The organism is Kitasatospora sp. NPDC057015 (assembly GCF_042673745.1).
Classification (GTDB): Bacteria; Actinomycetota; Actinomycetes; order Streptomycetales; family Streptomycetaceae; genus Kitasatospora.
On record NZ_JBHUSG010000008.1, the window covers coordinates 1 to 56315 of the forward strand.

The following is a 56315-nucleotide window of genomic DNA, read 5'->3' on the forward strand; positions in this document are numbered from 1 at the left end:
GCCCCCAGCCCCCCCCCCGCGGCCCGCCGCGCCCGTCCGGCGGGGCCGGCGGCGCTCGACCCCGGCCTCTGTGGCGATCAGGTGGGAGAGAAGCGGGAGACGGTCTTCGGGAGGCTACCGGCCACTGCCGGGGCCGGCGGCCTCCCGGACGGCTGACTCCCGGGTCGGCGTGCCCTGACCCGCACCGCGGTCGCTAGGCCTTCGGCTGCTGCTGCGTGATGCAGTGGATGCCGCCCCCGTTGGCGAAGATCTCGCGGGCGTCGACGAGTTCGACGGTGCGGCCGGGGTAGGCCTCGCCGAGGATGTCGGCTGCCGCCTGGTCGCGGGGGTCGCCGAAGGCGCAGAGGATGACGGCGCCGTTGGCGACGTAGTGGTTGATGTAGGAGTAGTCGACCGGCTCGCCGTCCTCGTCCAGCAGGACGGTGGGGGCGGGCAGTTCGATGACCTCCAGCTGGCGGCCGGCGGCGTCGGTGGAGGTGCGCAGGATGGTGACGAGTTCCTTGCAGACCTCGTGGTCCGGGTGCGCCGGGTCGGGCTGCACGTGGGCGACCACGACGCCGGGGCGGACGAAGGAGGCGACGATGTCGATGTGGCCGCGGGTGCCGAACTCGTCGTAGTCGCGGGTGAGTCCGCGCGGGAGCCAGATGGCCTTGGTGGTGCCCAGCTGGGCGTGCAGTTCGGCCTCCACCTCCTCCTTCGTCCAGTCGGAGTTGCGGCCCTCGCCGAGCTGGACGGTCTCGGTGACCAGCACGGTGCCCTCGCCGTCGACGTGGATGCCGCCGCCCTCGTTGATCAGACGGGAGGCGAAGCGCCGCACGCCGGTCAGGCCGGTGATGGCCTCGGCGATGTGCTGGTCCTTCTCCCAGCTGGCCCAGGACTGGGCGCCCCAGCCGTTGAACACCCAGTCGGTGGCGGCGAGTCCGCCCTTGCCGTCGGTGAGGAAGGTGGGGCCGATGTCGCGCATCCAGGCGTCGTCCAGCGGGCGTTCGACGAGTTCGACCTGCTCGGCGACGTACTTCCTGGCGTCCTCGCTCTCACCGGTGTTGACGATCAGCGTCACCGGCTCGTAGCGGACGACGGTGTTGGCGACCTCGGCCCAGGCGAGGCGGGCGGCGTGCAGGTGCTCGGCACTGTCGAAGGTCTGGTTGGCGGTGGGGAAGGCCATCCAGGTGCGGTCGTGCGGGGCCCATTCGGCGGGCATCCGGTAGCCGAGCGAGGCGGGAGCGGTCATGGCAGTCAAGTCCTAAGCGGTGGGGGAGGGTTGTCGGCACTCTCGGGCGGGGCCGAGGTCACCGGGGTGGCTGGTCAGAGGAAGTACAGGCGGCTGAGCGACACGCTGTCGGCGGGCTCGGACCGGATGGGGGAGCCGTCCAGCGAGACCAGGCCGGTCTCGGCGACCTGGACGTCGCCGAGTCGGGCGTTGCGCACCATGTCGCGCGGGCCGATGCCGCGGGTGTTCCGTACGCCGACTCGGCGGCGGCGGGTCGGCAGGCCGTCGGCGGCCCGGTCGAGGTACGCCCCGTCGGCGGCGGCCCGGGCGACGAAGGCGACGGAGATGTCGGCGGCGGTGGCGCCGTGGGCGCCGAACTGGGGCCCGAGGACGAGGGGTTCGCAGCGGTCGGTGGAGGCGTTGGGGTCGCCGGTGACGCCGTAGGCGGGGAAGCCCGCTTTGAGCACCAGCTGCGGTTTGGCGCCGAAGTGGTCGGGGCGCCACAGCACGATGTCGGCGAGTTTGCCGACCTCGATGGAGCCGATCTCGTGGGCCAGGCCGTGGGCGATGGCGGGGTTGATGGTGAGTTTGGCGATGTAGCGCAGGACCCGCTCGTTGTCGTCGCCGCTCTCGGCGGTGCCGTAGGAGCCGGCGCCGTCCAGGGGGCCGAGTTCGGCCTTCATCTTGCCGGCCATGGCGAAGGTGCGGCGCACGGTCTCGCCGGCGCGGCCCATGCCCTGGGCGTCGGAGGAGGTGATGCCGATGACGCCGAGGTCGTGCAGGACGTCCTCGGCGCCCATGGTGCCGGCGCGGATCCGGTCGCGGGCCATCGCGGCGTCGCCGGGCAGGTCGACCTTGAGGTCGTGGGCGGAGACGATCATGCCGAAGTGCTCGCCCAGCGCGTCGCGGCCGAACGGCAGGGTGGGGTTGGTGGAGGAGCCGATGACGTTGGGGACGCCGGCCATCTTCAGCACGTTGGGGACGTGCCCGCCGCCGCAGCCCTCGATGTGGAAGGCGTGGATGGTGCGGCCCTCCAGCACGGCGAGGGTGTCCTCCACCGAGAGGCACTCGTTGAGGCCGTCGGTGTGCAGGGCGACCTGCACGTCGTACTCCTCCGCCACCCGCAGCGCGGTGTCCAGCGCGCGGGTGTGGGCGCCCATGTCCTCGTGGACCTTGAAGCCCGAGGCGCCGCCCTCGGCGAGTGCCTCGACCAGCGGGGCGGGGTCGGAGGAGGAGCCGCGGCCGAGGAAGCCGATGTTGACGGGCCAGGCGTCGAAGGCGTTGAAGGCGTGCCGCAGGGCCCACGGGGAGTTGACCCCGACGCCCCAGACCGGGCCGAACTCCTGGCCGATGATCGTGGTGACGCCGGAGGCGAGCGAGGCCTCCATGATCCGGGGCGACAGCAGGTGGACGTGGGTGTCGACGGCGCCGGCGGTGGCGATCATGCCCTCGCCGGAGACGATCGTGGTGCCGGTGCCGACGACCACGTCGACGCCGTCGAGGGTGTCGGGGTTGCCGGCCCGGCCGATGGAGGCGATCCGGCCGTCGATCAGGCCGATGGACGTCTTGCGGACGCCCTGGACGGCGTCGATCACCAGGACGTTGCTGATCACCACGTCGCAGGTGTCGCGGACCGCGGCGGCCTTGAGGTGCAGCCCGTCACGGGCGGTCTTGCCGAAGCCCGCCAGGAACTCGTCGCCCGGCTCCTGCGAGTCGGACTCCACCCGGACGATCAGACCGGAGTCGCCGAGCCGGATCCGGTCCCCGGCCCGCGGACCGTGCACGGAGATGTAGTCATGAGGGGTGATGGCGGTCACGACTCGACCTCCGTGTCGTCGAAGCTGGTGAGGTATCCGGTGGCGCGGGCCTTGGCCAGCGCGGCCTCCTTGGCGCCGGGCGCGTCCAGCGGCCCGTCGACCAGGCCGGCGAAGCCGATCGCGACCCGAGCACCGCCGATCGGCACCAGTCCGACCTCGACCGTGGCACCCGGGTCGAAGCGCACCGAGGAGCCGGCCGGGACGGCCAGGTGCGTGCCGTACGCGCCCGCGCGGTCGAAGGCCAGGCGCGGGTTGGCCTCGAAGAAGTGGAAGTGCGAGGTGACGCTGATCGGCACCGCGGAGGTGTTGTGGACGGGCAGCACGACCGTCTCCTCCACCGGGTCGTAGCCCTCGCCGGAGCCGATCAGCGCGCGGCCGGGGGCGTCGTCGCCGAGTGAGCCGGCGCCCCTGAAGGGGTCGTTGACCACGGCGAGGCGGGTGCCGTCCTCGAAGACCGCCTCCACCTGGACGACGGTCACCACGTCCGGCACGCCCGGCAGGACGTCGTCCGCGCCGAGCACGCTGCGGCCGGCCTCGATGGCCTCGGCGAGCCGGCGGCCGTCGCGGGCCGCCTCGCAGACGGTGTCCGCGATCAGGGCGTGTGCCTCGGGGACGTTGAGGCGTACGCCCCGGGCTCGGCGGGCGCGGGCCAGTTCGGCTGCCGTGAAGATCAGCAGCCGGTCCCGCTCGGTGGGGGTCAGTCGCACGGTTCCTCGCTCGCGGTTGCCGGAGTGCCGGTGGTGGGTCGGTGGTGGGCCGGTGACGGGGTGACGGGTGTCGGTGGTGGGTCGGTGCGGTGGTCGGCTCTCGGTGAGCGGGGGCCGGACGCGGCCGCCCGGGAAAGTTAGAACGTCGTTCAAACAGCTTCCCGACATTGAACCCGGCCGAGGCCGCCCTGTCCAGCCTCGCCGGGCCCGGGTGCCGACCGTCCCGATCCGTCCCGACCCGGCCCGGCCCGCCCGGAATCGCGCTACCAGCCTTGCCCGCCCGGCCGCCGGGCGCGCGGGCGCCGCGCCGAGGTGGGCCCCGGTCCTCCCGTGACGGGCCGCTCGGGCACTCGTTTGCCGTAGTGGCTCCGCGCCGTGGCGCTGCCCTGCCGCCGTGCCGCGCGGCGGCCGACCGCTCGCCGGGGGCTCGTCCGCGTCGCAAACCTGTCCGAGGTCGATGGTTGGATCACGACAGGGCGTTCGAGCCCCTTTCACCCCAGGTGATCGGACGCACACTGTTGCAAACCGTCCCAGCTGGGCATGAGGATGAGTGTCGATAGGCAGGCGGCCCGACCGGCGGGGGATCCGGTGCGGGCGTCGGAGGAAGGCGGGGGCGTGTGGTGATGGACGGTCAGGCGCGGTTTCCGCGCCAGCGGACGGGTTCGGGTTCGGGTTCGTGGACGGGCTCCGGCGACGCGTTCGGGTACCCGGCCCCGGGCAACGGGCAGGCCGGGCGTGCGCTGTCGGGTCGGACGCCGGAACAGGGGGTGCCCGCGCCGAACTGCGCCCTGCACCGCAGGCTCCACCTGGCCCTGGAGGCCGCCGACCTGCTCGCGGTGGGGGCCGTCCGGCGCCGGCTGCGGGCCGCCCTCGACCACTGGGGGGTGCCCGAGCTCGCCGACACCGCTGAGCTGCTGACGTCCGAGCTGGTCACCAACGCGCTGCTGCACACCGGGCAGGGCGCGGTCTTCGACGCGGTCCTCACCGCCGACCTGCGGTTGCGGATCGAGGTCCAGGACGGCACGGCGCGCCTGCCGCGCCGCCGGGAGCCGGTGGCCGAGTACGCCACCTCGGGCCGGGGTCTGCTGCTGGTCGAGGCGCTCGCCGACGACTGGGGCGTGCAGTTGCGCGGCGACGGCAAGGTCACCTGGTTCGAGTTGGCATATTCCTGAGCCGTTCGGGCGCGCCCCGACGGGCGGGCCGTCGCCGCTGTTCGGGGAGTTCCGGAAGCCCCCGTACTCCCTCGCCCATTCGCTGCCGTTCGCTGTCGAACGAAATATTCCCGGGCCGTCGGCATTGCCGCTCTGCCGAACATTAGACAGGATAGTGGGAACGTGTGCCCGGGAACGGTACCCGGCGGGGAGATCAAGCCTCGACCGACCGCCGTCCGCCCGGGCCACCTCAACGAGGACGACCACCACCACACGGCCATGCGGCCCGTCCGGACGGGACGGCATGGCAGCGGCAGGAGCAGCATGGCCACAGAGCCCGAGCCACAGGGGCCGGGGCTACCGCCCGGTCCGCCCGCGGCCGGGTCCGGTCGCGGACGCCCGCCCGCCCAGGCGGTCCGCAGGCATGCCCTGCGCACCTCGCCCGGCCTGGCGGCCGGCCGCCTCGCGCCGATGGTGTCCGGCGGCCTGCCCACCACCTCCGGGGACTCCACCCCGGACTGGCTGGAACCCGCGATGGCGGCGAACGGCATCGGCTCGTTCGACTGGGACATCCGCCGGGACGTCCTGGAGGGCGACCACCGGGCCTGCGCGATCATCGGCCTGGAGAAGGGCCGCTTCGACAGCTCCTCCGCCTCGTTCCTGAGCCTGCTGCACCCCGAGGACGCCCCGGTGGTGCGCCGCCGGGTCGAGCGGGCCGTCGCCGAGCTCGGCCAGTGCGGCGCCTACTACCGCACCGTCGGCCCCAGCGGCACCATGCGGGCGGTCCGGTTCCGCGGGCGGGTGCTGGCGGACGCCTTCGGCCGGGCCTCGCGGATGGTCGGCTTCGTCTGGGACGCCACGGTCGAACTGCACAAGCGGGACCGCGCCGACCGGATGGCCCTGCTGCGCGAGGAGCGCTCGCGCTTCATCAAGGAGGCCGCCCGGGCGCTCTCCGAGGCCGTCACCGTCAGGGACGTGGCCCGGGTCTTCACCGAGCTCCCGCTGCCAGGCCTTCCGCCGGACGGCCTGGTGCTGGCCGCCCAGGAGGCCGGCCGGGTGCAGATCCTCGGCGCCAGCGGCTACCACCCCGACGAGATGGCCATCTACGACCGCTCGCTGCTGCCCGCCGGACACCCGGCCGCCGAGGCGATCCGGCTGCGCGCGCCGGTGTTCATCGCCAGCCGCGAGGAGTACCGCGAGCGCTACCCCGAGGGCTGGGGACCGGTCAGCGGGACGAGCCGCAGCGCCTGGGCCTTCCTGCCGCTGGTGGCCAGCGGCCGCCCGATCGGCGTCTGCCTGGTCAGTTTCGACGACGACCGCGAGCTGGACGCGGACGAGCGGACGCTGCTCTCCACCCTCGGCGGGCTGGTCGCCCAGTCGCTGGCCAGGGCCCGCCTGCACGACGCGGAGCACGAGCTGGCGGCCGGCCTGCAGCGGGTGATGCTGCCGCGCACCGTCCCGTCGATCCCCGGCGTGTCCACCGCGGTGCGCTACCTGGCGGCGGGCTCCGGTCTGCAGATCGGCGGCGACTGGTACGACGTGGTGCCGCTGCCCGGCGGGCACGTCGGGCTGGTGATCGGCGACGTCCAGGGCCACGACGTGCACGCGGCCGGGATCATGGGCCAGCTGCGGATCGCCCTGCGGGCCTACGCGGCGGAGGGCCACCCGCCGGCCGCCGTGATGGCCAGGGCCTCCCGCTTCCTCGCCGATCTGGACACCGACCACTTCGCCACCTGCACCTACGCCGAGGTGAACGTCGACTACGGCGTGGTCTACGCCGTCCGGGCCGGCCACCTGGACCCGGTGGTCCGGCGGGCCGACGGCTCCACCGCCGTCCAGCCGGTCGCGGGCGGGCTGCCGCTCGGGATCGCGCCGGACGAGGAGTACCGGGTCACCCGGTTCAGCCTGGACCCGGGCGAGACGGTGCTGCTCTGTACCGACGGTCTGGTGGAGTCCCGCACGATGGACCTGGACACCGGCTTCAGCCGGCTCTGCCACGTCCTGTCGGGCGAGCTGCCGGCGCGGGAGGAGTCCGCCCGCGATCCGCTGGAGGACCTCGCGGACCGGGTCGCCTCGCAGTCCGCGGACTCCAGCGAGCGCGAGGACGACATAGCGCTGCTGCTGCTGCGCTGGGACGGCCCGGAGGGCGGCCTCGCCGCCCAGCAGCTGCGCCGCCGGATCGGCCAGGCGGACCTCGCCCGGATCGCCGAGGTGCGGGCCGAGCTGCGCGACGCGCTGCGGCGCTGGGGCGTGGCCGAGTTGGTGGACACCGCCGAGCTGCTCGCCTCCGAGCTGGTCACCAACGCCATCCGGCACACCGACCGGGACGCGATGTTCACCGCGCGGCTCTACCGGGAGCCGGGCGGCGACGGTGGCGGCGCCCGGCTGCGGGTCGAGGTGGAGGACGAGTCGGACCTCTGGCCGACCCGCCGCACCCCGGGCGAGCAGGCCTCCTCCGGGCGCGGGCTGATGCTGGTGGAGGCACTGTCGGACGGTTGGGGCGTGGAGCCCCGCGGGACCGGCAAGCGGATGTGGTTCGAGCTCTGCGCGGCCGGCACCGACGCCGCCTGAGCCACGCCCCGCCCTCGGGCGGTGCGCCGTCACCCCGGCACCGCCCCGGGCCCGTCCGGGTGCCGGGGCGGCCGCCCGGTCGGGACGTCAGCCGAACTGCTGCTCAAGGTCCTTGAGCTTCTGCTCCAGGGACTCCAGACGGGGGAGCGTCACGGTGTCCTCGTCGGCGGTGAGGTCGATGGTCCGCCGACCGGGCCGGACGGGCAGGCCCGGCGGGAGCACGGCGGCGCCCGACGCGGCGGCGGGCCCCTCGGGGCGTGCCCCGGACGGCCCGTCCGGGGCATTCGCCGGGCCGGACGGACCGTCCGGCACCGCTATCGCGGACTCCGATCCGGATCCGGACTCCAGCTGCCGGGCCGCTCCGCGCGGCCGCCAGACACTGTGGGTCCGGTTGATCGCGCGGATCTCGGCGCGCTCGCGCCGACTGGCCAGCCGTTGGCGCTCGCGGTTGGCGCTGGCCTCCCGCTTGTCGTCGCGGACCTCCTCCACCGCCTCGTCCAGGCTGCGGACGCCCTCCAGCAGCATCAGCGACCAGGCCGCGTAGGTCTCCCGCGGCGCCCGCAGCCATCTGACGATCCGGATCTGCGGGAGCGGTCGGGGCACCAGGCCCTGTTCGCGCAGGGCGGCGACCCGGGTCTGCTTCAGGGCCCGGTCGAACAGCACGGCCGCCGAGAGCGACATCCCCGCGAAGAACTGCGGGGCGCCGGCGTGGCCGAAGCCGCGCGGTGCGTGCACCCAGTTGAACCAGGCGGAGGCGCCGGCGAACAGCCAGACCAGCAGTCGCGAGCCGAGCGCGGCGTCGCCGTGGCTGGCCTCGCGCACGGCGAGGACGGAGCAGAACATCGCCGCACCGTCCAGGCCGAACGGGACGAGGTACTCCCAGCCTCCGGAGAGGTTGAGGTTCTGCACCCCGAACCCGACGAGTCCGTGGAAGGAGAGCGCCGCCGCGACGGCCGCGCAGCAGAAGAGCAGCGTGTACGAGGCGGCGCCGTAGAGCGATTCCTTGCGCCGTCGCCGCTCCTCGGAACGCTCCCAGGAATCGGCGCCGACCGCGGCCGCGGATCCCCGGCTGCGAGCGAAGGCCACCAGCACGGCGCTGACCATGAGTGCTGCCACGCCCGTGACGGCCCAGCCCAGTGGTATGTCGGACAGTTTCATTGCCTGAACCAGCCTCGCTTTCCTGCGTAGTGACGGCGGGCACCATCATGGCGGATTGCGGGCTTCCCCAAGGCTGATTTGCTGTCAATGCGCTAGGGAGGGGGATTTCTGACGGATATTAAATCCCATCGTATTACTTATATCCTCGGGTAATTCCCCGGAATTCAGGCCCTCGGCCCCATTCCGGTCGTCAACCTCGCGTGACCCTGGGACAACCCGTGCACGCGTCCTCCGGGCGGACGGTGTACAGCAGGCAGCAACCGGCCCGGGTCCGGGTCCGGACGGGGGGCGCGCCCGCGCGCTCCTCCAGGCGAAAACCCGCCCCGCCGACGAAGGGCGCCGTCCGCGCGCCGGCGTGCCCCGGCAACAACGCGCCGAGTGCGTCGACCGCGCGCTCCTCCTCGCCGAGCAGGGCCGATACCTGCCACAGCCCCTCGACCACCGCGTCCGTCGCGCAGGCCCACAGCGTGCGCGGACCGCGACGCAGCTCCGGGCGGAACACCGCCAGCAGCGGCGTCAGGTGCTCGGCCAGTGCCGCCAGCAACCGCGCGCGCAGCGCCGCCGGATCCGCCACCACCTCGGCGCCGGGCAGGCCGGCCGCCGGATCGTCCGGCAGGCAGGCGAAGGCCCCCAGCTCCACGGTCAGCTCGCCGGTCCGGCGGCGCAGTGACAGCGCCTCCGCCGGCAGCGACGGCACCCGGCGCTCCAGCAGCCAGGGCCAGGTGAAGAGCAGTCCCACCGGCCAGCAGTAGCGGTGCAGGCAGAAACCCGCCGCGACGTCCGGGCGCAGTGCGGCGCCGTAGCGCTCCAGCCCGTCGCGGGCGTCGAACGCGATCAGCTCGCGCAGCGCCGCCGGGTCGCGCAGCAGCTCGGCGCCGCTCACCCAGCCGTCACCGGACCGCGGCGGGCCGTGGTGGACCCGGACCGCGGGGCTCGCCTCGCGCAGCCGGGCGTGGGTGCGGACGCAGGGGGCGTCCCGGGCGGGGCGGAAGGCGGGGGCGGGCCGGACGGTCGGCGGCGGGCACGGCCCGATGCTGCTCGCGGTCATGGTGGCGCCCCATCGGGTCGACCGGAGCTCGGGGGAGCCCGGGAACGGCAAGGCCGACCCGGCCGGGGCACTGCTCTCCCCGGCCAGGTTAGGCTCACCTTAGCCCCTCCGGCCGTTGGGGGCGGCGTCGCGACGCCCGGACTCTCGCCCGGACCGCGTCGTCGTCAGTCGCCGCAGCTCCGCTGCCACTCCTTCCTCCGCCTTGCCGGACTCGGCCCGAACTCCGCTCCTTCGCCCGCCCCCAACGGCCGGAGGGCCTCAGCTGATGGCATCCCCCGCTTCCTGCCCGATGCGGCCGTCCGGGGGAGCGGCCGGCGCGGGCACCGCGCTCAACTGGCGCGCGAGCCACACCGGCACGCCACCGAGCGCCTGGACCAGCCTGGCCGCCTCGGCCCGCAGCCGGACCGCCTCGGCCGGCTCGGAGACCCCGGCGAGCGCCGCCAGGGCCGGTGCCACCCCGACGGTGAAGCCGAGCCGCTCCCGCAGCTCCAACGAGGCGGTGAACCCCTCCCTGGCCCGGGCGGCGTCCCCGCGCGCCAGTGCCAGCGCGGCCAGGTGCCGCCAGGTGTAGGAGCTCAACAGATCGTCGCCGCCCTCCCGCGCGCCGTCGTGCGCCCGCCGGTAGGCGATCCAGGCCGCCGTCGGGTCCCGCAGCAGGTTCTCCGCGACCAGCCCCCGGCGGAAGTCCAGTAAGGGACGCCCGGGGGCGTCCGGCGGCAGCAGCGCGGAGGTCCGGCCGAGCGCGGCCTGCGCCTCGTCCAGCCGGTCGCGCGGGCCGAGCACACTGGCCACGTACGCCAGGAACCCGCGCGCGCAGGAGGCCGCCGCACGCTGCTCCGCGGTGGCCACCACCGCCTCGGCCAGCCGCAGTGCCTGCTCGGCCTGCTGCCAGTGCGCTGCGGTGAACATGCACTGTTCGATGAGGAGTTCGGCTCGTTCGAGAGCCACCGCGGGATCGTGCTCCGAGGCCGGGCGCAACAGCTCCGCGGCCTCCTGCCAACAGGCCCTGGAGCGCAGCCGCCACACGGTGCCCCCCGGCTCCTGCGGAGCCCGTCCCCCTCTGTCCCAGCCCCCCAGGGCCCTTCCGTGCTCCGACAACGCCACCTCCTTGTGTGCGCTATCCAGACAAGCCGGACTGTCAGCAGCCGGGGCTGCTGTGGCCGCAATTCAACACGGGGGTGAGCTTGTGCACCAGATCACGAGCGTCACTGATTTGGAGCAACCGGGCGCCGCCGGGGGCGCACCGGTGTTCGGGACGGGGTGGGCGGGGTACCGGGCGGAGCGGGGATCAGGACGTCCAGCCCGTCTCCATGAGGGATTCCGCCGCGCCGTTCGCGGGCTGCGGGACGCCCGCCGGGTCCAGGCTGAACAGAGCCACCAGCAGCTGCTCGCCGCGGACCGTCGCCTGGTGGGAGTAGCCGGCCATGGTGAACATCGCCGCCGCCATCTCCTCGGCGTGCAGGGTCTGCAGCCAGAGGCACTCGACGGACTTCACGTCGGCGGGCTCCGTCCAGACGTCCACCTGTGCGACCATCCGCCGGCCCAGCAGGGTCACCCCGTCGCGCTCCTGGGCCTCCGTCAGCTCCAGGTCGTCGAAGCCCAGCCACTCCAGGTACCGGGCCGCCGTGAACACCGCGTCCTGGGAGGTGTGCACCGGCTGGGGGTGGAACGGCGCACGGCTCTGCCACTGCCCCTGCGGTGGCACCAGGGGCACCGCGGGCGGGGCCGGCGCCGGTGCGCTGGGCGGGCGGGTGCCCTGCGGCCGGGTGCCCTGCGGTCCGGTGCCGGCGGCGTTGTGCAGCCGGGTCGCCCGGTCGACCGGAAGCCGGACGGTGGCGCCGCAGTTGCAGGTGAACTCGGGCTGCGGCCACTGGTCGGACCGCCCGCAGTGCGGGCAGCGCATGCTCAGCCAGGAGTCCTCCCAGGACCGGAACCGCACCTGGACCGGCACCCCGCCGCGCAGCAGCGGCACCTTCAGCGAGGCGCCGCACGGGCAGGGCAAGGACGGCGGCTCGTACAGGTGCTCGCGCCGGCAGGCCGGACAGCGGATCGCCTGCGCGCCGCCACCGCCGCCGTGGGCGCCGTGCGGCGCCGGGTCGCGGCCGGTGAAGTCGTCGGGCAGTGACAGTCCGGACATCGCGGGCACCGTCCGTTCGGTTCGGCGTGGAAGTCCCCCCGGCCGTGGACCGGGGGAAGGTCGTCTCCCATGCTCCCCGATCCGCACCGGTCGTGGCACGGAATGACGCAATCCTCAGGGAGAGATCAGGGGCACGCGCCCGGTGGCGTACGCGAGGGGGAGGACGCCCCCGCGCGCCCGGCTCCCCCGCCGGGGGGACTCCGTCGGGGACCCCGGCGGCGGGCCGGGTACTCCTGTGCGGTTTCCTGTTATCCCGCCGATCGGCCGGGGTCTCCGAGGGGTGCGGGGGAGTCGGGGTTCGGAGAGCTGAGGACGGTGCGGATGCAGGCGCGGACGGGGACACGGGCGCAGCTGGGCGACGCGGTCGGGACGGCGGTGGTGGTCGCGGCGCAGGCCGGCGACGCAGGCGCCAGGGAGCGGCTGGTGGCGGCCTACCTGCCGCTGGTCTACAACGTGGTGGGCCGGGCCCTGGACGGCCACGCGGACGTGGACGACGTGGTGCAGGAGACCATGGTCCGGGTCATCGGCCGGCTCGACGCGCTGCGTGACCCGGCCGCCTTCCGGTCCTGGCTGGTGGCCGTCGCGATGAACGAGGTCCGCCGGCGCTGGGCGGCCCGTCAGCAGGCCGGACTGACCGGTCTGGACGCCGCCGAGGAGGTGGCAGACCCGGGCGCCGACTTCGTGGACCTCACCATCCTGCGGCTCGGCCTCTCCGGCCAGCGCCGCGAGGTCGCCGAGGCGACCCGCTGGCTGGACGACCGCGACCGCGACCTGCTCGCCCTCTGGTGGCTGGAGACCGCGGGCGAACTCACCCGCGCCGAGCTGGCCGACGCCCTGGAGCTCTCCCCGCAGCACGCCGCCGTCCGGGTCCAGCGGATGCGCGAGCAGCTGGAGGCCGCCCGGGTGGTGGTCCGGGCGCTCGCCGCCGAACCGCGCTGCGCCGAACTCGCCGCGCTCACCGCGGCCTGGGACGGCGGCCCCGCGGCCCTGTGGCGCAAGCGGATCGGCCGGCACGCCCGCGGCTGCGCCGACTGCTCCGGGCACCGGCGCGGCCTGGTGCCGGCCGAGGGCCTGCTCGCCGGCCTCGGCCTGCTGCCGCTGCCGCAGCACCCCGGCGGGTACCTGCCGGCCTCCTGGCCCTCGGACGCGCCGGGCGGTGACGGCGGCGCAGCCCCGGGCGGCCAGGACGGCTCGGCCGGTACCGGAACGGGTGGGCCCCCCGAGGGAGGTCCGGGTGCCCAGGGCGGGCACGGAGGACCGGGTGCCCAGGGCGGCCAGGGAGTTCAGAGCGGGTACGGAGGCCACGGAGGCCACGGCGTCCCGCGCCCCGGCCGGCGGCCCGGTCGTACGGTCGGCGCGGCCGTCGCGGTGCTCGCCCTCGGCGCCGCCGTCCTCGGCGCGCTGCGCGCGACCCCCGAGCCGCCCGCGCCGGCGCCGCCCGCCGCCCCGGCGGCTTCCACCGCGGCTCCCGTCCCGGAGACCGCGACGCCGCAGCCGAGCGAGCCCGCCCCCGTGGTGGCGCCGCCGGCCCCGGCCGCCCCGACCAGTGCGGCGCCCAGTCCGACCCCGAGGAGCGTCGAGCAGCAGGTCGCCGACCGGATCAACGCCACCCGGGCCAAGCGCGGCTGCGCCGCCCTGCGGATCGACCCCAGGCTGCACAGCGCCGCCCAGAAGCACTCCGAGGACATGGCCGCCCGCAACTTCTACGACCACGTCGACCCGGACGGCGGCCGCGCCGACAGCCGGATCACCGCGGCCGGCTACCGCTGGAGCCTGTGGGGCGAGAACATCGACCGGGGCCGCAAGAGCCCGGACGCGGTGGTGGACGACTGGATGGACGGCGCGATCCACCAGGACAACATGCTCGACTGCCGCTACACCGCGATGGGCCTGGGGGCGGCTCCCGGCCCGGCCGGCACGCTGTGGACGCTCGACGTGGGCGCCACCCGCTGAGCCGTCCCGTCCCGGCCCGTCCCGTCCGCTGGGCCGACCCGCCCGGCCCGTCGCCGAGCCGTCCCGTCCGGTCGCCGGTCCGTCCCGGTCCGTCGGAGCCCCGCCGTCCCGCCCGCACCGGGTGGGACGGCGGACGCGCGGTCAGCCGGCGGTGGCGAAGACCTGGGTCCACCAGGGGCCGCCGGAGCCGAGGGTGACCCCGACGCCGATCTCCTTGAAGTCGCAGTTGAGGATGTTCGCCCGGTGGCCGGGGCTGTTCATCCAGGCGTCCATCACGGCGGCGGCGTCCTGCTGGCCCCGGGCGATGTTCTCGCCCCACCGGCTCCAGCGGTAGCCGGTCGCGTTGATCCGGGTGTCCGCGTGGTGGCCCTCCGGGTCGGCGTGGTCGAAGTAGTCGCGGGCGGCCATGTCGTCGGAGTGCACCTGCGCGGCGGACTGCAGCTTCGCGTTGACGGCCACCGGCTGGCAGCCGTGGTTCGCCCGCTCGGTGTTCACCAGCGCGGCGACCTGGTCGATGAACTGCGCGGCCTTGCCCCCGGCCGGCGCGGAGGCGGCGGGGGAGGGCTTGGCGGGGGCCGGCGTCGCCGAGGCGGTGGCGGTCGGCCGGGGGGCCGCGCCGGTCGCCGGCGCCGCCTGCGGGGTCCCGGCCGTGGCGGTGGGTGCGGGTGCGGGCGCGGCGGTGCTCGGTGCGGCGCTGGGTGACGGCGCGGCGGACGGCTGTCCGGCGCTCGCGGACGGTGAGCCGGTCGGAGCGGCGGGCGCCTGCGGTTCGGCGAGCTGGGCGGTCAGCAGCCTGTCGGGGGCGCTGGCGGCGGTCGGCCGGTCGGCCGAGCCGGTCGGCGGGGCGACCGTCGCGTACCAGCTCGCCACTCCGCCCAGGGCCACCGACCCGGCCAGCACCGCGAACATCCTCGGCGCGGCGGAGGGTTTCTTCCGCCGGCCGCGCCGGCGTCCGTGCCGACTGCCGGCGGTCCGCTCCTCGGCCCGGGCGTGACCGGTCACGGGGTGGTCGCTGTTCATTCGGGTCCACGTCCTCTGCCTCAGGTGTTCTTGCGACACCTGGGAGACCCGGGGGAGGCGGCCCGACAACGGAAATCCCGACGGAAGATCCGAAATCCCGGAAGAAGATCCGAACGCGCGCGGCGCGCCCTCGCAGGAGCGGCCCGGCCCGGGCGCCGGCGGACGAGTGGCGCCGGCGGCCGGGTGGCTGCGGGCGGGGTACGGGCGGGGTGCGTGCTAGCCGGCGGAGGTCCAGCGGGCCAGGTCCGCCGGGGTGTCGAGATCGTCGGGGACGGCGACGTCGGCGCACTCCACCAGGGTGATCTCGGCCGCGTGCGCGGCGAGCAGGGCCCGGGCGCCCGCGTCACCGGTGGCGCCGGCGGCGGCCTCGGCGAAGTGCCGGGCGCCGATCAGCACCGGGTGACCGCGCCGCCCGTGGTAGCCGGCGGCCACCAGCTCGGCCCCGGCACGGTGGGCGGTCAGCAGCCTGGCCACGGCGGCGGGGGTGACGCCGGGGGTGTCGACCAGCATCACCAGGACGGCGCGGGTGTCCGGCTCCAGCGCGGCCAGTCCGGCGCGCAGCGAGGACCCCATCCCACCCTCCCAGTCCGCATTGTCGACAAGACGGCAATCCGGCAGCAGTGCCGTGGCCCGGACCTGCTCGCGGGCCGCCCCCAGCACCACGGTCACCGGGCCGCAGCCGCCCGCCCGGACCACGCCGACGGCGTGCTCGACCAGCGGCCGGCCCCGGAAGGGGAGCAGCGCCTTCGGCCGTCCGCCGAGCCTTCGGCCGCCCCCGGCGGCCAGCACCAGGGCGGCGACGGCGGACTGCGGCTGATCTTCCATGCGCCCAGCTTGCCCGGCCGTCCAGGGCTCCGCAGTTGTACGAATGCACAACACGATCCCGCAGGTCGCGACGGTGTGCAGGGTCTTCCGCCGCTGGATCTTCCCGGGAGCTGCGCCTGTACTGGGTCGATGGACACCGCACCTCCCCCGCTGGTCGACCGCTTCGGCCGGGTCCACACCGACCTGCGGGTATCCCTCACCGACCGCTGCAACCTGCGCTGCACGTACTGCATGCCGGCGGAGGGGCTCGACTGGCTTCCGAAGGCCGAGGTGCTCGGCGACGACGAGATCGTCCGGCTGGTGCGGATCGCGGTGCGGCGCCTGGGCATCACCTCCGTCCGGCTCACCGGCGGCGAACCGCTGCTGCGGCGCGGCCTGCCGGACCTGGTGGCCCGGCTGACCGAACTGGGCCCCGAGGTCTCGCTCACCACCAACGGCATCGGCCTGGCCCGGACGGCGGTCGCGCTCAAGCAGGCCGGCCTGCACCGGGTGAACGTCAGCCTCGACACCCTGCGGGCCGACCGCTACGCCGAGATCACCCGCCGGGACCGGATCGCCGACGTGCTGGCCGGTCTCGCCGCCGCGCAGGCCGCCGGGCTGGCGCCGGTCAAGGTGAACGCCGTCCCGGTGCGCGGGGTCAACGACGACGAGATCGTCGAGCTGGTCGAGTTCGCGGCCGCCCACGGCTACCGGATGCGCTTCATCGAGTCGATGCCGCTGGACGCCCAGGGCGCCTGGGACCGGGCCAGGATGGTCACCGCCGACGAGCTGCTGGAGATCCTCGGCGCGCGCTGGGAGCTCGTCCCGGTCGGGCGGCACGGCAACGCGCCGGCCGAGGAGTGGCGGATCGCCGGCACCGACACCGTGGTCGGCGTGATCGCCTCGGTCACCCGGCCGTTCTGCGGCGGCTGCGACCGGGTGCGGCTCACCGCCGACGGCCAGCTGCGCAACTGCCTGTTCGCCACCACCGAGTCCGACCTGCGCGCGCTGCTGCGCGGCGGCGCCGAGGACACCGCGATCGAGGCGGCCTGGCGCCGCACCATCGCCCGCAAGGGGCCCGGGCACGACATCGGCTCCGCCGACTTCGTCCAGCCGGACCGCCCGATGTCCGCCATCGGCGGCTGACCGCCCCACCGTCGCCGGCCGCGCGGCCGGGGCCCGTTCTCCACGGGCCCACCGTCGGGTCACGCCCGCTGCCCGGGGCTGGCCTGCCGTCGGGTCGGGCCCGCCGCCCGGCCCGGGCGAACTTCGCCCGGTAGGTGCGCGGGGTCGGCCCGACCCGCTGCACCAGGTGCCGCCGCAGCGGGCCCGCCCCGCCCGGGCCGCTCCGGTCGGCGACCTGCTGCACCGGCAGGTCCGTCGACTCCGGCGACTGCCCGGCCCGTTCGATCCGCTGGATCAGCAGCCACTGCAGCGGATTGACGCCGGCCTCGGCCGGGAACCGCCGGTGCCTCGGGGAGCCCGCCGCCCTGACCGGGCCGGTCCGACCGGCGGTTCGACGGGGGCGCGCCCGGCGGATGCGGAATGTGAACTTCGACATGCCCGCGGCGTGCCCCGGTCCGAACGCTTGACCGGGTGGGAAGGGGGCTGCTCTGCTGGTGCGCCGTCACCCGCCGACCCGACCCGGGAGTCCACCGTGCCCGCCCGCCGCCGCGCCCTGTCCGCCTCCGCCGTCCTGCTCTGCGCCCTGGTGGCGGCGGGGTGTACCGGCGCTCCGGTGCCCTCCGACGACAGCGTGTCGGCCGGTGGCCTCGGCACCAGCCCGCTGGAGAACCCGGACGGCACCAAGCCCGGTCTGGCGCCGATCAGTTCGGCGGCCGACCTGCGGGCGGCCCGCGACCTGATAGCCAAGGTGCGGACGTCGGCCGCGGGGCCCAAGGACGGCTACGACCGCGAGTTGTTCGGGCCCGCCTGGACGGACAACGTCGACGGTGTGGCCCTCGGGCACAACACCTGCGACACCCGCAACGACCTGCTGGCCAGGGACGGACGGTCGTTGCAGCACAAGGACGGCTCGGCCTGCACGGTGACGGCCATGACCATCCACGACCCCTACACGGGCAAGACCGTCAAGTGGTCCAAGAGCCAGGCGTCGAAGATCCAGATAGACCACGTGATGCCGCTCTCCTACGACTGGCAGATGGGCGCCGCCAAGTGGGACAAGGCCAAGCGGGTCCGGATAGCCAACGACCCGCTGAACCTGATCCCGGCCGACGGGCAGCAGAACGCCTCCAAGGGCGACTCGGGGCCCGCCGCCTGGCTGCCCGCCGACCCGGCGATCCGCTGCTCGTACGTCGTCCGCTTCGCGCAGGTCTCGCTGAAGTACGAACTGCCCGTCACCGAGGCGGACAAGAAGACGATGCTCCAGCAGTGCGGCGGCTGAGAACCGAGAGCCGAGCCCGGAGAGCTGAGAGCCGAGAGCCGAGAGCCGAGAGCCGAGAGCCGAGAGCCGAGAGCCGAGCCCGGAGAGCCGAGAACCGACAGCCGAGGACAGCCCCGGGCCCCCGGGGTGCGACCTGCTGTCAGGACCAGTGCGCGGGGCGGGTGAGGGCCGCGGGCAGCCGGGTCGCGGCGTCGCCCTTGGCGGCGTTCAGCTGGGCCTGGGTCAGGAAGATGCTGCCGGTGAGGTCGGCGCCGGCGATCCCGGCGTCGCGGAAGTCGGCACCGATCAGGTCGGCGCCGCGCAGGTCCGCGCCGGTGAGGTCGGCGGCGATCAGGTAGGCGCCGCGCAGGTTGGCGCCGCGCAGGTCGGCCTTGCGGAGCCGGGCACCGATCAGGTCGGCGCCGCGGTGGTCCCTGGCCCTGCGTCCGGCGGTGGCGCGGTGGAGTTCGCTGGTGCGCAGCAGCAGTTCGTTCACGCGCCCGCGGTGGGCGGCGACGTCCAGCCCGGCGAGGTCGTCGGCGCTCTGCCGGGTGAGCCGCTCGGTGTCGGCGAGCGCCCGGTCGAGGTCGGCGTGCACCGGGCGGGCGGCCGGCAGGGTGAGCGCCTCGGTCAGGTACCAGAGCAGTTCGTGGAGCTGCCGGACGACCGGGAACACCTCGAACATCTGCCGTGACGTCTCCGGGGCCTGCCGCCAGTCGCGCCCGCCGAAGGTCACCTGGGAGACCTGCTGCCCGGCGCCGAAGCAGTCGTACACCGTGCAGCCCTGGAAGCCCTCCTGGCGCAGCCGGGTGTGGATGCCGCAGCGGAAGTCGGTCCGCAGGTTCTTGCAGGGCTTCCCGGCGTCCTTGCCGACGGCGAAGTCCGCCGAGGCGGCGAAGGGCAGCGCCACGCAGCAGAGCCCGAAGCAGTTCGAGCAGTCGGCCCGCAGGTCGGGACGGCTCTCGGCGGGTGGTGCGGCGGTGCGGTCCTCGGACACTGCGTGTGGGTCCCTCGTGCGTGGATCGGTGCTCCTGTCTGGTCCGGATCGTATCGCGCACAGGGGTGGGGCGGACCACTGTCGCGGTCCGCCCCACCCCTGTCCCGTCCGTCCGTTCCCGGTCGGCCGTCCGTCCCGTCGCGCGGGGCCGGTCAGCCGGTGGGGGCCGTCAGGTCGTAGATCGTCGCGCTGCCGACGGTCTTCGCGGTGAAGTGGGACGCCACCCAGGTGGAGATCTCCGAGGACTGCGACGAACCGCCCATGCCGCCGCCGGCCATCCCGCCGCCCGTCCCACCGGGCGCCGCACCGGTCGCACCGGCTGCACCCGCCGTACCGGCTGCACCTGCCGTACCGGTCGTACCGCCGGTCCCGTTCTCGGCGCCGGGAGCGGTGGTCGTGCCGCCGCCGCCCATCCCGCCGCCGATGAAGTAGTGGATCTTCCCCTCGTTCACGTACTGCTGGAAGGCGCTCAGGGTCAGCGAGGGGTCGGTGCCGTTGAAGCCGCCGAGCGCCATCACCGGCTCGCCCGAGGCCAGCTGGTAGCTGGCCTGGTTCTGCGAGCCGACCGCCGCCGCGACCCAGGTGTACTGGTCGGCGTCCTGCTTCAGCAGGGCGGCGAGCTCGCTGTCGACCCGGGCACCGTTGAGCAGGCCGCCCATTCCGCCGCCGCCCGCGCCGCCACCGGTACCGCCCCGGCCGCCGAAGCCGCCCTGCGGCATCCCGGGGAAGCCGTTCTGACCGCCCGGCAGAGCCTGACCGCCCGGCAGTGCCTGGCCGCCCGGCAGTGCCTGACCGCCCGGCAGCGCCTGGCCGTTCTGGCCCGGCACGGTCTGGCCCTGGCCGAGCTGGCCCTGCCGCTGACCCATGCCCGGGAACTCCATCGCGCCGCCGCGGCCACCGAAGCCGCCGCGCCCGCCGCCGGGGCCGAAGCCCCCGCCCTGCACCTGCGGTCCGGCCGTCACGATCGACCCCGAGTGCCCGGTGGACACCGTGTCCACGGCGTACGCCGCCGGGCCGCCCAGCGCCGCGGCCAGGCCGACCAGCCCGGTCACCGCGGCCAGCCGCGCGGTCAGCCGGCCGGCCAGCAGCAGGGCCGCGGCCGAGGCGAGTCCGCCGATCAGCACCGCCCAGCGCAGCCAGGGCAGGAAGTCCGCGCTGCGCCCGAGCAGGACGTACGACCAGACCGCGGTGACGGCGAGGGTCGCGCTCAGCACCGCCGCGTACGGCAGCCGGTGGCGGACCCGCCAGAGGCCGTCCACGCCCATGCCCACCAGCGCGGCGACCGCTGGGACGAGCGCCACCGTGTAGTACTGGTGGAAGATCCCCGACATGAAGCTGAAGGTCAGCGCGGTGCAGAGGAGCCAGCCGCCCCAGACCAGGAACGCCGCCCGGGCGCTGTCCGTCCGCGGGAAGCGGCGGGTCGCCCAGAGGCCGAGGACGAGCAGGATCAGCGCGGCCGGCATCAGCCAGGCGATCTGGCCGCCGATGTCGCCGTCGAAGAGGCGGGTGATGCCGGTGCTGCCCCACATGCCGCCACCGCCGCCCGCACCGCCGCCGCCACCGCCGCCACCGACGCTGCCGGTCTCGTTGCCGGTGATCCGGCCGAAGCCGTTGTAGCCGAAGGTGACCGACAGGAAGCTGTTGTCCTGCGAGCCGCCGATGTACGGCCGGTCGGCCGCCGGGACGAGCTGCACGACCGCCACCCACCAGCCGGCCGAGACGACCATCGCCAGTGCGCCGACGAGCAGTTGGCGCACCCGCCGGCCGAGGCCGGTCGGCGCGACCACCAGGTAGATCAGGGCGAAGGCCGGCAGCACCAGGAAGGCCTGCAGGGTCTTGGTGAGGAAGCCGAAGCCGAACATCACGCCGGTGAGGACCATCCAGCGGGTGCTCGCCGTCTCGGTGGCCCGCAGCACGCCGTACGCGGCGAGGGTGAGCAGCAGCACCAGCAGCGCGTCCGGGTTGTTGAACCGGAACATCAGCGCCGCGACCGGGGTGAGCGCCAGCGCGCCGCCCGCCACCAGACCGCCGAGCGGCGAGAAGCGCCGGCGCACCGCGGCGTACACCGTGCCGACGGTGGCGACCGCCATCAGCACCTGCGGGGCCAGGATCGCCCACGAGCTCAGGCCGAAGATCCGCACCGAGAGGGCCATCGGCCAGAGCGACATCGGCGGTTTGTCGACGGTGATGAAGTTCGCCGCGTCCGAGGAGCCGTAGAAGAAGGCCTTCCAGCTCTGGCTGCCGGCCTGGACGGCGGCGGAGTAGAAGGAGTTCGCCCAGCCGGAGGCGCTCAGGTTCCAGAAGTAGAGGACGGCCGTCGCCGCCAGCAGGCCGAGGAAGGCCGGCCGGGCCCAGCGCGGGTCGTCCTCGCGCCCGCGCCAGGCGCGGGCCGGCAGGGTGCGCAGCCGGTCGGCCCAGCCGGCCGGGCCCTTCGGCGGGACGGGCGGCAGGGCCACGGGCGGGAAGAGGTCGACCGTGGCGCGCGCCGGGGGCTCCGGCGGCGGGTAGTTCGCAGCCTCGGGCCACGGTTCGCTGGTCGGAGGGAAGGAACTGGTCGTGGTCATGGGAGATACGTTGGGCGGGGCGGCTGAGAGCATCATGAGACGTGGCTATGAACGCCCTGTGATCTTGCCGCACGCGCGGTCGCCGGGCTCCGCGGCGGGTCATCGGGCCCCGGCGGCAGAGGGCTCGGGGGCCCCGCCGACCCCGATACCCCGATACCCCGACACTTCGAGCGCCGCGCCGACCCCGACGTCCCGCAGACCCCGAGCGCCCCGCAGACCCCGAACGCCCCGCAGACCGCGCCTCAGACTCCCCGGGGAGCCGTCAGGTGCTTGCCCAGCCAGTCCAGCGCGGGCGGGATCTCCCGGGTCCAGGTGTGGAAGTTGTGGCCGCCGGTGTCCAGGGTGATGGTGGAGAGCGCGGTCGGGGCCTTGAAGGCGCCCACCATCGCCTGCGTCTCCTGGTAGTTGTTCTCGTCGTAGCTGGTGGCCAGCAGCAGGGCGACCGGGACGGCGGGCTTGTTCCGCAGCCGCCAGAGCAGGTCGTTCTCCTGCCGGAGCCGGTCGTCGCCGGCGAACAGGTCGCCGGTGGTCTGGTCGATCGGGGCCGTGTAGTAGCCGGAGAGCGAGATCGCCGAGCGGTACGCCTCGGGCTTGCGCAGGGCGAACTTCAGGGCGCAGTACCCGCCGGTGGAGTTGCCGATCACGGCCCGCGAGCCGGGGTCGTCGGCGAGCCGGTAGGTGGTGGCCAGCGCCTTCGGCAGGTCCGCGGTGAAGAAGGTCTCCACCTGCGGGCCGCCCGGCACGTCCATGCACTCGGTGTCGCGGTTGCTGGCCACGGTCGGGCGCATCAGCACCAGGACGGTCGGCGGGAGCTTGCGCTGTTCGATCGCCTGCAGGGTGGACGCCGGGTACTGCATCAGGCTGATGAGCTTCTCCGCCGAGCCGGGGTAGCCGGCCAGCACCAGTGCCATCGGGAACGCGCGCCCGGTGTACTCGGGCTGGAAGTACTGCGGCGGCAGGTAGACGTACGCCTCGCTGCTCAGGCCGCTGCTGGACCCGTGGACGTCGATCCGCTGGATCAGGCCCGAGCGCTCGCGCACCGATCCCTGGGCGGAGTAGACCTTCTGTTCACCCATCACGGCGACGGCGGCGTTCGGCTGGTGGTCGACGACGGTGCCGGGCTTGCCGTCGGAGCCGAGCAGGTCGCTCCAGGAGCTGTAGAAGCCGAAGTAGCCGTTGGCGATCAGGCCCATCGCGACCAGGACGGCCACCTGGGTCGCCAGGAAGGCGCCGATCCTGCCCAGCCACGCCTTCCAGTTCCGTCCGCCGAATCTCGGCCAGAGCCACATGGTGGCGGCGAAGACGGCGACGGCCACGAGGGCGGCGATGATCTGCAGCGGAAGTCCGGTGAGCCTGAACACCTGCCGATCGTAGTGGACCCGTATGCGCGCCCCTGGCTGCGCCCCTCGCACGCCCCCGGCTGCCCCCACCCGCCCCGCCGACCAGGGTGAATCTTGTTGACCGGCACCCGGGCGCCCGGGACCATTGTCGGGGGGATGTGTACCAACAAGACATCGGGGGGCCTGTCTTGACCGTAGTCCGCGACACCGTGACCGTGAGCACCACACCGAACCTCGCCGCCGGCACCGCCGCCGGCCCGACCCCGGCCGCCGCACCTGCGGCCCGGCGCGCCCTGGGCGCGGCCGCCCTGCTGGCCTGCGCCGCCCTGGTGCTGGCCGGGTGCAGCAGCGGCGACACCCCGAGCACCGGGTCGGGCCCGGGGCGGACGTCCGCCGCACCGCCCCCGTACACGCCGCCCCCGCTGCCGACGCCCACGCCGACCCCGTACGGCCCGGTCCTGACGAAGTGGATCGGACCGCTGAACGTCGCGCTCGCCAAGCTGCCGCAGGCCGGCGACCTGATCGCGCTGGGGGTCGGCCTCAAGGAGGTGAGCGACCAGGCGGTGCTGGCGGGGGCCGGTCTGAAGCTGGCCACCGAGCCGGCGGGGGTCTCGGCCGCGCACCGGCAGCTGCAGGTCGCGCTCGACAGCCTGAGCACCCATGTCGGCAAGGTCCGGGACGAGATCCGCCGGCACGAGCTCTGCGCGACCAGCTCCGCACTGGCCCGCTTCGGCCAGGCCGAGGCGCTGACGACCATTCCGGCCGCGCTGCAGGCGCTGGCCGCGGCCGGCTACCCGGCCACCCTCACGGTGCCGGCGACCGGCCAGCTCCAGGAGCGCGCGCTGGACAACGGCGCCATGGTGCGGGAGGGCAGCCTGGACGGCCGGGGCGAGCTCAGCATCGAGAACGGCGGCAGCGGCGACGCGGTGCTCTCGCTGGCCAGGGACGGCAAGTCGGTCCACTCGGTCTACGTGGGCAAGGGGAAGACCGCCAAGTTCGAGGGCATCGAGGACGGCACCTACGAGGTCTTCTTCGCGGGCGGCACCGACTGGGACTCCGCGACCAAGGCCTTCACCCGGAACTGCGACTTCAGCAAGTTCGACGAGACCATGGAGTTCAAGACCACCCGGACGTCCTCCGAGGTCCGCTGGAGCACCTGGACGCTCAGCCTGCAGGCCGTGGTCGGCGGCAACGCCAAGACCTCCGACGTGCCGGCGGACGCGTACCCGCTGCCCTGACAGCGGGGGCAGGGCCGGACGGATCGCGGGCCCACGCCCGCGGCTCCCGGCCCGTGCTCAGGCGGCCCGCACGCGGGAGGCGGCCCGCGTTCAGGAAGCGGCCCGTGCTCAGGAGGCCCCGCGCGGGATCCGCTCCTCCCAGTCGCGGCTGAACACCACCGAGCCCGCCTCCAGCGCGGTGACGTGGCTGCGGGCGGTGAAGTGGGTGGCGTCGCAGCTGATCTCCGAGCGGGTCCGGACGGTGACGTCCCAGCCGATCTCCGGGCGCTCCAGGCGGACGGTCCGGTCGGAGCGGGTGGTGGCGCTGAGCGGGTCGCCGGAGACGATCCGGTACGCCTCCACGGCCCGCTCGTCGTGGACCAGGCCGTCGGGGTGGATCCGGGCGCCGCCGAGGCCCGGGTCCAGCTCCACCCGCCACTCGCCTGCGGCGACGTCCCGGATCACCAGCCGTCCGGGGCGGCCGGTCAGCGGCTCGGTGTGGCGCACGTCGAGCGGCGCCGCCTGCTCGGGCGCGTCGAAGCCGATCGGTGTCGCGCCGGCGTCGGCGGCGAGGTGGCGCACCGGCAGGCTCAGCGCGCTGCCGGAGGGGTCCAGGTCGAAGCCCTCGTCCTGCGGCTGCGGCCAGACCCAGGGCCAGTAGGCGGAGGAGAGGGCGAGCCGGATGCGGTGGCCGGGCGGGAAGGCGTAGCCGGTGCCGGTCAGGTCGACGGTGACGTCCTCGGTGGCGCCCGGCGTCCACTCGACGGCCCGGTCGCGGCCGTGCCGGGCCGAGAGGCTGAGCACGCCCCGGGAGACCAGGGCGGCGGAGCCGTCGGGGGCCACGTCGCAGATCCTGGCCGCGACCTGCCCCCGGGCCGCGCCGGTCCGCAGCCGCAGCCGCAGGGCGGGCCGGCCCAGGATCTCCACCCGCTCGGGCAGCGGGGCGGAGTCGAAGCAGACCGAGCGGCCGTCCTCCTCGCGCTGGTCCGGTGGCAGGTCGGCGGCCTGGCCGGCCGGCAGCGGGTGCCCCGCGTCCACCCCGGTGTGCTGGGGGGAGCGGACGTGGACGAAGCGGTCGCCGGAGGCGGTGCCCGCGGTGCGCAGCGCCGAGTCCAGGCCGTAGTGGATGTCCCGGACGTCGGGGGAGGGCCAGGCGTCGTCGCCCACCCAGCGCCCGGGCCGGGCCCCGTGCCCGGTGCCGGGCGGTACGGACTCGTCGATCCAGCTGCGCAGCGCCGGCTCCCCGAGCACCCCGGTGTCGGCGCCCCGCAGCCACTGGTCCCACCAGCGCAGGGTCTCCTGGAGGAAGCCGATGGCGGGCCCGGGCGGCAGACCCTGGTCGGGGTACTGCCGGGCCCAGGGGCCGAGCAGGCCGCGGACGGGCGCGCCCAGGAGGTCGACCAGCCGCAGCACGGTGTCGTGGTGCGGGTCGGCCCAGCCGCCGACGGCGAGCACGGCGGCCCGGACCGCGGGGTGGTCCGCGCGCGGCGGGCCGCTGCGCGGGTGGCGGTCGAGGGTCGGGTCGGCGAGCCAGGCGTGGACGGGGGGTTCGAGGGCGGCCAGCCGTTCCAGCCACATGGCGCGCCAGCCGTCGCCGACGTACCGCGGGTCCGGCGGCCGGGCGGCGAGGGCCAGCCGGTCGGCCGACTCGCCGTGGGTGGCGGCGGCGAGCAGCGCGCCGCCCAGGTGGCGGACGTCGTCGTCCTCGGGGTCGTCGCCGGCGCAGACGGTGACGACCGCCTTGAGCGCGGGCGGAGCCAGCGCGGCGATCCGCAGGGCGGCGGAGCCGCCGCGGGCGAGTCCGAACATCCCGACGCCGCCGTCGCACCAGGGCCGCGCGGCGAGCCACTCGATCACGGCCACGCCGTCGGCGAGCTGCTGTTCCGTCGGCTCGGCGCCGGGCAGCCCGCCCGAGTTGCCGTGGCCGCGGGCGTCGACCCGGACGGAGGCGTAGCCGTGGCCGGCGTACCAGGGGTGGCGCTGCGCGTCGCGCTCGGCCGTTCCGTCGGCGAGTCGGTCCGGCAGGTACTCCAGCAGGGCGGGGACGGCCTCCTCGGTCACCGGGCGCCAGATCCGGGCGTGCAGCTGGACCCCGTCCGCGAGCGGGACGCGGACGTCCTCCCGGACGGTCCGGTACGGGTACGACGCCGGGTGCTGCGCGGTCTGCGGCATGGCCCCTCCTCGGTGTCACGGCCGTGGTCACCGTGCGGGCGGGGCGGCTCGGAGGCCGTCCCGCCCACCGGGTGGCCAACCAGGAACCGAGAATAGTGGACGGTATGTCCGATTTCCTGATGGCTTGTGACGCGCGTGGGTCGGCGGCCGTCCGCGGGGTGGCCGCCGGCCGGGCGACGCCGCCGGGCCCGACCGCGGCCGGCTCGCGTCGCCCCGCCCGGCTCAGCTCGCCTTGCTCAGCCAGGCGGTCGCGTTGAGGGCCAGGGCGGCGTTGGTGCCGGCCGGGTCGTTCCAGCCGTCGTAGAGGGTGTTCCCGGACTGTCCGGTGCCGTCGTCGGCGGGCGAGCTGTCGCCCCAGATCGCCACCCGGCCGCTGCCGAAGGTGCTGGTGACGAAGAAGGCGCCGGTGTTGCCGCTGTACCCGGTGCGGTAGAGCAGGCCCTTGACCGAGGGGTTGTCGGCGGGCTTGAGGGTGAAGGTGGTGCCGGAGCGCAGGATCGAGCCGGTGACGGTGCCGAAACCGCCGTGCAGGACGGGGTCGGCGGCGTCGGTGACGGCGCGCGGGTTGTCGGTGGAGATGTTCAGCACGTCGACGGAGAAGCCGAAGGGGTCGGTGGGGTCGACGCTGTTGGTGGTCAGCAGGTCGTTGATGATCCTGGGGGAGTCCCAGCCGTCGTTGTTGCGGTCGCTGGCGTTGTGGTCCGAGATCAGGAACAGGCCGCCGCCGTTCTGGACGAAGGTCATGATCGCGGTCTTCTCGGCCGTGCTGAACTTCGTGTTGGGCTCGTCGATCACGAAGGTGTCGAAGTTCGCGAGGTCGAGCGCGGCCCCGGTGCCGTAGCCGATGGTGCTGCCGGCGGGCAGGGTCTTGAGGCTGTAGGCGCCGGTCCGCTGCAGGGCCACGCCCCAGGCGGAGAGGGCGCCCGTCCAGCTCTTCTCGGTGGTGGGGTTGGCGTTCTGGACGAGCGGGTCGGGGATCGCGCTGCTGATGATCCAGTCGGCGTTGCCGGCCGTCTCCGCCTTGCTGTTGTCGAAGAGCACCCGGTGCGGGGTGGCGGCGACGGCGCCGGTGGCGGCCGGAGCCTTGGTGGCGGCCGTGGAGCTGGGGGCGGTCAGGCCGGTGAGGGTGGCGGCGAGCAGGGCTGCGGCGGCCAGGGCCACCTTCGATCGGGTGCGGTGACGGGAAGTCATCTGCCGTGCCTCCGTGGGGAGTCGAGGATTCGGCGCCAGGGGTGTCCGCGCGTAGAACCCGAGTATCCGCGCGTAGAAGCGGCCCCGAAAGCCTCCGGAGGTGAAGGGTGCTTGTACGGTGCATGACGAACTTCGGGTGAACTCGGGCTGTCCGCCCGGGCCTATTAATTGCATATGACTTGCAAGTACTTACCCGGAGGGGGAAAACTGGTCCGGTTCCGCCGTCGATCCGCACCGCTCCGAGAGGACGCCCCATGACCAGCGCGCCCGCCATCGCCCCCGCGATCAGATGGCGTGACCGGCTCACCCGGGACGAGTGGATACGCCTGGCGGGCATGGGCGGTTTCGTCCTCGCCCTGCACGTGATCGGCTGGGTCACCCTGATCGCGGTCATCGCGCCCAAGCACTACGACGTCGGCGGCCAGGTCTTCGGCGTCGGCATGGGCCTGACCGCCTACACCCTCGGCATGCGGCACGCCTTCGACGCCGACCACATCGCCGCCATCGACAACACCACCCGCAAGTTGATGGGGCAGGGCAAGCGGCCGCTCTCGGTCGGCTTCTGGTTCTCGCTCGGGCACTCGTCGATCGTCTTCGGCCTCTGCGCGCTGCTCGCCTTCGGCATCCAGTCCCTCGCCGGGCAGGTGGAGTCGGACGACTCCGCGCTGCACACCGCCACCGGGCTGATCGGCGTCACCGTCTCCGGCGTCTTCCTGGTCCTCATCGGCCTGATCAACCTGGGCGCCTTCAACGGCATCCTCAAGGTCTTCCGCAAGATGCGCCAGGGCGAGTTCGACGAGGAGGAGCTGGAGCGTCAGCTTGACAAGCGGGGCTTCATGAACCGCATCCTCGGCCGGGTCACCCGGGCCGTCACCAAGCCCTGGCACATGTACCCGGTCGGCCTGCTGTTCGGCCTCGGCTTCGACACCGCCACCGAGGTCTCGCTGCTGGTGCTGGCCGGCGGCGCCGCGGCCTTCTCGCTCCCCTGGTACGCCCTGCTGGTGCTGCCGGTGCTGTTCGCGGCGGGCATGAGCCTGCTGGACACCATCGACGGCTCGTTCATGAACTTCGCGTACGAGTGGGCGTTCTCCAAGCCCGTCCGCAAGATCTACTACAACCTCACCGTCACCGGCCTGTCCGTGATCGTCGCCCTGGTCATCGGCGTGATCGAGCTGGTCGGCCTGCTCGGCGAGAAGCTCGACATCACCAGCGGCCCGGTGGCCTGGATCGGCGAGCTGGACCTCAACCTGGTCGGCTACGCGATCGTCGGCCTGTTCGTCCTCACCTGGGCCGGGGCGCTGGCGTTCTGGAAGTTCGGCAAGGTCGAGGAGAAGTGGTCGGCCGGCCTGAACCAGGCGACCGCGGCCCCCGTCGCGGACTGACACCCGCACCCGCCGCACCGGCCCGGCCCCCTTCCACCCCCTCGGGGTGGCGGGGGCCGGGCCGTTTGGCATGCTGGCGCGATGCCCCAGGACGCACCCGCTGCCGCCCTCGACCGGATCTGCGCGTCGATCCGGCTCCGCCAGGACCCGGCGGCCGTCGCCCGGCTGATCCGGGAACTCCTGCCGGCACCGTCACCGGACGAGGCGGACCGGTTGGAGGGGGCCTACCGGCGGGCATGGGCCGTCGCCCCGGCACCGGCCGCGCCGGCGGGCGCCGGCCGGCAGCTCGCGGTGGCGGGCGCGCTCTTCGGCACCGTCGGGGGGACGGCCGCTGCCGGCGGGTCGGAGCAGGTCGCGCGGGCCGTCCGGCTCGGTGGGCGGGAGATCGGGCGCGAGCCCGGCACGGCGGACTTCCGCGACGGGCGGCTGAACCGGGAGGGCCGGGCGGCGGCGGGCCTCGGGGACCTCTCCAAGCGGCAGTACAACAAGCGGTTCCGGCTCCTCCGGCGACTGGAGGCCAAGCAGGAGGTGCTGGAGCTCGCGGCACGCGAACGCCGGGCGGCCACCCTCGCCGAGACCGGGCTGCTCTCCCTGCTGGACGCCGCCCGGCCCACCGAGGACCTTGGCACGGCCTGCCTGATCGCCTTCCAGGCCGCCCGCCGGCGCTGCGACCCCGCGCTGACCGGATGGCTGAGCCGGCGGGCCGGACGTCGGGTCACCGAGCTGCTCCTCGCCCGCCTGGCGGCCTCGCCCACCACCGACTGGTGGGCCCTCGCGCACGCGCACCCCGTCCGGGAGGTGGTGGCCCGCCTGACGGAGCAGCAGCAGGGGCTGCTGGTCGGCCGCTGGTCGGCCGGCCTCCGGGAGACCGCCGCGCTGCTGGAGCGCGCGCACGGGCGCTGCTCGATCGAGCCGACCGCCATGTTCGCGCGCCCGGGTGACGACGCGTACGCGTGGAACCTGGCGGCGAGGGCCTGGAACGCGGCCCGGGTGCAGTACCTGGAGGTGCTGGAGGCCCTGGGTGCGCAGGAGGTCCTCGGCCGGGTCTGCCCCGGGCAGGTGGCCTGGCTGGACGTGATCGAGCCGGAGTCCTGGCGGAGCTGGGTGGGCGACCGGAGGTTCCGTGAGATCGAGGTGTGGGCCGGGCTGCCGCTGCCCTGGCGGGTGCTGGCCGGGGCGGAGGACTGCCCGGCGGAGCTGGTGGAGCGGGTGTGCCGGCGGCACGGGGTGGACCCGGTGAAGACCGGCTGGACGACGGGTCGGGCGCGGTGGGACGCCCCCGCCGGCCGGCTGACGGCCGGGTTCGTGGACGCGGTGGCCGAGGCGGATCCGGTGCTGGCACGCGTCCTGCGCGGGCGGGCTTGACCGGCGCCACCGTCGGGCGGCAGGCTGCCCGGCAGTCCCCGGGTGTAGCTCAGCGGTGGAGCGCCTGTCAGCAAAGCGGGTGGCCGCAGGTTCGAGCCCTGCCTCCCGGGGAGCGAGGGCCCGCCGGTCCGGATCCGTCCGGGCGGCGGGCCCCTCGGCAGGTCGGTCCGGCCCGGTGCGGGTGGACCGGGTGCCTCGGCGGACCGGTACCAAGAGTTAACCGCAGAGGGCTTGTCGCGTCATTTTCTACGCGCGTATCTTGAGCGCTGCGACGTCGCTTCCTGACGTTGCGTCTACGCGGGTAGTGCGCCGAGCGCACCACCTGAACCACCCTCACGTCCCGGCGCCCCCACGGCAGCCGGGGCATCGTGCTGCACCCGGACGCCGCGTCATGGCAATGACCCGGCAGCTTAAGGAGTCCTGCCCAGGTGACCACGCCCACCGCTCCCCGCCCCCGCTCCCGCCGGGCGCTGCTGCGCGCGACCCTCCTCCCGGCCGGCCTGGCCGCCTCGCTCGTGCTCGTCCCGCTGCCCTCCGCCTTCGCCGCGCCGTCCGCCGACGTGGTGATCGCCGAGGTCTACGGCGGCGGCGGCAACTCCGGCGCCACGCTGAAGAACGACTTCATCGAGCTGGCCAACAAGGGCGGCGCGGCCTTCGGCCTCACCGGCTGGAGCGTCCAGTACATCTCGGCCTCGCCGGGTGCGAACTCGCAGTGGTCCGTGACCCCGCTGACCGGCTCGATAGCCGCCGGCCAGCGCTACCTGGTCGCCGAGGCGGCCGGCGCGGGCGGCACCGTCGCCCTGCCGACCCCGGACGCCACCGGCAGCCTGACGCTCTCCGGCACCGCCGGTACCGTCGCCCTCGTCCAGGGCACCGACCCGCTGACCTGCAAGACCGCCGCCGACTGCGCCGCCGACGCGCGGGTGCGCGACCTGGTCGGCTTCGGCACCGCCGTCGTCCGCGAGGGCGCCCCGGTCACCGGCGCGAGCAACACGGCCTCGGTCGCCCGCCGCGCGAACCTCGCCGACACCGACGACAACTCCGCCGACCTGGTGGCCGGCGACCCGACCCCGGTCAACAGCTACGGCGAGTCCGCCGAGGGCACCACGCCGGGCGGGCCGACCGGCCCGACCGAGCCCGGCCCGCTGCGCATCCACGACATCCAGGGCACCACCCGGATCTCGCCGCAGCTCGGCAACACCGTCCCCGGCGTGCCCGGCATCGTCACCGGTGTGCGCGGCTACGGCTCCAAGGGCTTCTGGATCCAGGACCCGAACGCGGACGCCGACCCGGCGACCAGCGAGGGCCTGTTCGTCTACACCGGCAGCAAGGTCCCGACCGTGAAGGTCGGCGACTCGGTGCTGGTGACCGGCAAGGTCGCCGAGTACTACCCCAACTTCGCCGGCGGCTCGCAGTCGCTGACCCAGCTGACCGCCCCGCTGATCACGGTGCTCTCCTCCGACAACGCCGTCCCGGCGCCGGTCGTGGTGAGCACCCGCAACATCCCCGGCACGTACACCCAGGACGCGGCCGGCGGCTCCATCGAGGGCCTGCCGCTGCTGCCGGAGAAGTACACCCTGGACTTCTACGAGTCCCTGGAGGGCATGAACGTCCAGGTCTCGGACACCCGGGTGATCCAGGCGACCGACAAGTACAACGAGCTCTGGGTCGCCGCCGACGCGCAGGACCAGAAGAGCAAGCGCGGCGGCGTGCTCTACGAGTCCTACCGGGAGCCGAACGTCGGCCGCCTGATGATCCAGCAGCTGGCCCCGGTCGCCCAGCAGCCGTTCCCGGTCGCCAACGTGGGCGACGTGCTCACCGGCGCCACCACCGGCCCGCTGGACTACAACTCCTTCGGCGGCTACACGCTGGCCGCCACCTCGATCGGCGCCGTCCAGGACAACCACCTGGAGCGCGAGGTGACCGCCCCGGCGGCCGACCGCGAGGCGACCATCGCCACGTACAACGTGGAGAACCTGGCCCCCGGCAACCCGGACGCCAAGTTCGCCCAGCTGGCCCAGGCGGTCGTCACCAACCTGCGCTCGCCCGACGTCATCGCCCTGGAGGAGATCCAGGACAACAACGGCGCCACCAGCAACGGCACGGTCGACGCGAGCGTGACCGTCGCCAAGTTCATCGACGCCATCAAGGCGGCCGGCGGCCCGGCGTACGACTGGCGCTCCGTCAACCCGGTGGACGGCAAGGACGGCGGCGAGCCCGGCGGCAACATCCGTCAGGTGTTCCTCTTCAACCCGCTGCGGATCTCGTTCACCGACGTCCCGACCGCCGACGCCACCAACACCCCGGTGGACGTGGCGGGCACCGGCGCCGCCGCCTCGCTGACCGCCTCGCCCGGCCGGATCGACCCGGCGAACGAGGCCTGGGCCAACAGCCGCAAGCCGCTGATCGGCCAGTTCAGCTTCCGCGGCAAGAAGCTCTTCGTGATCGCCAACCACTTCAACAGCAAGGGCGGTGACCTGGGCATCGACAGCCGGTTCCAGGCCCCGGCCCGCAGCTCCGAGGTGCAGCGCGGCAAGCAGGCCGTCGTCGAGCAGGCCTTCGTGGCCAAGCTGCTGGCCGCCGACCCCACCGCGAAGATCGTCTCGGTCGGCGACTTCAACGACTACCAGTTCTCCCCGGCGCTGGCCGCGCTCACCAAGGACGGCGTGCTGCGCGACCTGGTGAACGAGCTGCCCGAGAAGGAGCAGTACTCGTACGTCTACCAGGGCAACTCGCAGGTGCTGGACCACATCCTGGTGAGCCCCGAGGTGGGCTACGCCAAGTACGACGTGGTGCACATCAACAGCGAGTTCGCCCAGCAGGCGAGCGACCACGACCCGCAGATCGTGCGCGTCAAGCCCTGACCCGGGCACGGCGGCGGGGCGTGACCGGGAGCTCCCGGTCACGCCCCGCCGGCGTTTCCCGCCGTCCTCCGACGGCCGGCGGGTCCTACTTCAGCGCGGCCAGCACGGCCTGCGCCATCACCTGCTCGCCCTTGGCGTTGGGGTGGAAGGGGACGGCGGGTGAGCCGGGCAGGGCGCCCTCGATCCAGGGCGCGGCCGAGCAGGCGTCGTGGCCGCGGGTCGGGCCGGCGGTGTCCACGTAGCCGGCTCCGTTCGCGGCGGCCGTCGCGGCGAGCATCGAGTTCAGCTTGCCGAGGACGCCGCGCAGGTAGCTGACGTCGCCGGTGGTGACGGGCTGGCGGCCCAGGCAGTCGGAGGAGTCCTCCGGCAGCACCGACGGGTAGCCGACCACCAGCACCTTGGCGCCGGGGGACTTGGCGTGGATCCGCGCCAGCACGTCGGCGAGCTGCGGGGCGGCGCCGGCGATCCGGTCGGCCAGGTCGTCGTTGCCGTACTCCCAGGACCAGCTGCCCCAGCTCCAGTGGCCGTGGTTGTAGACGTCCCGGCAGGGGGTGCCGAAGGGGTTGACCACGGCGCCCGCGATGCAGGTGGCGATGATCTCGCCGACGCCGAGGTCGCCGACGCCCAGGTCGTTGCCGCCGATGCCGATGGTCACCAGGTCGGTGTCGGCGCGCAGCGCGTTCAGCTGCGGGTCGTTGACCCGGATGAAGGCGTCGTACTGGGCCGAGGTCATGGCCTTCACCTTGGCGGCGGCACAGGTGACGTCGGTGTACGAGGTGGAATGCAGGGCGGCCGAGACCAGGTGGCCGTAATTGCGGTCGGAGCGCAGGCACAGGCCCGCGGACTGGCCGGGCACGCCGGCGCCGGCGGCGTAGGAGTCGCCGAGTGCCACGTACCGCGAGCCGGTCGCGGCGTTCGCGTCCGCGGTGGTGAGGGCGACGGTGATCACCAGGGTGAGGCTGGTGACCAGCAGGGACACGAGTTTCCGGGCAGGGCTGAGCACGGTTCCTCCTGGGGGAGAGAAACGAGGGTGGGTGGGGGTGCGCGGAGGTGGGCCGCGGCTGTCGCCGCCACCGCTACTCCTCGGTAAGTTACTGCCAGGTTTCGTACCCGTCCACAGTATGGGCAGGAATTGCTGAAAAAGAGTCAGATGGAATTCCCGGAATTACGCTCCATGGCGTAGCGCTTTTCCTTCGCGCGGGCCGGCGCCGGGAATTCTGCTCCACCGTGGAGCGAAATTCCCACCGGGTTGTTACCCGCCGGTTGACTGGATGATCGACAGGCCGCAGTATCGGAGCCACCCGCCGCCCGCCCGGCCCCGCCGGGGCACCTGCCGGCGGCACCCGGAGCACGGACGGACGGCGTCCGGGCACCGCCAGGCCCAGCCGCTCACGGAGGACCCCGCATGGCATTCGACGCCGACGTCATCGTCATCGGAGCCGGCCTGGCCGGCCTGGTCGCCACCGCGGAGCTCGCGGGCGCCGGGCGCCGGGTCATCCTGCTCGACCAGGAGCCCGCCGCCTCCCTCGGCGGCCAGGCGCACTGGTCCTTCGGCGGCCTGTTCCTGGTGAACTCGCCCGAGCAGCGCCGGCTGCGCATCCGCGACTCGCACGAGCTCGCCTGGCAGGACTGGCAGGGCACCGCCGGCTTCGACCGCGCCGAGGACCACTGGCCCCGGCAGTGGGCCGAGGCGTACGTCGACTTCGCGGCCGGCGAGAAGCGCTCCTGGCTGCACGCCCAGGGCGTCCGCTTCTTCCCCGTCGTCGGCTGGGCCGAGCGCGGCGGACTGCTCGCCACCGGCCCCGGCAACTCCGTCCCGCGGTTCCACATCACCTGGGGCACCGGCCCCGGCATCGTCGAGCCGTTCGCCCGCCGGGTCCGGGCCGCCGCCGCCCGCGGCCTGGTCGACCTGCGCTTCCGCCACCGGGTCACCGGCCTGGCCGCCACCGGCGGCGTCACCGACACCGTGACCGGCGAGATCCTCGTGCCCAGCGACGTCGAGCGGGGCGTCGCCAGCTCCCGCGAGAGCGCCGGCGCCTTCGAACTGCGGGCCCAGGCCGTGATCGTCACCTCCGGCGGCATCGGCGGCAACCACGAGCTCGTCCGCAAGGCCTGGCCCGCTCGGCTCGGCACCCCGCCGGCCCGGATGCTCTCCGGCGTGCCCGCCCACGTCGACGGGCTGATGCTCGGCATCGCGGAGCAGGCCGGCGGCAACCTGATCAACGGCGACCGGATGTGGCACTACACCGAGGGCATCGAGAACTGGGACCCGATCTGGGCCCGGCACGGCATCCGGATCCTGCCCGGCCCGTCCTCGCTCTGGCTGGACGCGCTCGGCAACCGGCTGCCGGTGCCGCTCTTCCCCGGCTTCGACACCCTCGGCACCCTCGAACACATCATGACCACCGGCCACGACCACACCTGGTTCGTCCTCACCCAGAAGATCATCGAGAAGGAGTTCGCGCTCTCCGGCTCCGAGCAGAACCCGGACCTGACCGGCCGCAGCATCCGCGAGGTCCTCGGCCGCGCCCTGCCCGGCGCCACCGCACCCGTCGAGGCCTTCAAGCGGCACGGCGCCGACTTCGTGGTGGCCGGCAACCTCCCCGACCTGGTCCGGGGCATGAACGCCAAGACGCCGCAGGCCCTGATCGACGGCGCCGCGCTGCGCCGTGAGATCGAGGCCCGGGACCGCGAGCTGGCCAACCCGTTCAGCAAGGACCTCCAGGTCACCGCCATCCACGGGGCCCGCCGCTACCTCGGCGACAAGCTGATCCGCACCGCCACGCCGCACCGGATCCTCGACCCCAAGGCCGCCCCGCTGATCGCGGTCAAGCTCAACATCCTCACCCGCAAGTCGCTCGGCGGCCTGCAGACCGACCTCTCCTCCCGGGTGCTCCGGGCCGACGGCAGCGTCCTGGACGGCCTGTACGCGGCGGGCGAGGCGGCCGGGTTCGGCGGCGGCGGCGTGCACGGCTACCGCTCGCTGGAGGGCACCTTCCTCGGCGGCTGCATCTTCTCCGGCCGGGCCGCGGGCCGCGCCGCGGCGGCGGCCACGGCCTGAGGTCCGGCCGGCACCCGGGGGCCGGCCGAGGCGTGCGGGGTGTGCGGAGCGTGCGGGGCGGGCTGGCGGACGGGATTCGATCTTCGCCGGAACCCCGGAACCCGCGACGGCGTCCCACACCGTGGGACGACCGTCCCGCACATGGGGGTATGACAGTGAGCGGATACATCTCGGAGCCCGAACGGTTCCCGGTGGCTGCCAACACGCTGGACGGGGGCGCGGGCAAACTCGCCCGCGCCGACGGCGGGTTCGGCGAGTCGGACGCGGCCGCCCGGCGGCACGGATCCTGGGCGGTCGGCACGCCGCTCGGATCCTGCGCGAGCCGCTGGGAGGGCGAGACCAGGCGGACCATCGACGCGATGCGGCAGCTCGCGGAGGGCCTGCGCGCCACGGCGGCCAACTACGGCCGCCAGGAGGACACGGTGGCCGAGCAACTGCGCCGCGCCGCCACGCTGCTGGAGGGGAACGGCTGATGCCCGCGGACAACGGACCCGACCCCGACGGCCGGTTCCGGCCGAACACCGAGGACCACGAGCGGCGCTTCGACGCGCCCGTGACGGTGCGCCAGCTGCGCGAGGCCGACCCGGCGGGCCTGCGCCGGGCCGCCGAGGAGTGGGCGAAGCTCTCCACGGCCGCCGCCGAGGCGCGCTTCGACGCCACCGACGTGCTCTCCACCCTCCAGGAGGGCTGGAGCGGCGAGGCCGCGGAGCTGGGCCGCCGCGCAATGGCCGACCTGATCGACGAACTGTCCATCGCGGAACAGGAGACGGAGGCCGCGAAGCTCACGCTCGACAGCGCCGCCGACGGCCTGACGCTGGCCCGGCGCTGGATGGCCGAGGCGGACGACCTGGCGAAGGCCGACGGCCTCGCCGTCCAGGACGACGGCGACGTCCGGTTCCCGCCCGTGCCCGGGCAGCACAACGACCCGGACGCGCAGGCCGAGTCGCGCCGGCTGGCGGGCATCGCGGGCGACGTCCGCAACCTGGTGACGGCCGCGCTCACGTACGCCGCCGACGTCAGCGACACCGCCGGCCACGAACTCGACCGGATCACCGCGTCCGTCGGCTACGACCGGCTCGACGCCTGGACGAAGCGGGTGGTCGGCGAGGACCTCTCCGGCGCCCGCGACCTGGGCAAGGTCTTCGGCGGCTCGGGCGGTGTGCTGCTGCCCCCGGACCCCTTCGACCGCGGCGCCGGCGTGTTCGACTCGGAGGAGCCGAACGACCGCGACCGCAAGCTCGCCAACACCCTGGGCGCCGGCACCGTCGGCATGCCGTTCAAGGCCGGCGACGTCAACGCCAGCGCCAACATGGCGCACTTCCTCTCCGGCAGCGGGAAGCCGCTCGACCTCGACGTCGAGGACATGCTGAAGGACATCCCCGACTTCCAGCAGGGCGTCGACACGACCCTGGACGGCAACCTGCCGGGCTGGCAGGCCCAGGCCCTGGCCGAGTACCACCGGACCGGCAAGCCGGTGGCCCTCGTCAAGGACACCGGCTGGCAGCCGATGTCCGCCACCGACGAGAGCAGCTCGGACTGGTACTACGCGGTGGGCTCGTTCCACTACAACACCCAGGCGAAGATCGAGGTCAGGCCCGCCGGGCCGGGGGCGCCGCCGGAGGTCACGGTCACCTACCAGACCCACGTCCGGGACCGGTACAACTGGGACCACGGCAAGCAGACCTACGTGCCCGGGATGGGCATGGTGACCGACCAGGACATCCAGCGCCTGCACCGGACGGGGCTGGCCCAGGAGTTCGACATGGGCGGCAACAGCGACATGCGGACGAGGAAGGTCTGACGCCGTGACACCCCCCGTGACGGGCCGGAGCACCCCGGGCAGCAGCACCCCGGGCGGGGGGAGGGCCGGCTCCGGCGGCGCGCTCGCCGACGCCCGGCCCCCGCTGCGCGGGCGGCCTGCGCTGCGGCGCTCGGTCGGGGCCGTGCTGGCGCTCTGCGCGGTGTTCACCCTGGCGGTGGCCGGCTGGGGCGTGTTCGCGCTGATGCGGGACCACACCCCGCCCGAGACCGACCTGAGCCGCGCCGAGCGGCTGGCCGGCCTGCACCCCTCCCAGCACCCGGGCAAGGGCCGCTACTACGTCCCGGACGAGGCGGTGCTCACCCTGGCCGCGGACGGTACGCCGACCGGCTACCTGCACTACCGGCTGGACGGCGGCCAGGACGTCAACCTCGACGACTTCCTGCGCACCTACGGCCTGCCCGCCCCGGGCGCCCCGGCCGCGCTGCCGCCCGACCTGGTGGCGGCGCTGCCGGGGGAGCAGCCGGCCGCGGCGCCCGCGCTGCCGGCCACGGCGGGCGGTGACGGCCGCCGGCAGGTCTACGCGGCCCCCGCGGACGGCGGCCCGGCCGGTGCGGCGGACGTCTACGTACGGGCCACCGGCTGACCCGGGCGCCGATCCGGGCGCCGGTCCGGCCCCGGCGGCCCGGGCAGTCCGCATCGGGCCGTCCGGGCCGCCGGGGCCGGGGCGCTCAGGCCAGCCGCAGGTCGACGTAGGGCACGGTGTCGCCCGGCAGCAGGTAGGTCTCCACCTCGACGAAGCCGTGGGCCAGCGCGAACCGCAGCCCGTCCCGGTTGGAGGCCAGTACGACCGTCTCGATCACCTCGGCGCCGAGCCCGCGCGCGGTCGCCAGTCCGTGCGCGTAGAGGGCGCCGCCGATCCCCCGCCGGCGGTGGGCGGCCAGCACGCGGGCGATGACGGTCGCCGCCGCCCTCTCGCCTTCGGGCAGCGGCACCGCGGGCGGGCGCACCGTGGAGCAGCCGACCAGGACGTCGCCCAGGTACGCCACCTCCAGGCGGTTGCGCCCGGCGCGCTCGCGGACCTCGTCGAGCGAGAGCGGGTCGGTCGGGATGATCACGTTGTGGACGTGCCGCCAGTCCCGGAGCAGGGCCTCGCCGCTCACCGGCTCGAACCGCAGGCCGGGCGGGGCGTCGGCCCGGCGCCCGGCGCGCGGATCGGTCTCCGGTGCGGCCGTCGGCCGGTGGTGGGGGTCGGTCAGGGGATCGGTCACCCGTGCAGGAAACCGTCCGGGTCGCGGAGCGTCAACCGGGTTTGCGCGCGCCCGCCGCCGCGGCCCGCCCGCCGTCCGAAGGGCGCCGGCCGCGCGCCGCCGGGTGGAATCCGCGGCGCGGCGGCAGGCTTGGACCGGACGGCACACTCGGGAAGGCAGACCCATGACCAAGCTGCACGACATCCTGGCGAGGTACGTCGGCGCCGGAGCGCTCCCGGGGGCGGTGGGCCTGGTGGCCGACGGCGGGCGGATCGAGGTGGCGGCGGTGGGGTCCGCCGAGGTCGACGGCAGCACCGCGATGGCCAGGGACTCGATCTTCCGCGTGGCCTCCCTCACCAAGCCGGTCACCGCGGCGGCCGTGATGATGCTGGTCGACGACGGCCTGATCGCCCTGGACGACCCGGTCGGGCGTTGGCTGCCGGAGCTGGCCTCGCCCTCCGTCGTCCGCTCCCCGTCCGCACCGGTGGACGACGTGGTGCCGGCCGCCCGCCCGATCACCGTGTTCGACCTGCTCACCTCGCTCGCCGGGTACGGGTTCCCGGCCGACTTCTCGCTGCCCGCGGTCGGACTGCTGTTCAGCGAGCTGAAGCAGGGCCCGCCGCTGCCGCAGCAGGTGGCACCGCCCGACGCCTGGATGTCGGCGCTGTCGCGGATCCCGCTGCTGCACCAGCCGGGCGAGACCTGGCTGTACAACACCTGCTCCGACATCCAGGGCGTGCTGATCGCCCGGGTGTCGGGTCGTCCGCTGCCGGAGTTCCTGGCGGAGCGGGTGTTCGGGCCGCTCGGCATGGTCGACACCGGGTTCGAGGTGCCGGGCGGGGAGCTCGGCCGGTTCACCGGGTACTACCGGACGGCGGCGGACGGCGGCCTGGAGCAGGTCGACGCCCCCGACGGGCAGTGGAGCAGCGCGCCGCCCTTCCCGTCCGGCGCCGGCGGACTGGTCTCCACCGCCGACGACTGGCTGGCCTTCGCCCGGATGCTGCTCGCCGGGGGCATGGCCGAGGGCCGCCGGCTGCTGTCCTCCGACTCGGTGACGCAGCTGACCACCAACCACCTGACGCCGGTCCAGCGGTACGGCGGGGAGCTGTTCCTGGAGGGTCAGGGCTGGGGGTTCGGCGGTTCGGTCGACGTCGAGGCCATCGACCCGTGGAACCTGCCGGGGCGCTACGGCTGGATCGGCGGTACCGGTACGGCGGCGCACCTGATCCCGTCCACGGGTGCGGTCACCGTCCTGCTCACCCAGTTGGAGCTGGCCGGGCCGACCCCGCCCTCCCTGATGCGGGACTTCTGGCGGTACGCGGCCGGCGCCTGAGCCGGGTGGCGATGTCCCTCCCCGGTGCCTCGGCCGGGGGCGGACGGATTCCCTCCGCGGCGCCGGGCGCCGCGGCCCGGCGTCCACGTCCCAACCGGCCGGGAACCCGGGCGCGTTGAACACAGCGGAGGGGCCGCCGACGCGCGCCCCGGGCGCGCGCCCGTACGAGGTGAAGGAGACCGCCATGGGGGACCGGTTGGACCGGGCGAGGGGCGTCGGGTGGGCCCGGTGGGCCCGGCGTCCGGCCGGGGCGGAGCGGGGCCGGCGGGCCCGCCGGCCGCTCTGGCAGGAGATCCCCCTGCTGGTGGCCATCGCGCTGGCGCTCGCCTTCGGCGTCAAGACCTTCGGGGTGCAGGCCTTCTCGATCCCGTCCGGCTCGATGCAGAACACCCTGCAGAAGGGTGACCGGGTCCTGGTCGACAAGCTGACGCCCTGGTTCGGCGCGAAGCCCGCGCGCGGCGACGTGGTGGTCTTCCACGACCCCGGCGACTGGCTGCGGGGTGCTCCCGCGGAGCGCGGCGGCCCGTTGGTGAGGGCGCTGAGCCTGGTCGGGCTGATGCCCTCGGCGGACGAGAAGGACCTGATCAAGCGGGTCATCGCGGTCGGCGGGGACACCGTCACCTGCACCCCGGGCGCGCCCGTCCGGGTCAACGGCGTGGCGCTCGACGAGCCGTACATCTACCCCGGGGCCACGCCCTGCGACGACTACCCGGTCGGGACGGTCACCGTGCCCGCGGACCGGATCTGGGTGATGGGCGACCACCGCAACGGCTCCGAGGACTCCCGCGCCCACGAGCTGCAGCACCCGGGTGACGGCTTCGTGCCGGTGAGCGGGGTGATCGGGCGGGCGATCGTGGTCGCCTGGCCGCTCGGTCGCTGGGCCATCCTGCCGGAGCCGGCCACCTTCGGGCAGCCGGGGCTGGCCGCCGGGCGGGCGTCGGGCCCGGGTGCCGGGCCGGGGCCCGGGTACGAGCCGGTGCAGGAGCCCGCGCCGGTGGCCGCGGGACTGCTGGGCCTGGCGGGCGCGCTGCCGCTGCTGATCGTCCGGCGCCGCCGGCGCAGGGCGGCCGCGGGGCTCGGCGGCTGACGGTCAGTCGGGTGGCGGGCCGGGTGTGGGGGTCGGGTTCCGGCCGAATCCGGAGGTTCGGCGGGGCCGGTCGCCGCCGGGTCAGCTCCGGGTGGGCCCGGCCGGCCCGGTCGGCTGCGGCGGGTCGTCGGTGAGACCCAGGCGGAGGTGGTCCACGTGGTAGACGGCGTGGTCGAGCAGGGCCGCGACGTGCGCGTCGTACAGGGAGTAGACCACCGAGCGGCCGCGGCGTTCGCCCACCACCAGACCGAGGTTGCGCAGCAGCCGTAGCTGGTGCGAGCAGGCGGACTGTTCCATCCCGACGGCGTCGGCCAGTTCGGTGGCGGCCCGCGGGCCCTCGCGGAGCTGGGCGAGTATCAGCAGGCGGGAGGGGGTGGCGAGGGCCTGCAGCGTGGTCGCCACCTTGGCCGCGTTGGATGCGTCCAGTCGCATCTGCGGCACCGGACTCTCGGTGGCTGCGTGTCCCATGGGGGCATCCTAAGACCGACCGGCGGACGGTGGGCGGCGTCGTGCCGGGCGGTCCGAGTCCGTGGCTATAAATGAATACCTCTTCATGTGTTCCTGTATGGTGGGCCCGCCCGACTCCGCCCGGCTCCGCCGTGCCCGAAGGAATCCCGTGATGCCCGAAGCCCCGCTCGTACGGAACGACCCGGATCAGGCCGCGGATCGCGGCCGAGCACCCGACGCCGCCCCGCCGCCCCGGGCCGCGCCCCGGCCCCACCGTCGGGCCGAGGGCCCGCCCCGGCGTCGGACCGCGGCCCTCTCCCTGCCCGAGACCCGATGGGCGGCCGTCTCCGCCGCGGCCTTCCTGGCCGCCCTCGCCGTCCAACTGGGGGGCGGCCCGGCCTGGCTGCAGGGCCCCCTGTACGCCCTCGCCTACCTGAGCGGCGGCTGGGAGCCCGCCTGGGACGCGCTGCGCCTGCTGCGCGAGCGCACCCTCGACGTCGACCTGCTGATGGTGGTCGCCGCCCTCGCCGCCGCGGCGATCGGCCAGGTCGCGGACGGCGCACTGCTGATCGTGATCTTCGCGACCTCGGGGGCCCTGGAGGCCCTCGCCACCGCGCGCACCGCCGACTCCGTCCGCGGCCTGCTCGACCTGGCGCCCGCCACCGCCTGCCGGCTGGCCCCCGACGGCCGGGAGGAGCGGGTCCCGACCGCCGCGCTCGCGGTCGGCGACACCGTGCTGGTCCGGCCGGGCGAGCGGATCGGCGCGGACGGCCGGGTGCTGGACGGCCTGAGCGAGGCCGACCAGTCCTCCGTCACCGGCGAGCCGCTGCCCGCCCCGAAGCGCCCCGGCGACGAGGTCTTCGCCGGCACGCTCAACGGCGCCGGCGCCCTGCGGGTCCGGGTGGAGCGGGACGCCGCGGACAGCGTGATCGCCCGGATCGTGGCGATGGTCGAGGAGGCCGCCGGCACCAAGGCGCCCACCCAGCTCTTCATCGAGAAGGTCGAACAGCGCTACGCCGCCGGGCTGATGGTCGCGACCCTGGCGCTGCTCGCCGTCCCGCTCGCCCTCGGCGCCGACTTCACCCCGACCCTGCTGCGGGCCATGACCTTCATGATCGTCGCCTCGCCGTGCGCCGTGGTGCTGGCCACCATGCCCCCGCTGCTCTCCGCCATCGCCAACGCCGGACGGCACGGCGTGCTGGTCAAGTCGGCGATCGTGATGGAACGCCTCGGCCGGGTGGACGCCGTCGTCCTCGACAAGACCGGCACCCTCACCGAGGGCACGCCGCGCCTCACCGACATCCGCCCGCTCGGCCCGACCGGTCCGGCCGGCCCGGCCACGCCCCTCACCGCGGACGGACCGCTCTCCCCGGACCGCCTGCTCGCCCTCGCCGCCGCCGCCGAGCACCCCAGCGAACACCCGCTGGCCCGCGCGCTGGTCGGTGCGGCCCGCGCCCGGGGCCTGGTCCTCGCGGAGGCGAGCGGGTTCGTCTCCACCCCGGGGGTCGGCGTCCGGGCGGTGGTCGACGGCGCGCTGGTCGAGGTCTGCGCACCGCCGGCCGCGGCCGGCGTTCCGGCCACCGGCGACGCCCCGGTGGCCGGGGTCGACGCGGGGACCGGGGCCGGTGAGCTGGTCGCCGAGCTGGAGGCGGCCGGCCGCACCGTCGTCCTGGTCCGGCGCAACGGCGCCCTGGTCGGCCTGCTCGGCCTCGCCGACCGGCCGCGGGAGCAGGCCGCCGCCGCGGTGGCCGCCCTCGGCACGCTCACCGCCCGCCCGCCGCTGCTGCTCAGCGGCGACAACCCGCGGGCGACCGCCCGGCTGGCCGCCGAGGTGGGGGTCACCGAAGCCCGGGGCGGCCTGCTGCCGCAGGAGAAGGCCGCCGCCGTCCGCGAGCTGGCCGCGGCCGGGCACCGGGTGCTGGTGGTGGGGGACGGCGTCAACGACGCGCCCGCGCTGGCCGCCGCCCACGCCGGCGTCGCGATGGGCCGGGCCGGATCCGACCTCGCGTTGGAGACCGCCGACGCGGTGATCGTCCGGGACGAACTGGCGGCGGTACCGGCCGTGGTGGCCCTCTCGCGGCGGGCCCGGCGACTGGTGGTGCAGAATCTTGTGATCGCGGGGGTGTTCGTCACCGTGCTGGTGACCTGGGATCTGATCGGCAGTCTGCCGCTGCCGCTCGGGGTCGCCGGACACGAGGGCTCCACCGTGATCGTCGGTCTCAACGGACTGCGGCTGCTGCGCGAGGGTGCGTGGCGGCGGGCCGCCCGCGGCGGTCGCAGCCTCCCGGCCGGCACCCCTTCGGGGTTCGTCCGCCCGGGGAGCGGCAGCGCGGACGACCGGCGGCCGGCGGCCGTCCGGGCGGTGACCGACCGCCCGGGGGAAGGCCGCCCGGTGACCGACCGTGCGGCGGCAGACCGCTCGGAGACCGACCGTTCGGAGACCGACCGGACCACAGCGAGCCAGGGAGCCACATGAGTCGTCGAAACCGCGCGGAGAAGGCGGCGCCGCCGTCCCCGGTGACCGTCACCGTCTGCCGGGGCTGCTGCTGCGGCACCGAGACCAAGCACCCGGGCGTCGACCACGGCGCCCAGCTGGAGCGGCTGCGCGCCGGCGTCGGCGACGGCGGGCAGGTCCGGGCGGTGAAGTGCCTGGACGCCTGCGCGCACTCCAACGTGGTGGTGGTCAGCCCGTCCGCCGAGGGCCGGCGGGCGGGCGGGCGCCCGGTGTGGCTGGGCTGGGTGCTGGCGGACGACATGCTGGACGAGATAACCGACTGGGTACGGGCCGGTGGCCCCGGCCTCGCCGACCCGCCGGGGACGCTCGACCTCCAGGAGTTCGCCGTCTCGCGCCGGCTCCGCGAGGGCCTGCCCGGCTGACCGGGCGCGGCCCGCGTCCGATGCGCTGACCAGCCCGGTCCGTCGACTTCGGTGCGGGCCCGGCCGTCGCGGGTCTACGCTGGCCGGTGGTGCCGACGACGGAGGGATCACCATGGCCACGATCACGCGGGACGCCGCCCGCCCCGCCACGGCGGCGCGGTGACCACGGTCTGCCGGATCTGCGCCGGCACCGGACGGACCGCCGGCCTGAGCTGCCGCACCTGCCAGGGCACCGGCACCACCGAGGTCGGCGGCGGGGGCGGCAACTGCTTCCTCTGCGACGGGACGGGCATCTACGTCCGCTACCGCGTCGACGCGAGCGGCGCCAAGCACGCCTACCGCGAGGAGGTCTGCCGGACCTGCGACGGCACCGGCAACCGCGCGCCCACCACCTGGGACGAGACCATCGCCACCTAGGCCGTGTCTGACGATTCCCGCCGGGCGCGCGACGCCGGGCATCCCATCTGAACGCACGCCCGAATCGCCCGAGTACGGCCCAGTACGAGGACGATCCGGGCGCACGCCCGGCCGGGCGCCCAACGCCGCGCGCTGATCCGACGCGAATTGTCAGACACGGCCCAGGGCTCCCCGGGGTGCGCCCCCGGGAGCTCCGGCCCGGTCGGACTCCCGGCGCGGGGCGGCTGGCCTTCGGGCCGGCCCTGTTGTTGGCTGGTGGGCATGAAGCCCAAGCTCCAGCTGACCGTCGACTGCGCCGAGCCCGACCGGCTCGCCGCCTTCTGGGCCGCCGCCCTCGGCTACCGGATCGAGCCGGCGCCCGCGCCCTTCCCGACCTGGCGGGCCTACTGGCTCGACCAGGGCATCCCCGAGGAGGAGCTCGGCACCGGGGACTGCAGCGACTCGATCGTCGACCCCGACGGCACCGGTCCGCGGATCTGGTTCCAACAGGTCCCCGAGGGCAAGGCGGTGAAGAACCGCCTGCACCCGGACCTCGGCGTCAGCGGCGGGCGCGGCGTGCCGTTCGAGGTCCGGAGCGAGCGGATCCGGACCGAGGCCGCCCGCCTGCAGGGCCTCGGCGCCTCCCGGCTGCGCAGCGAGGACTCACCCGAGTCGGGATCCTGCTACGTCGTGATGCAGGACCCGGAGGGCAACGAGTTCTGCGTGCACTGAGCCCCTGCTGACCCGGCGTGGGATCCGGCCGCCCGTCCGGCGGTCCACGGCGTCCGGACCGGCGGTTCACCGCGTCCGGACCGGCAGCGGACGCCGAGCGGCGGGATTTTGCCCGGTCATGGTCGAACATTGGAGTTCGAATGGGGGGCACGCCGGTGGGCGTTCACCGGATGTCCGTGTCCGGGCAATCAGGCGCTGCGAAAGTCCGGCCATGGATATCCCACGCATGGGCGTGCCCGAGAAGCTCGCCGACCGCATGAGCATGGCGGAGCAGCACGAGTACCTCCGCAGCCGCTTCTCCCGTCGCCGGATGCTGCGCACCGGTGCCATCGCCGTCGGCGCGCTCGCGGTCGGCGGCACGCTCGGTACCGGCAGTGCCTCCGCCGCCCCGCAGCTGCTGCAGGCCTCCGCCACGGACGGCATCGACGGTTCGCTGGTCGCCCCGATCGGCCGTCACCTCTCCTTCGGGCCCGAGCCGGACACCCAGTTCCGGATCTCCTGGCAGGTCCCGGCGCCGGTGAAGAAGCCGTTCGTGCGCTTCGGCAAGCACCCGTGGGACCTCAGCCACAAGGTCGCCGCCGAGGTGCGCGCGCTGCACACGCCGGCGCTCGTGCAGACCGGCGCGCCGGTCGACCAGTACTACCTGCACGTCGCGCTGGAGGACCTGCAGCCCGACACCACGTACTACTACGGCGTCGGCCACCAGGGCTTCGACCCCGCCTCCCAGCAGGCCGTCTCCACCCTGAGCACCTTCCGCACCGCGCCCGCGCGCGAGCACATGTGGGGCAAGGTCTACGAGCCGTTCACCTTCACCGCCTTCGGCGACCAGGGTGTCAGCGCGCACGCCGCGGGCAACGACCACATCATCCTGGCCCAGAACCCGGCCTTCCACCTGCACGCCGGCGACATCTGCTACGCCGACGCGGCCGGCTCGGGCCAGGACTCGGACAAGGCCGCGTTCAACGCCGCCACCTGGGACGCCTTCCTCGCGCAGACCGAGACGGTCGCCTCGAAGGTCCCGTGGATGGTCTCGTACGGCAACCACGACATGGAGGCCTGGTACTCGGCCAACGGCTACGGCGGCGAGAACCACCGCTTCTTCCTGCCCGACAACGGGCCGGACCCGCGCAGCGTCCCCGGCGTCTACACCTTCCGCTACAAGAACGTCGGCGTCATCTCGCTGGACGCCAACGACGTCTCGTACGAGATCCCGGCCAACCTCGGCGTCTCCGCGGGCAAGCAGGCCAAGTGGCTGGAGCGTCAGCTCAAGGACCTGCGCAACGACGAGACCGTCGACTTCGTCGTCGTCTTCTTCCACCACTGCGCCTTCTCCACCACCCACCAGCACGCCTCCGAGGGCGGGGTCCGCGAGGCCTGGGTGCCGCTGTTCGAGAAGTACCGGGTGGACCTGGTGATCAACGGGCACAACCACGTCTACGAGCGCACCGACGCGATCCTCGGGAACAAGGTCTCCAAGGCGGTGCCCAGCGGCGCCACCGTCGAGCCCGCCAAGGACGGCGTCGTCTACGTCACGGCGGGTGCGGCCGGCCGCAGCCTGTACAGCTTCGACGCCCCGGACACCTACGAGGGCCACGAGAACCACCAGGACTCGGTGAACACCTACCACTTCGCCCAGGGCGGCGTGAAGGTGCCCGAGACGGTCGAGTGGTCCCGGGTCCGCTACACCGGCTACTCCTTCATCAGGGTCGACGTCACGCCGGCCCACCTGGGCCGGAAGTCCGAGATGAAGGTCACCGCGCTGGCCGAGAACGGCACCCAGGTCGACCACTACACCATCCTGCGCGAGGTCGGCGTGGGCTGGGACGGCAAGGGCGACGACGACGGCCAGGGCGGCGGCTGGGGCTGGTAGCCCCGCACCGCCGAGCCGGTCGAGCGGCGGCGGGGGCCGGGGGGGGGGGGGGGCCCCCCGGCCCGGCCCGCCGGCCGGGGGGGGGGGGCCGCGCGGGGGGGGGGGGCGGGGGGGACCCCCGCGGGCGCGCCGCGGGCCGGGGGGGGGGGGGGGGGTGGTCCCCCCGCCCCGCCGCGCGGGCCGCGCGGCGCCGGGCCCGGGGGGAGTTCGCCCGCCCCGGGGCCCGGCGCCGTGACGGGGGCGGCCGGCCGCCGGGTCGAGGGCGGCGGGGGAGCACGCCGTGGGCTCAGGTCGCGGCGGCCCGGCGGCGGACGGCCTCGCGGCGCCTGAGGGCTCGGCGCTCCGGTTCGCTCAGGCCGCCCCAGACGCCGAGTTCCTGGTTGTTGTCCAGGGCCCAGCGCAGGCACTGCTCGGTGACCGGGCAGCGGCGGCAGACGGCCTTCGCCTCCTCGGCCTGCCGCAGGGCGGGGGCGGTGTTCCCGACGGGGAAGAAGAGCTCCGGGTCCTGGTCGTGGCAGATCGCCTGCTGACGCCAGTTCATGGCCGGGTCCTTTCTACGTGGGTGGTGGGGCGGGAGCGCCGCAGCCGGTGTGCCATGGTGTCCCGGCATCCCGGTGCGGCGTCCCTGCTGTGCGCCTTGCCGCCCCGGCCGGAGTCATGCGTGCCGGCGGCCACGGATTTCACGGCGATCGTCCGGCCGCGCGCCCGGCGAGGGCCGAACCGGCCTCCGGCCCCGGCCCCGGACCCGCCGCTCTCAGCCCTGCAGCGCCGCCAACTGCGCCGCGAGGGTGTCGCTGTGCTGGAAGGTCAGGCCGGCCAGGGCCACGTGCTTCCAGCGGACGGTGCCGTCGCCGTCCAGGATGAAGACCGAGCGGCGCAGGCCGAGGCCCGGGACGGCGATGCCGTAGGCGCGGGCGATGGCGCGGTCGGTGTCGGCGAGCAGGGGGAAGGCCAGGCGGTGCTTGCGGGCGAAGCGCTCGTGGCTGTCGAGGTCCTGCGGGCTGATGCCCCAGACGGTGGCGCCGAGGTCCTTGAAGCGGTCCAGGTCCGAGGTGTACGAGCAGAGCTGCTTCGTGCAGACGCTGGTGTCGTCGCCGGGGTAGAAGACCAGCACGAGCGGGTTGCCCTTGGCCTCGGTGAGGCGGTAGTCGCGGCGCTCGGCGATGTCCTCGTCCAGCAGGACGCCGGGCAGGGTGAACTCGGGGGCGGAGCTGCCGGGCTCGGGGGGCTTGGGCATGAGGGGGCCCTTCCGGGGAGTGGGGTGGGTACGGAGCGGTGGGGCGGCGCGGCCGGCGGCATTGCCGGGCACCCTCTCGCACCCTACGCCGCGGGCGTGTCGCGGTCCGTACCCGATCGGGTGCCGGCGGCCGCCCCGGGCCGGTGGCTCGTACGCGGGCGGGCCCGTGCTCCTCGCCGCCGCGGGCCCGGATGCCCTGGGGCGACCGGGCCGCCACGGTGGGCCGGCGCCCGCAGGAAGGTCGGCCCGGCGGCCGGCACCGGGGAACGCACGCGACGCGGCCGGTCGCCCGGCCGGGTGACCGGCCCGGCCGCGCGGGGGCCGGGCCGTCCGCCGGTGCGGGGCGGGCGGTGTCATAGGGTCGGGGGATGACCGTGCTGCGCTCCGCCCTGCTGTTCGTCCTCGCCGCCGTGCTGGAGATCGGCGGTGCCTGGCTGGTGTGGCAGGGCGTGCGGGAGCACCGGGGGTGGGCCTGGGTCGGTGCGGGCGTGGTGGCGCTCGGGGCGTACGGCTTCGTCGCCACCCTCCAGCAGGACGCGGACTTCGGCCGGATCCTCGCGGCGTACGGCGGGGTGTTCGTGGCCGGTTCGCTGGCCTGGGGGATGGCGCTGGACGGCTACCGGCCCGACCGGTACGACGTGGTGGGCGCCCTGATCTGCCTGGCCGGCGTGGTGGTGATCATGTACGCCCCGCGCGGCCACTGAGGCCGGCGGCGCCACCGAGTCGCCGGCCCGCCCTCAGCACCGCCGGTGGCCCGTCACTGCCGGTAGGTCGTCAGGAACCGGCCGATCCGGCTGATGGCCGTCTCCAGGTCGTCGGCGCGCGGGAGCGTGACGAAGCGGAAGTGGTCGGGCCGGGGCCAGTTGAAGCCGGTGCCCTGGACGATGTGGATCTTCTCGCGGAGCAGCAGGTCCAGGACGAACCGCTCGTCGTCGACGATCTTGTGGACCGCCGGGTCGAGCTTGGCGAAGGCGTACAGCGCGCCCTTGGGCTTGACGCAGCTGACGCCCGGGATGTCGTTGAGGGCCCGCCAGGCGACGTCCCGCTGCTCGGCGAGCCGGCCGGTGGGGAGCACCAGGTCGTTGATGGACTGGTGGCCGCCGAGCGCCGCCTGCACGGCGTACTGGGCCGGGACGTTGGGGCACAGGCGCATGCCGGCGAGCATGGTCAGGCCCTCCAGGTAGTCCTTCGCCCGGGCCTTGGGGCCGGAGACGACCACCCAGCCGCTGCGGAAGCCCGCCACCCGGTAGGACTTGGAGAGGCCGTTGAAGGTGAGGGTGACCACGTCGTCGGCGAGGGCGGCGAGGCAGTGGTGCTCGACGCCGTCGTAGAGGATCTTGTCGTAGATCTCGTCGGCGAGGACCATCAGGTTGTGCCGCCGGGCCAGGTCGAGGATGCCCTCCAGCAGCTCCTTCGGGTAGACGGCGCCCGTCGGGTTGTTGGGGTTGATGACGACGATGGCCTTGGTGCGGTGGGAGATCTTCGACGCGATGTCGTCCAGGTCGGGGTACCAGTCGGCCTCCTCGTCGCAGAGGTAGTGCACGGCCTTGCCGCCGGCGAGGCGCACCACGGCCGTCCAGAGCGGGAAGTCGGGGGCGGGTACGAGGACTTCGTCGCCGTCGTCGACCAGGGCCTGGACGGACATCTGGATCAGCTCGGAGGCGCCGTTGCCGAGGTAGACGTCGTCGACCGTGACGCCGGCGACGCCGCGCTGCTGGTAGTACTGCACCACGGCGCGACGGGCCGGCAGGATGCCGCGCGAGTCGCTGTAGCCGTGCGCGTTCGGCAGGTTGCGGACGATGTCCTGGATGATCTCCTCGGGCGCCTCGAAGCCGAAGGTCGCCGGGTTGCCGGTGTTCAGCCGCAGGACGCTGTGTCCGGCCTCCTCCAGGGCGTTCGCCTGGTCGACCACCGGCCCGCGGATCTCGTAGCAGACATCCTTGAGCTTGCTGGACTGGCGGAACTCCATCAGCGGCCTCCCGACCCTCACCCTCACCAACCTGGCCGCTTTGTTCTACCAAGTAACCACTTGGAAAGTCCAACCTTTTGGCTATGCTGATCCCCATGTCACGCCGAAGCTACGACCAGTACTGCGCCGTCGCCCGCGCCCTGGACGCGGTGGGGGAGCGCTGGAGCCTTCTGATCGTCCGTGAACTCCTCGGCGGCCCGCGCCGCTACACCGATCTGCACGCCGACCTGCCGGGCGTCTCCACCGACATCCTCGCCGCCCGCCTCAAGCAGCTGGAGGCCGAGGGCCTCGTGCTGCGCCGCAAGCTGGAGCGGCCCGCCAACGCCGTGGTGTACGAACTGACCGGGCGCGGTACGGCGCTGCGTCAGGTCGTCCTCGCACTGGCCGCCTGGGGCGGTGACCTGCTCGGCGAGCAGCGCCCGACCGACGCCGTCCGGGAGCACTGGTTCGGCTCGCCGCCGGCGCTGCCGGGCGCGGGGTCGGGCAGCGGGTCGGGCACCGGGTCGGACGCGCTGCCGGATGCGGTGCCCGCCGAGCTCACGGGCGCGCTGCCGGGGCCGGGCGGCCCGACGGTCGACTGAGTCGGGGCGGGTCGGCCGGGCTGACTGCGGGCCCGCCGGGCGACCGCTGCGCCGGTGCCGGTGCCGGCCGGCTCAGGCCTCCCGTACCTGCGCGAAGAGCGCGCCGGCCAGCCAGGCGTGGGCCGCGCCCATGTCCGGCTCGCCGTCCGCCCTCAACTCGGCCGCCAGTGACCAGTACCGCTCCATCCGGGCGTCACCGCGGCCCGCCGTCCGCCGGGCCAGGGTCCGGCGGTAGTCGGTACTGTCGACGGCCCGCTCCGCCGCCGCGTGGGCCTGGACGAAGCAGTCCAGCGCGTCGCCTGTCGCGGGGTGGTGCCCGGCCCGCAGTTCGGCCGCGGCCAGCCCGTACGCCTCGCGCATGCCCTCGTACAGCTTGACGGCGTCACAGTAGGGGCCCGGCCCGGTGGTCTCCCGGATGCCCACCGCCACGGCGCGGTCCGAGGCGAGCGCGTGCAGCCGGGCGTACGCCAGGGCCTGGTGGGCGGTCGGGTCGCTCGGCAGCTCGGGGACCGCCGCCTCGATGATCGCCGAGGTCAGCCGCGCGGGCAGCCGGACCGGCAGGACCCGGCGCCAGAACGCGTGCAGCACGTCCGGGCCGGGCGGGCTGTCCAGGGCCTCGCCGAGCAGCTCCAGGCCCTCCGGCCCGGCGAGTTCGAAGGCCGCCAGCGCGGCCTCCCGCCACCGCAGCTCGACCATCTGGCGGCGCGTCTCCCGGCGCTGCCCGGCCAGCGCCTCGGCCAACTCGGTGTCCCCCCGCAGGATCTCGGCCACCGCCGGCAGTGCCAGACCGAGTGCGCGCAGCCGCCGGACCGTCCGCAGCCGGTCCAGTGCCTCGGCGCCGTAGCGGCGGTGGCCGCCGGGGCTGCGTCCGGCCTCGGGGAGGAGGCCGGAGTCGGAGTAGAACCGGACCGTCTTGACGCTCACGCCGGCCGTCTCGGCGAGCTCGCCGATGCTGAGGCCGGCCGGCGGGTGGGGGGAGGCTCCCGGCGACTCCGGGCCCGGGCGGCCCGCGGCCGGCGGATCGGCGGACGGCGGTGGTTCCGCCGGCCACGACGGCGCGTTCATCCGGACCTCCCCTGTGCGGAGCTTCCAGCATGCCGCAGGTCCGGTGCCCCGGGTCAAGCGGGTTGGGCCGGCGGGGCGCCCGGGTGGGGGCGGAGCCGGCCGCGCCCGGTCAGCGGGCCCACGGCGGGTTGATCACCGAGCCGTCCGGGAGGGTGGCCGTCAGCCCGACGCTGGTGGTCACCCAGGCCCGGGCGGGCTGCCGGCCGGGGTTGTCCACCCGCAGGGTGCCGCCGGCCGGGGCTATCGCGGTGTCGCCGGGCAGCAGGGTGCGCTCCTCGCCGTCCAGGGCGATCAGCAGCGAGCCGTCGAGGAGCAGCAGGATCTCCTCCCGGTCGACGGTGTGGGCCACGCCCTCGCTGCCGGCGGGCACCTCCAGCCGCCAGGCGCACAGTTCGGTGCTGCCGGAGGCGGTGGAGGCGTAGGAGGTGAAGCGGGCGCCGTGGATCTCGTGGACGGTGGCGGCTGCGGCGGGGACGAACGGCATGGCGGATTCCTTCGCTGGGTGGTCGAGGGGAATGTAGTCAAGTTACTTGACTACATGGTCAAGCCACTTGACTACTATGTCAAGCGCTCTGGCAGACTCCTTCGCATGACCGAGAACGCCGACAGCTCCCTCGTCCCGCTGATCCTCGGCCTGGCCACGGACCTCGTGCACGCCGTGGACGAGGGCGTCCGCCGCCGCGGCTTCGACGACATCCGCCCCGCGCACGGCTTCGCCTTCGTCCGGCTCGCCCCGAGCGGCGCGGGCGTCGGCGAGCTCGCCGCGCACCTGGGCGTGACCAAGCAGGCGGCGAGCCAGCTGGTCGACGAACTCGTCCGCAAGGGGTACGTCGAGCGCCGTCCGCACCCCACCGACGCGCGGGCCCGGCTCGTCGTCCTCACCGAACGCGGCTGGGCCTGCACCCGCGCCGCCGACGAGGCCGCCGCCGACGCCGTACGGCCCTGGGCCGAGCTGCTCGGCGAGCGCCGGATCCGGGAACTGCGGGAGGACCTGGCCCGGCTCTGCCCGTCCGGGCGGATCCGGCCCGTCTGGTGACCTCTCCCGGCTCCGCCCGCCCCGGCGCCGGCAGGGCGCGGCGCGGCTCCCGCCAACGGCCCGCCCCCGCACGGGTTACGGACGGGTAGGGGCAGTCGCCGCCGCCCGCACCGGTGCGCGTACGATCGTCGCGCCATGGAGAACTCAGTCACGTCCAGCGCGTCCCGCGGTCCCGCCCGCCCCGACCGCCACGCCAGCCACACCAGCTACACCAGCTACGTCGCCGTCGGGGACTCGTTCACCGAGGGCATGTGCGACGACCTGCTCCCGAACGGCCGGTACCGCGGCTGGGCCGACCGGGTCGCCGCCCGACTGGCCGCCGAGCAGCCCGCGGGCGCCGCGATCCGGTACGCCAACCTCGCCGTCCGGGGCAAGCTCATCGGCCAGATCCACGACGAGCAGATCGGCGAGGCCGCCGCACTCCGCGGCGACCTCGTCACCCTGGCCGGCGGCCTGAACGACGTGCTGCGCCCCGGCTGCGACGTCGACCGGGTGGAGGAGCTGCTCGGCAGGTCCGCCACCGCGCTGCTCGACTCCGGGGCCACCGTCGTCCTGTTCACCAGCACCGACCCCACCCGCCGGCTGGCCGGCAGCGCCCGGCTGCTCCCCGCCATCATGCGGATGAAGGCCTTCGTCGAGGGCGTCGCCGCCCACCCCCGGGTGGCGGTGGTCGACCTGTTCTCCGCTCCCTGCTTCGACGACCGCCGGCTCTGGGCCGAGGACCGCCTCCACCTCTCGCCCGAGGGGCACCGCCGGGTCGCCGAAGCCGTCCTGGAGGCGCTCGGCCGCCCCGCCGCCTTCGACTGGCGCGCCCCGCTGCCGGCCGCCGCGCCGCGCGGCCGCGTCGAGAAGCTCCGCTCCGACGTCCGCTGGCTCGGCGCCCACCTCGGCCCGTGGATCGGCCGCCGCCTCACCGGCCGCTCCTCCGGTGACGGGCGGACGGGCGCGCACTACGACGCCGCACTCGGCCGGATCGTCCCCACGACGATCACCTGGCTGGGGATGCCCGCGCCGGCCGAGGCGCCGTGGCCGCAGGAGCCCCCGCACGGCGCCGCCGCGCCCGTCGACGGCCGGTAGACCCGCGCGGACCGGCCGGTAGACCCGCGCGGACCGGCCGGTAGACCCCGCGCGGACCGGCCGGGGCCGGCGGCTGCGCGGGGGTGGTCGGGGCGCGGACGGCGGCGGTCGGGGTGCTGAGGGCGGCGGTCCGCCGGCGGAGGCCGTTCGGGCACCGGTGAACCTGTAGAGTCGCTCGGCATCGGACACCGCACACCCTGGGGGGACAGTGCCGGACGGCCTGCTCGTGCACCTCGTGGACCAGTTCGTCACCCGCCGGGAACAGGTGGCGACCTGGGGGCTGTACTACCTCGCACGGGAGTACGCGCCGGTGCGGCAGGTGCTCGGCGCGCTGTCGGCGGTCGACCCGGCCGACCGCGACCGGCTGCAGTACCGGCCCGAGGCCGCCGGCCCGGACACCCGGGGGCGGCCCGACCTCGTCGGGGAGCGCGGCGGGCAGCGCTGGGTGGTGGTCGAGGGGAAGTTCTGGGCCAAGCTCACCCCCGCGCAGCCGTGCGACTACCTGCGCGACGTCGTCGAGGGCGGAGTGGTGCTGTTCCTCTGCCCGAGCTCCCGGATCGAGCGGCTCTGCGAGGAGCTGGCCGCCCGGGTGCGCCAGGAGGGCCTGGGCTACGACGAGTTCACGGCGGACGGCACCGGGCTGCGGGTGATGACCACCAGCGGCAGACGGCACCTCGTGGTGACCTCCTGGCCGGTCCTGCTGCGCCGGATCCGGCTGGCGGCGGTCGGCGACTACGGCCAACTGGATTTCGAGGTGGAGCAGTTGGAAGGCCTGGTCGGACGCCTGGAGCGGGAACTCGTGGAGTGGTCACGCGCCGAACTGGAACAGGGCGTCACCCGCGACACCTTCCGCAAGGCCGTCACCACGGCCGAGCTGCTCTTCGACGGCCTGAAGCGGGACGCCAGGGCGGCCCAGGCGGGAAACCCCACGTGGGTGGACCGCAACGGCGTCTACTACCGCGCCCGGTACACGGTGGGGCCGCTGCGCTTCTACGCCGGGTACGAGCCCGAGCAGTGGTGCCCGGACTCCCCGACCCCGCTGACCTTCGGCATCTGGAGCCCGGACGTCCCGGAGGGACTGAAGCAGCCGCTGCACCGCGCCTACCGGGACTTCGCCGCCCGCATCTGGTCGGGATCGGAGTTCCCGCAACTGGAGTTCACGCCGGCCCCGGAGGGCGCCAAGTGGTGGGGCGGCCCCATACCGATCGCCCCCGACCGCTCGGCCGACGAGACCAGATCCCGCCTCACCGGCGCGGTGGCGGGCCTGCTGGACACCCTGGCGGCCTTCGGCTGACGGCTGACAGATATCAGATTCTCGCCGACCGTTGACCATCCGCCGTCGACCGGACCGGTTCGACTCGGACCGGCGCGCCCCCGGTGCCCCTATCGGGCGTCCTCGCCCGTCCCCTCCGCCTCGCTCCTCCAGCGCGCGAGGTCGCGGCGGGCCTGGAGGGTGCCGGGGTGGTCGGGTCCCCTCAGCCTCAGCA

48 protein-coding genes, 1 tRNA gene and 1 pseudogene (1 of these 50 running past the window's edge) are annotated in these 56315 nt (G+C 74.7%); 26 read left to right on the top strand and 24 right to left on the bottom strand.

Going from position 1 to position 56315, the window contains the following annotated elements:
• Nucleotides 1-193: 193 nt before the first annotated feature.
• The 3 genes from ACFTWP_RS10155 to ureA form a co-directional block, all read right to left on the bottom strand.
• Nucleotides 194-1231 carry an agmatine/peptidylarginine deiminase gene (locus ACFTWP_RS10155; RefSeq protein ID WP_380263902.1) on the bottom strand — a complete coding sequence of 346 codons (1038 nt, stop codon included), beginning with the start codon at nt 1229-1231 and terminating at the stop codon, nt 194-196.
• Between the two features lie 74 nt (nt 1232-1305).
• On the bottom strand, nt 1306-3027 hold the full coding sequence (locus ACFTWP_RS10160; protein WP_380263904.1) for an urease subunit alpha: 1722 nt from the start codon (nt 3025-3027) through the stop codon (nt 1306-1308).
• Nucleotides 3024-3734: an urease subunit gamma gene (ureA, locus tag ACFTWP_RS10165; protein WP_380263905.1), complete on the bottom strand. Its 711-nt coding sequence runs from the start codon at nt 3732-3734 to the stop codon at nt 3024-3026. The genes ACFTWP_RS10160 and ureA overlap by 4 nt, the downstream gene beginning before the upstream one ends.
• 767 nt (nt 3735-4501) lie before the next feature.
• Here ureA and ACFTWP_RS10170 point away from each other — a divergent pair.
• Both ACFTWP_RS10170 and ACFTWP_RS10175 read left to right on the top strand, forming a co-directional pair.
• A complete protein-coding gene (locus ACFTWP_RS10170) occupies nt 4502-4906 on the top strand; it encodes an ATP-binding protein (protein ID WP_380263906.1) in 405 nt (134 codons plus the stop codon).
• A gap of 303 nt (nt 4907-5209) precedes the next feature.
• Entirely contained in the window at nt 5210-7456 is a 2247-nt protein-coding gene (locus ACFTWP_RS10175) for a SpoIIE family protein phosphatase (protein ID WP_380263907.1), read from the top strand.
• Between the two features lie 87 nt (nt 7457-7543).
• On the opposite strand, the gene ACFTWP_RS10180 is transcribed toward ACFTWP_RS10175, so the two are convergent.
• The 4 genes from ACFTWP_RS10180 to ACFTWP_RS10195 all read right to left on the bottom strand — a co-directional run bounded on the left by ACFTWP_RS10180 (nt 7544) and on the right by ACFTWP_RS10195 (nt 11799).
• Nucleotides 7544-8614, bottom strand: coding sequence for a DUF2637 domain-containing protein (locus ACFTWP_RS10180; protein ID WP_380263908.1), 1071 nt, complete (start codon nt 8612-8614; stop codon nt 7544-7546).
• 190 nt (nt 8615-8804) lie between these two features.
• On the bottom strand, nt 8805-9662 hold the full coding sequence (locus ACFTWP_RS10185) for a (2Fe-2S)-binding protein (RefSeq protein WP_380263910.1): 858 nt from the start codon (nt 9660-9662) through the stop codon (nt 8805-8807).
• 258 nt (nt 9663-9920) lie between these two features.
• Entirely contained in the window at nt 9921-10739 is an 819-nt protein-coding gene (locus ACFTWP_RS10190; protein WP_380264207.1) for a hypothetical protein, read from the bottom strand.
• Nucleotides 10740-10950: 211 nt separating this feature from the next.
• On the bottom strand, nt 10951-11799 hold the full coding sequence (locus tag ACFTWP_RS10195; RefSeq protein WP_380263911.1) for a hypothetical protein: 849 nt from the start codon (nt 11797-11799) through the stop codon (nt 10951-10953).
• A gap of 321 nt (nt 11800-12120) precedes the next feature.
• Here ACFTWP_RS10195 and ACFTWP_RS10200 point away from each other — a divergent pair, with 321 nt between their 5' ends.
• A complete protein-coding gene (locus tag ACFTWP_RS10200) occupies nt 12121-13752 on the top strand; it encodes a sigma-70 family RNA polymerase sigma factor (RefSeq protein ID WP_380263912.1) in 1632 nt (543 codons plus the stop codon).
• Nucleotides 13753-13893: 141 nt separating this feature from the next.
• On the opposite strand, the gene ACFTWP_RS10205 is transcribed toward ACFTWP_RS10200, so the two are convergent.
• Together ACFTWP_RS10205 and ACFTWP_RS10210 are read right to left on the bottom strand one after the other, a co-directional pair.
• Nucleotides 13894-14772, bottom strand: coding sequence for a CAP domain-containing protein (locus ACFTWP_RS10205; RefSeq protein WP_380263913.1), 879 nt, complete (start codon nt 14770-14772; stop codon nt 13894-13896).
• Between the two features lie 216 nt (nt 14773-14988).
• Nucleotides 14989-15597 (bottom strand): NTP transferase domain-containing protein, encoded by a 609-nt coding sequence (locus ACFTWP_RS10210; protein ID WP_380263914.1) that lies wholly within the window; start codon nt 15595-15597, stop codon nt 14989-14991.
• A 129-nt stretch (nt 15598-15726) separates the two neighbouring features.
• Here ACFTWP_RS10210 and moaA point away from each other — a divergent pair, with 129 nt between their 5' ends.
• Entirely contained in the window at nt 15727-16722 is a 996-nt protein-coding gene (gene moaA / locus ACFTWP_RS10215) for a GTP 3',8-cyclase MoaA (protein ID WP_380263916.1), read from the top strand.
• A 136-nt stretch (nt 16723-16858) separates the two neighbouring features.
• Here moaA and ACFTWP_RS10220 read toward each other — a convergent pair.
• Nucleotides 16859-17137 (bottom strand): annotated as a pseudogene (locus ACFTWP_RS10220) (hypothetical protein); the annotation flags it as partial.
• Between the two features lie 96 nt (nt 17138-17233).
• Between ACFTWP_RS10220 and ACFTWP_RS10225 the strand changes: the two are divergent.
• Nucleotides 17234-17980 (top strand): HNH endonuclease family protein, encoded by a 747-nt coding sequence (locus tag ACFTWP_RS10225; RefSeq protein WP_380263917.1) that lies wholly within the window; start codon nt 17234-17236, stop codon nt 17978-17980.
• A 139-nt stretch (nt 17981-18119) separates the two neighbouring features.
• Here the strand turns inward: ACFTWP_RS10225 and ACFTWP_RS10230 are convergent, their stop codons facing one another.
• From ACFTWP_RS10230 to ACFTWP_RS10240, 3 genes are all read right to left on the bottom strand, one after another.
• Entirely contained in the window at nt 18120-18956 is an 837-nt protein-coding gene (locus ACFTWP_RS10230) for a pentapeptide repeat-containing protein (RefSeq protein ID WP_380263919.1), read from the bottom strand.
• A 152-nt stretch (nt 18957-19108) separates the two neighbouring features.
• Complete coding sequence (locus ACFTWP_RS10235) at nt 19109-21520, bottom strand: ArnT family glycosyltransferase (RefSeq protein WP_380263920.1); 2412 nt, start codon at nt 21518-21520, stop codon at nt 19109-19111.
• Between the two features lie 242 nt (nt 21521-21762).
• A complete protein-coding gene (locus ACFTWP_RS10240; RefSeq protein ID WP_380263922.1) occupies nt 21763-22881 on the bottom strand; it encodes an alpha/beta hydrolase in 1119 nt (372 codons plus the stop codon).
• Nucleotides 22882-23075: 194 nt separating this feature from the next.
• Here ACFTWP_RS10240 and ACFTWP_RS10245 point away from each other — a divergent pair, with 194 nt between their 5' ends.
• Complete coding sequence (locus tag ACFTWP_RS10245) at nt 23076-24098, top strand: hypothetical protein (RefSeq protein WP_380263923.1); 1023 nt, start codon at nt 23076-23078, stop codon at nt 24096-24098.
• 108 nt (nt 24099-24206) lie between these two features.
• Here the strand turns inward: ACFTWP_RS10245 and ACFTWP_RS10250 are convergent, their stop codons facing one another.
• Nucleotides 24207-26249: a CocE/NonD family hydrolase gene (locus ACFTWP_RS10250; RefSeq protein WP_380263924.1), complete on the bottom strand. Its 2043-nt coding sequence runs from the start codon at nt 26247-26249 to the stop codon at nt 24207-24209.
• 222 nt (nt 26250-26471) lie between these two features.
• Nucleotides 26472-27440, bottom strand: a complete 969-nt coding sequence (locus ACFTWP_RS10255) for a hydrolase (RefSeq protein ID WP_380263925.1) — start codon at nt 27438-27440, stop codon at nt 26472-26474.
• A gap of 254 nt (nt 27441-27694) precedes the next feature.
• Between ACFTWP_RS10255 and ACFTWP_RS10260 the strand changes: the two genes are divergently transcribed.
• The 4 genes from ACFTWP_RS10260 to ACFTWP_RS10275 all read left to right on the top strand — a co-directional run bounded on the left by ACFTWP_RS10260 (nt 27695) and on the right by ACFTWP_RS10275 (nt 33051).
• Nucleotides 27695-28822, top strand: coding sequence for a HoxN/HupN/NixA family nickel/cobalt transporter (locus ACFTWP_RS10260; protein ID WP_380263927.1), 1128 nt, complete (start codon nt 27695-27697; stop codon nt 28820-28822).
• Nucleotides 28823-28903: 81 nt separating this feature from the next.
• Nucleotides 28904-30187, top strand: coding sequence for a hypothetical protein (locus tag ACFTWP_RS10265; protein ID WP_380263928.1), 1284 nt, complete (start codon nt 28904-28906; stop codon nt 30185-30187).
• Nucleotides 30188-30225: 38 nt separating this feature from the next.
• Nucleotides 30226-30297: transfer RNA gene (locus ACFTWP_RS10270), tRNA-Cys, on the top strand.
• Nucleotides 30298-30615: 318 nt separating this feature from the next.
• Nucleotides 30616-33051 carry a lamin tail domain-containing protein gene (locus ACFTWP_RS10275; protein WP_380263929.1) on the top strand — a complete coding sequence of 812 codons (2436 nt, stop codon included), beginning with the start codon at nt 30616-30618 and terminating at the stop codon, nt 33049-33051.
• Nucleotides 33052-33136: 85 nt separating this feature from the next.
• Here ACFTWP_RS10275 and ACFTWP_RS10280 read toward each other — a convergent pair whose 3' ends face one another.
• Nucleotides 33137-34054 (bottom strand): SGNH/GDSL hydrolase family protein, encoded by a 918-nt coding sequence (locus ACFTWP_RS10280; protein ID WP_380263930.1) that lies wholly within the window; start codon nt 34052-34054, stop codon nt 33137-33139.
• A gap of 402 nt (nt 34055-34456) precedes the next feature.
• Between ACFTWP_RS10280 and ACFTWP_RS10285 the strand changes: the two genes are divergently transcribed.
• The 4 genes from ACFTWP_RS10285 to ACFTWP_RS10300 all read left to right on the top strand — a co-directional run bounded on the left by ACFTWP_RS10285 (nt 34457) and on the right by ACFTWP_RS10300 (nt 38517).
• Nucleotides 34457-36112: an FAD-binding dehydrogenase gene (locus ACFTWP_RS10285; protein ID WP_380263931.1), complete on the top strand. Its 1656-nt coding sequence runs from the start codon at nt 34457-34459 to the stop codon at nt 36110-36112.
• 149 nt (nt 36113-36261) lie between these two features.
• The gene (locus tag ACFTWP_RS10290; protein ID WP_380263932.1) at nt 36262-36585 is read left to right on the top strand and encodes a hypothetical protein; all 324 of its coding nucleotides are present in this window, start codon (nt 36262-36264) and stop codon (nt 36583-36585) included.
• Nucleotides 36585-37913 (top strand): hypothetical protein, encoded by a 1329-nt coding sequence (locus ACFTWP_RS10295; RefSeq protein ID WP_380263933.1) that lies wholly within the window; start codon nt 36585-36587, stop codon nt 37911-37913. Before ACFTWP_RS10290 ends, ACFTWP_RS10295 begins: the two co-directional genes overlap by 1 nt.
• Nucleotides 37914-37917: 4 nt before the next feature.
• Nucleotides 37918-38517, top strand: coding sequence for a hypothetical protein (locus ACFTWP_RS10300; protein WP_380263934.1), 600 nt, complete (start codon nt 37918-37920; stop codon nt 38515-38517).
• A gap of 85 nt (nt 38518-38602) precedes the next feature.
• Here ACFTWP_RS10300 and ACFTWP_RS10305 read toward each other — a convergent pair whose 3' ends face one another.
• Nucleotides 38603-39034: a GNAT family N-acetyltransferase gene (locus ACFTWP_RS10305; protein ID WP_380264208.1), complete on the bottom strand. Its 432-nt coding sequence runs from the start codon at nt 39032-39034 to the stop codon at nt 38603-38605.
• 271 nt (nt 39035-39305) lie between these two features.
• Here ACFTWP_RS10305 and ACFTWP_RS10310 point away from each other — a divergent pair, with 271 nt between their 5' ends.
• Both ACFTWP_RS10310 and lepB read left to right on the top strand, forming a co-directional pair.
• Nucleotides 39306-40454 (top strand): serine hydrolase domain-containing protein, encoded by a 1149-nt coding sequence (locus ACFTWP_RS10310; RefSeq protein WP_380263936.1) that lies wholly within the window; start codon nt 39306-39308, stop codon nt 40452-40454.
• A gap of 184 nt (nt 40455-40638) precedes the next feature.
• A complete protein-coding gene (gene lepB / locus ACFTWP_RS10315; RefSeq protein WP_380263937.1) occupies nt 40639-41541 on the top strand; it encodes a signal peptidase I in 903 nt (300 codons plus the stop codon).
• Nucleotides 41542-41622: 81 nt separating this feature from the next.
• On the opposite strand, the gene ACFTWP_RS10320 is transcribed toward lepB, so the two are convergent.
• Nucleotides 41623-42009: an ArsR/SmtB family transcription factor gene (locus ACFTWP_RS10320; RefSeq protein WP_380263938.1), complete on the bottom strand. Its 387-nt coding sequence runs from the start codon at nt 42007-42009 to the stop codon at nt 41623-41625.
• A gap of 151 nt (nt 42010-42160) precedes the next feature.
• On the opposite strand from ACFTWP_RS10320, the gene ACFTWP_RS10325 reads away from it, so the two are divergent.
• The 5 genes from ACFTWP_RS10325 (at nt 42161) to ACFTWP_RS10345 (ending at nt 47863) form a co-directional block, all read left to right on the top strand.
• Nucleotides 42161-44464, top strand: a complete 2304-nt coding sequence (locus ACFTWP_RS10325; protein WP_380263939.1) for a heavy metal translocating P-type ATPase — start codon at nt 42161-42163, stop codon at nt 44462-44464.
• Entirely contained in the window at nt 44461-44865 is a 405-nt protein-coding gene (locus ACFTWP_RS10330; protein ID WP_380263941.1) for a (2Fe-2S) ferredoxin domain-containing protein, read from the top strand. Before ACFTWP_RS10325 ends, ACFTWP_RS10330 begins: the two co-directional genes overlap by 4 nt.
• Nucleotides 44866-45024: 159 nt before the next feature.
• Nucleotides 45025-45282, top strand: a complete 258-nt coding sequence (locus tag ACFTWP_RS10335) for a hypothetical protein (protein WP_380263942.1) — start codon at nt 45025-45027, stop codon at nt 45280-45282.
• Nucleotides 45283-45543: 261 nt separating this feature from the next.
• Nucleotides 45544-45993 carry a VOC family protein gene (locus ACFTWP_RS10340; RefSeq protein ID WP_380263944.1) on the top strand — a complete coding sequence of 150 codons (450 nt, stop codon included), beginning with the start codon at nt 45544-45546 and terminating at the stop codon, nt 45991-45993.
• 211 nt (nt 45994-46204) lie between these two features.
• The gene (locus tag ACFTWP_RS10345) at nt 46205-47863 is read left to right on the top strand and encodes a fibronectin type III domain-containing protein (protein ID WP_380263946.1); all 1659 of its coding nucleotides are present in this window, start codon (nt 46205-46207) and stop codon (nt 47861-47863) included.
• A gap of 286 nt (nt 47864-48149) precedes the next feature.
• Here ACFTWP_RS10345 and ACFTWP_RS10350 read toward each other — a convergent pair whose 3' ends face one another.
• Nucleotides 48150-48404 carry a WhiB family transcriptional regulator gene (locus tag ACFTWP_RS10350; RefSeq protein WP_380263948.1) on the bottom strand — a complete coding sequence of 85 codons (255 nt, stop codon included), beginning with the start codon at nt 48402-48404 and terminating at the stop codon, nt 48150-48152.
• A 213-nt stretch (nt 48405-48617) separates the two neighbouring features.
• The gene (locus ACFTWP_RS10355) at nt 48618-49100 is read right to left on the bottom strand and encodes a peroxiredoxin (protein ID WP_380263950.1); all 483 of its coding nucleotides are present in this window, start codon (nt 49098-49100) and stop codon (nt 48618-48620) included.
• Between the two features lie 368 nt (nt 49101-49468).
• Here ACFTWP_RS10355 and ACFTWP_RS10360 point away from each other — a divergent pair, with 368 nt between their 5' ends.
• A complete protein-coding gene (locus tag ACFTWP_RS10360; protein ID WP_380263952.1) occupies nt 49469-49804 on the top strand; it encodes a YnfA family protein in 336 nt (111 codons plus the stop codon).
• A 53-nt stretch (nt 49805-49857) separates the two neighbouring features.
• On the opposite strand, the gene ACFTWP_RS10365 is transcribed toward ACFTWP_RS10360, so the two are convergent.
• Nucleotides 49858-51069, bottom strand: a complete 1212-nt coding sequence (locus tag ACFTWP_RS10365) for a pyridoxal phosphate-dependent aminotransferase (RefSeq protein WP_380263954.1) — start codon at nt 51067-51069, stop codon at nt 49858-49860.
• Nucleotides 51070-51164: 95 nt separating this feature from the next.
• On the opposite strand from ACFTWP_RS10365, the gene ACFTWP_RS10370 reads away from it, so the two are divergent.
• Entirely contained in the window at nt 51165-51650 is a 486-nt protein-coding gene (locus ACFTWP_RS10370) for a winged helix-turn-helix transcriptional regulator (RefSeq protein ID WP_380263956.1), read from the top strand.
• Nucleotides 51651-51722: 72 nt separating this feature from the next.
• On the opposite strand, the gene ACFTWP_RS10375 is transcribed toward ACFTWP_RS10370, so the two are convergent.
• Nucleotides 51723-52715: a MerR family transcriptional regulator gene (locus ACFTWP_RS10375; RefSeq protein WP_380263957.1), complete on the bottom strand. Its 993-nt coding sequence runs from the start codon at nt 52713-52715 to the stop codon at nt 51723-51725.
• Between the two features lie 109 nt (nt 52716-52824).
• On the bottom strand, nt 52825-53199 hold the full coding sequence (locus tag ACFTWP_RS10380) for a cupin domain-containing protein (RefSeq protein WP_380263959.1): 375 nt from the start codon (nt 53197-53199) through the stop codon (nt 52825-52827).
• A 105-nt stretch (nt 53200-53304) separates the two neighbouring features.
• Between ACFTWP_RS10380 and ACFTWP_RS10385 the strand changes: the two genes are divergently transcribed.
• From ACFTWP_RS10385 to ACFTWP_RS10395, 3 genes are all read left to right on the top strand, one after another.
• On the top strand, nt 53305-53751 hold the full coding sequence (locus ACFTWP_RS10385) for a MarR family winged helix-turn-helix transcriptional regulator (RefSeq protein ID WP_380263961.1): 447 nt from the start codon (nt 53305-53307) through the stop codon (nt 53749-53751).
• A gap of 135 nt (nt 53752-53886) precedes the next feature.
• Nucleotides 53887-54828 carry an SGNH/GDSL hydrolase family protein gene (locus ACFTWP_RS10390; protein WP_380263962.1) on the top strand — a complete coding sequence of 314 codons (942 nt, stop codon included), beginning with the start codon at nt 53887-53889 and terminating at the stop codon, nt 54826-54828.
• Between the two features lie 226 nt (nt 54829-55054).
• A complete protein-coding gene (locus tag ACFTWP_RS10395; protein ID WP_380263964.1) occupies nt 55055-56122 on the top strand; it encodes a hypothetical protein in 1068 nt (355 codons plus the stop codon).
• 89 nt (nt 56123-56211) lie between these two features.
• Here the strand turns inward: ACFTWP_RS10395 and ACFTWP_RS10400 are convergent, their stop codons facing one another.
• Nucleotides 56212-56315, bottom strand: the 3' portion of a protein-coding gene (locus tag ACFTWP_RS10400; RefSeq protein ID WP_380263965.1) for a tetratricopeptide repeat protein. 3901 nt of this gene lie beyond the right edge of the window; 104 of the gene's 4005 nt are visible here — the last part of the coding sequence; the start codon falls outside the window, past its right edge; its stop codon occupies nt 56212-56214.

Bases quoted from the DNA above. Each gene is read 5' to 3' on its own strand.
- ACFTWP_RS10235 (WP_380263920.1), bottom strand. From the start codon at position 21,520: ATGACCACGACCAGTTCCTTCCCTCCGACCAGCGAACCGTGGCCCGAG.
- ACFTWP_RS10365 (WP_380263954.1), bottom strand. From the start codon at position 51,069: ATGGAGTTCCGCCAGTCCAGCAAGCTCAAGGATGTCTGCTACGAGATC.
- ACFTWP_RS10380 (WP_380263959.1), bottom strand. From the start codon at position 53,199: ATGCCGTTCGTCCCCGCCGCAGCCGCCACCGTCCACGAGATCCACGGC.
- ACFTWP_RS10290 (WP_380263932.1), top strand. From the start codon at position 36,262: ATGACAGTGAGCGGATACATCTCGGAGCCCGAACGGTTCCCGGTGGCT.
- ACFTWP_RS10375 (WP_380263957.1), bottom strand. From the start codon at position 52,715: ATGAACGCGCCGTCGTGGCCGGCGGAACCACCGCCGTCCGCCGATCCG.
- ACFTWP_RS10390 (WP_380263962.1), top strand. From the start codon at position 53,887: ATGGAGAACTCAGTCACGTCCAGCGCGTCCCGCGGTCCCGCCCGCCCC.
- ACFTWP_RS10285 (WP_380263931.1), top strand. From the start codon at position 34,457: ATGGCATTCGACGCCGACGTCATCGTCATCGGAGCCGGCCTGGCCGGC.
- ACFTWP_RS10200 (WP_380263912.1), top strand. From the start codon at position 12,121: ATGCAGGCGCGGACGGGGACACGGGCGCAGCTGGGCGACGCGGTCGGG.
- ACFTWP_RS10250 (WP_380263924.1), bottom strand. From the start codon at position 26,249: ATGCCGCAGACCGCGCAGCACCCGGCGTCGTACCCGTACCGGACCGTC.
- ACFTWP_RS10325 (WP_380263939.1), top strand. From the start codon at position 42,161: ATGCCCGAAGCCCCGCTCGTACGGAACGACCCGGATCAGGCCGCGGAT.
- ACFTWP_RS10310 (WP_380263936.1), top strand. From the start codon at position 39,306: ATGACCAAGCTGCACGACATCCTGGCGAGGTACGTCGGCGCCGGAGCG.
- ACFTWP_RS10385 (WP_380263961.1), top strand. From the start codon at position 53,305: ATGACCGAGAACGCCGACAGCTCCCTCGTCCCGCTGATCCTCGGCCTG.
- ACFTWP_RS10320 (WP_380263938.1), bottom strand. From the start codon at position 42,009: ATGGGACACGCAGCCACCGAGAGTCCGGTGCCGCAGATGCGACTGGAC.
- ACFTWP_RS10195 (WP_380263911.1), bottom strand. From the start codon at position 11,799: ATGTCCGGACTGTCACTGCCCGACGACTTCACCGGCCGCGACCCGGCG.
- ACFTWP_RS10295 (WP_380263933.1), top strand. From the start codon at position 36,585: ATGCCCGCGGACAACGGACCCGACCCCGACGGCCGGTTCCGGCCGAAC.
- lepB (WP_380263937.1), top strand. From the start codon at position 40,639: ATGGGGGACCGGTTGGACCGGGCGAGGGGCGTCGGGTGGGCCCGGTGG.
- ACFTWP_RS10180 (WP_380263908.1), bottom strand. From the start codon at position 8,614: ATGAAACTGTCCGACATACCACTGGGCTGGGCCGTCACGGGCGTGGCA.
- ACFTWP_RS10355 (WP_380263950.1), bottom strand. From the start codon at position 49,100: ATGCCCAAGCCCCCCGAGCCCGGCAGCTCCGCCCCCGAGTTCACCCTG.
- ACFTWP_RS10350 (WP_380263948.1), bottom strand. From the start codon at position 48,404: ATGAACTGGCGTCAGCAGGCGATCTGCCACGACCAGGACCCGGAGCTC.
- ACFTWP_RS10340 (WP_380263944.1), top strand. From the start codon at position 45,544: ATGAAGCCCAAGCTCCAGCTGACCGTCGACTGCGCCGAGCCCGACCGG.
- ACFTWP_RS10155 (WP_380263902.1), bottom strand. From the start codon at position 1,231: ATGACCGCTCCCGCCTCGCTCGGCTACCGGATGCCCGCCGAATGGGCC.
- ACFTWP_RS10370 (WP_380263956.1), top strand. From the start codon at position 51,165: ATGTCACGCCGAAGCTACGACCAGTACTGCGCCGTCGCCCGCGCCCTG.
- ACFTWP_RS10330 (WP_380263941.1), top strand. From the start codon at position 44,461: ATGAGTCGTCGAAACCGCGCGGAGAAGGCGGCGCCGCCGTCCCCGGTG.
- ACFTWP_RS10185 (WP_380263910.1), bottom strand. From the start codon at position 9,662: ATGACCGCGAGCAGCATCGGGCCGTGCCCGCCGCCGACCGTCCGGCCC.
- ACFTWP_RS10265 (WP_380263928.1), top strand. From the start codon at position 28,904: ATGCCCCAGGACGCACCCGCTGCCGCCCTCGACCGGATCTGCGCGTCG.
- ACFTWP_RS10255 (WP_380263925.1), bottom strand. From the start codon at position 27,440: ATGACTTCCCGTCACCGCACCCGATCGAAGGTGGCCCTGGCCGCCGCA.
- ACFTWP_RS10260 (WP_380263927.1), top strand. From the start codon at position 27,695: ATGACCAGCGCGCCCGCCATCGCCCCCGCGATCAGATGGCGTGACCGG.
- moaA (WP_380263916.1), top strand. From the start codon at position 15,727: ATGGACACCGCACCTCCCCCGCTGGTCGACCGCTTCGGCCGGGTCCAC.
- ACFTWP_RS10210 (WP_380263914.1), bottom strand. From the start codon at position 15,597: ATGGAAGATCAGCCGCAGTCCGCCGTCGCCGCCCTGGTGCTGGCCGCC.
- ACFTWP_RS10360 (WP_380263952.1), top strand. From the start codon at position 49,469: ATGACCGTGCTGCGCTCCGCCCTGCTGTTCGTCCTCGCCGCCGTGCTG.
- ACFTWP_RS10175 (WP_380263907.1), top strand. From the start codon at position 5,210: ATGGCCACAGAGCCCGAGCCACAGGGGCCGGGGCTACCGCCCGGTCCG.
- ACFTWP_RS10345 (WP_380263946.1), top strand. From the start codon at position 46,205: ATGGATATCCCACGCATGGGCGTGCCCGAGAAGCTCGCCGACCGCATG.
- ACFTWP_RS10205 (WP_380263913.1), bottom strand. From the start codon at position 14,772: ATGAACAGCGACCACCCCGTGACCGGTCACGCCCGGGCCGAGGAGCGG.